Here is a 44,243-nt window from a genome sequence, read left to right on the forward strand (position 1 = left end):
GGGCCGCGCTGAAGCCCGGCTCGCCCGGCCCTGGCGTGGGCGCGGGCGCGCCGAACAGCACGCTGCTCGGGCTCTCGTTGAACTGGCCGGCGGCGCGCTCGAAGCTGCGCGCGGTCTGGCGCGCGTCGCGGGCCAGGCCATTGAGCTGCGGCAGGGTCTCTTCGCTGAAGGTGCCCGCGGCCGACTGCACCGACGCGGCCGCGCCCTGCAGGTCGCGCCCGACGCTGTCGACGGTGCGCATCACGGTGCCGTTGGGGTTGGCCAGTTCCTGCGTCAGGCGCCGGGTCGATTCCAGCGTCGCGTTCAGGTTCTCGGCCACTTTGGGCAGGCGCTGCGCCGCCGGCGCGAGCGAATCGGACAGGCGCGAATAATCTTCGGCGGTCTTGCGCACCGAGCGGATCGCCGCCATCAGCTCGTCGCGGTTGGCGCCGCGGAACATGTCGTTGAGCGAGCCCATCAGGGTCTCGGCCTGGGTCAGCAGCGAATCGCCGCGCTTTTCCAGTTCCTCGAAGAAGCCGGGCCGCATGGCGATGCGCGCCACCGCCCGCGGCGAGGTCGGCAGCGGCGGCGAGGCGCCGGCGCCATCGTGCGCGGCGGAGTCGTCGAGCTGCACGTAGGCGATCCCGGTCACGCCCTGGAAGCCCAGCGTGGCGTAGGTGGTGCGCGTGATCGGCGTTTCGCGGTTGACGTTGACGCGCACGATGATCTGGCCCGGCACCTGCGGGTCGAACTTGATCGACTCGACCTTGCCCACCGCCAGCCCGCGGTACTTGACGTCGGCCTGCGGGCCCAGGCCGTTGACGGTGGAGCGGGTGATCAGGTCGTAGGGCACGCGCACCGCGTGGTCGCTGCTGAACCAGAAGATCGCGAACAGCACCAGCACGGCCAGGCCGATGGTGAACACGCCGGCAAGGAAGGCGTGGGACTTGTTTTCCATCATGCTTCTCCAGGGGGCGGCGCCGCGGGCTGCCCGGGCCGGGGCAGCGCCTGCAGGGCGCGCTGGGCGCGCTCGCCCAGGAAATACTCGCGGATGAAGGGGTGCTCCACCTTCACCACTTGCGGGATCGGCGCGGCCGCGATCACCTTGTGGTCGGCCAGCACCGCGACGCGGTCGGACAGCGCCACCAGCGTGTCGAGGTCGTGCGTGATCATCACCACGGTCAGGCCCAGTTCGCGGCGCAGCTCGCGGATCAGCGCGACGTAGTCGTCGGACGCCATCGGGTCCAGGCCGGCAGTGGGTTCGTCCAGGAACAGCAGCTCGGGTTCCAGCGACAGCGCGCGCGCCAGCGCCACGCGCTTGATCATGCCGCCGGACAGGTCCGACGGCATCTTGTCGGCATCGCGCGCCGACAGCCCCACCAGCTGCAGCTTGAGCAGCGCCGCCTGGCAGATCAGGTTGTCGGGCAGCGCGCGCAGCTCGCGCAGCGGCAGCGCGATATTGTCGATCACCGACAGCGCCGAGAACAGCGCGCCGCGCTGGAACTGCAGGCCCCAGCGGCTGCGCAGCGCCTGCAGCTGGGCCGGGCGCAGCCGCGCCGGATCCTCGCCGAACACCTTGATGGTGCCCGCGGTGGGGCGCTCCAGCCCGACGATCTGGCGCAGCAGCACGGTCTTGCCGCTGCCCGAGCCGCCGACGATCGACAGCACCTCGCCGCGGTAGACGTCGAGGTCCACATGGTCGTGCACCACCGCCTTGCCGAAGCGCTTGACCAGGCCGCGCACCTCGATCACCGGGGTGCGCTCCGGCGCGGGCTGCGGCGGGCCTGGCTGGGTCGCGTTCGCTGGCGCCGCGTTCACAAGCCCACGTCCTTGAACAGGATGGCGAAGACCGCGTCGGCCAGGATCACGATGGTGATCGCGGTCACCACCGAGGCGGTGGTGCCTTCGCCCAGGCTCTGGGTGTTGGGCTTGATGCGCAGCCCGAAATGGCACGCGGTCAGCGCGATCAGGATGCCGAACACCACGCCCTTGCCCAGCCCCAGCCACAGGTTGGCCACCGGCACCGCATCGGGCAGCTCGCGCAGGAAGAAGGTGGCGCTGATGCCCAGCTGCATGCGCGCGGCCAGCATGCCGCCGGCCAGCGCCATCACGTCGGTCCACGCCACTAGCAGCGGCATGGCGATGGCCAGCGCGATCACGCGCGGCATGATCAGCCGGAAGCCGTGCGAGATGCCCATCACGCGCATCGCGTCCAGCTCTTCGGTCACGCGCATCACGCCGATCTGCGCGGTGATGGCAGAGCCCGAGCGCCCCGCGATCAGGATCGCGGCGAGCACCGGCCCCAGTTCGCGGATCACCGCCATGCCCAGGATGTTGACGATGAAGGTGCTGGCGCCGAAGGTCCGCAACTGGTTGGCCGACAGGTACGACAGCACGATGCCGATCAGGAAGCCGACCAGCGCCGTGATCCCCAGCGCCTTGTAGCCCACGTTGTAGATATTGGCCGAGATCTCGCGCCACGGGCCGCGCTGCGGCATGCGCGCGAAGCGCAGCAGGTCGAACGCCAGCTGGCCCAGCATGGTGATGCCGTTGCCCAGTTGCACGCCGAACGACAGCACGTTGGCGCCGAACAGCGTGACCGGGTTGAAGCGGTCCACCATGTGCTTTTTCCAGCCCTCGTCGTGCACCGCGGCAATGCGCTCGAACACGCGGCGCTGGCCCTCGCTGGCCTCAAGGCGTTGCGGCAGCGCGCCGTTCCAGGCCTGCCACAGCAGCTGCCCGCCGATATGGTCGAGGCGCTCGACGCCGGCCAGCGACCATTGCGCGTTCTCCGGGGCCTGCGCCAGCTCGTGCAGCTGCGCGCGCAGCTGCCGCGCCTGGCGGCAGCCGGCCAGCGCGAGCGCGGTCCAGTCGCCACGCAGCTGTACGCTGACGGTTCCGTGCCCGCGCGTGATCTGGAAGTCTGGCGTCGTCTGGCGTTCCAAGGGCAAGCGATGTGATGGCCGAGTCTCGATTCTAAGCCACGCGCCCGGCTGGCGCGACCGCGCCGTGCCCCGGGGGCATGCCCGGCAGCGCGGCGCGGCTACAATGCGGCATCTGCCGCAGGCCCGGGTTTCGATCCGGATCCTGCTGTGCCGACCGCGACCCCGCCCATCCCCATCCAATGCCGCGCATGTCCGCCGTTCCTCCGAATCCGCCCGATCCTTCCACTGCCACGTCGTGGCGCATCGATGAAGGCGCGCTGCGCGCCATGCTGTCGCCCGCGCTGCGCGACTGGACCGTGGAACTGGTCGAGGAAACCGGCTCGACCAATGCCGACCTGACCGCGCAGTGCCGCCAGGCGCCGTGGTCCGATGCCGGCACGCTGCGCCTGGCCTATCGCCAGACCGCCGGGCGCGGGCGCCAGGGCCGGCCGTGGCAGGGGCAGGCCGGCATGACTTTCTCGGTGGCGCTGCCGCTGGCGCTGGCGCCTGCGCAGCTGAGCGGGCTGAGCCTGGCGGTGGGCCTGGCGCTGGCCGAGGCCCTGGGCGACGTGGCCCCGGCGCTGAGCGCGCGAGTGGGCCTGAAATGGCCCAATGACCTGCAGATCGACGGCCGCAAGCTGGCCGGCATCCTGATCGAATCGGTGCCGGCGGGGCCGCAGCGGGTCTGGGCGGTGATCGGCATCGGCCTGAACCTGGTGCGCGATGCGCAGATGGAGGCCGCGCTCGGGCGCGAACTGGCGGGCGTGGCCGAGGCCATGCCGGGCTTCAACGCCGGGCGCGATGCGCCGCGCCTGCTGGCGGCGGTGCTGGAGCGGCTGGCGGCGATGCGCACGGACTTCCTCGCGCATGGCTTCGGGCCGATGGCACGGCGCTGGTCCGCCGCCGATGCCTACCGCGACCAGCCGGTGCGGCTGCTGCACGACGGCCAGGTGATCGCCGAAGGCATGGCGCGCGGCGTCGACGAGGCCGGCCACCTGCTGCTGGAAACGCCCGCCGGCCTGGAGCGCATCGCCAGCGGCGAGCTGTCGCTGCGGCCCGCCCCGGGCCAGGAAGGTGGCGCATGAACGCGCCGCGCCTGCTGGTCGATATCGGCAATACCCGGCTCAAATGGGCGTGGTGCGACGCCGGTGCGGCGCTGCCTGGGACCGCAGGCATCGCTGCGCTGCCGACGCCGTGGCAGCACGCCGGCGCGGTCGCGCATGCCGACGACGGCGCGCTGCGAACCCTGGCCACCGAACTGCGCGCGCTGCGCGCCAGCGGGCCGATGCCGTCGGTGTGGATCAGCAACGTGGCCGGGCCGGTGATCGCCGCCGCCGTCGATGCCGCGCTGGCCGACGCCTTCGGCGGCTGCGCGCCGGTGCAATGGGTGCGCAGCGCCGCCGCGCATGGCGACCTTGCCAACGGCTATCGCGAACCGACCCAATTGGGCGTCGACCGCTGGGTCGGCGCCGTCGGCGCGCACCGCTGGCTGCCGCGCGAAACATTGCTGGTGGTCACCGCCGGTACCGCCACCACGCTCGATATCGTCACCGTCACAGAGGCTGGCCACGCGCGCTTCGAAGGCGGGCTGATCCTGCCCGGGCTGGCGCTGATGCTGGGCACGCTGGCGCGCAATACCGCGCAGCTGCCGGCGCTGGATGTGGGCGAGGCCGGCAGCGTGGCGGGCGCGCAGCGGCGCTGGGCCGACAACACCCACGACGCCATTGCCGCCGGCTGCCTGGCCGCGCAGGCCGGCGCCATCGAGCGCACCTGGCGCGCGCTGGGCGAGCGCGGCGACGCGTCGCGTCCGCCGCGCTGCCTGCTGTCCGGCGGGGCGCGTGGCGCACTGGCGGGGGCGCTCGCGGTGCCGTTCGAGATGCACGATAATCTGGTGCTGCTCGGCCTGCATGCGATGGCCATGGCCGATGCGTGACGACGCTAAGTCCCCACCTCCATCCGATTCCCCATGACCACCCGCTCCCTGCGCATCGCATTGCTGTTGCTGCTGTTCGCCAACGCCGTGCTGCTGGCCGCGGTGCTGGGCGCGTTCGGCGCGCAGCCGCTGTCGGGCTGGTTCGAGTCGTCGCGCGAGCCGCACCGGCTGGAGCAGCAGGTGCGGGGCGAGCGCATGCGCCTGCAACCGCCGCCGGCCACGCCGGCATCGGCGCCGGGCGCGTAGCGCAGGCGCGGGCGGCTCAGCCGGCCTGGCGTACCTTGGTCAGCAGCTTGGTGGTCGAGCGGTCGTGCAGGAAGGGGATGGCATAGGCCTGGCCGCCCCAGCTGCGCACCAGCCGGGTTTCTTCGAGCGTATCGATATCGTAGTCGCCGCCCTTGACGTAGATGTCGGGGCGCACCAGGCGGATCAGCTCCACCGGCGTCTGTTCGCGGAACATCGCCACCAGGTCGACCGACGCCAGCGCGGCCAGCAGCGCCATGCGGTCCGACTCATGGTTGAGCGGGCGGTCGTCGCCCTTGCCCAGCATCTTCACCGAGGCATCGCTGTTGACGCCGACCACCAGGCTCGCGCCCAGCGCGCGCGCCTGCGCCAGGTAGGTGGCATGACCGCGATGCAGGATGTCGAAGACGCCGTTGGTAAACACCAGCGGGCGCGGCAGCGCGGCGATACGCGCGGCCAGCGCGGCGGTGTCGTCGGCGGGAGTCAGCTTGGATTCGAAGGCGGGTACGGACATGGATCGGGACATGGGATAGGTGGAGGCCGGCACCGTGGCGGAGCCGGCGCGCTTGCCCGAATGGTACCCGTTCTTGCGCGCCGCTCTGGCTGGCGCTGTCGCGTGACGGGCACTGGTCCACGGCACCGCGGTGATGTAGTAACCGGCTACTACCTGCGCGGCGGCTGGCGCGCTTATCATCCGCGCACCGTATTTCCGGGAACAGGAAAACGGCGTTGCACCCTACCCGCTGGGCCGGACGATCCGGCGCGCCGCGGGCCGCATTTGTCGGGAATGCGTGAAGGTAAAACAGCAAGAAAAAAAAGTGCCCCGCTTCGGCGGGGCATTTTCTTGTCCGGACCGGGCCGCTCAGGCTTGCGCGGGGCGGGCCGCGCCGGCGCCTTGCAGGCTGGCGTTCAGCTCCTTGCGGTAGCGGTTCAGGTCCTGCACGCTTTCAAAGGTACGTTCGAACAGCAGCGACATGTTGTGCAGGATCCGTTCGATGACCTTCTTCTCCCAGCCTTCGTCGAAGCGGATCTGCTCGTCGAGCCATTTCTCGAGCCAGTCGGGGTCCGGCAGGCGCGACTGCACCGTATCGTTGGGGAACAGCGCCTTGTTGACGTGCAGGTTGGTCGGGTGCAGCGGCTTCTCGGTGCGGCGCGCCGAGGCCATCAGCACGCCGATCTTGGCGAAGGCCGCGCGCGCGCTGTCGCCGAACTGCGCCAGGTACTTCTTCATGTAGCGCAGGTAGGCGCCGCCGTGGCGGGCTTCGTCCTGCGACAGGGTGCGGTAGATATGCTTGATCACCGGCTCGGTGTGCCATTCGGCGGCACGGCGGTACCAGTGGTTCAGGCGGATCTCGCCGCAGAAATGCAGCATCAGCGTTTCCAGCGGCGGCGCCGGGTCGAACTCGAAGCGCACCGCGTGCAGTTCTTCCTCGGTCGGCACCAGGTCCGGGCGGAAGCGGCGCAGGTACTCCATCAGCACCAGCGAATGCTTCTGTTCCTCGAAGAACCAGATGCTCATGAACGCCGAAAAGTCAGAGTCGTGGCGGTTGTCGCGCAGGAACATTTCGGTGGCGGGCAGGGCGGACCATTCCGTGATCGCATTCATGCGAATGGTCTTGGCCTGGTCGTCCGTCAGCATGCTGGCGTCGAAGGACTCCCAGGGGATGTCCTTGTCCATGTGCCAGCGGACGGCTTCCAACGATTTGAACAGTTCGGGGTAGAGCATGGTAAGCCTTTGAAATTACGGGCAGATTCTACCAGATGCGAATTATTCTCTTCTCTCCTTTTTTAGGCCGGAGCGGGGCAAATATGCAACGCCCGGCGGGGTTCGCCGGCGCCTTCTGCATTTTTCCGGGCGATCAGCGCCGCGGCGGCGCGTCAAAGTGCCAGCGCGGGCGCCTCTGCGACCGTCATGTGACGGCGGCAACTCAGGGAGAGACTGCCTGCTCGGCCGCGTGGTCGTCCGTGCCGGGCGCGGCCGGCGCTGTGCCCGGCACGATGCCGTAAAGGAAGGCTGCCAGCTCGTCGGCCTGGGCTTCGGCGTCGCGCTCGCCCAGCGCGATCAGCGCCTGCGTGAAGGCCGGCTCGAACAGCAGGTAGCTGGCGAATGCGGCGCCGCGCGCCTCGGTGCCGCCCAGCGGCGCCAGCAGCGCGCGCACGGTGCGCGGCAACTGCTTCTGGTGCTCGGCGGCGATGGCCTCGATTGGCTCGCTGGGCGCCACCGTCATCACCTGCACCGGGCGCCAGCCCTCGCGGTCGCCGGCCACCTCGGGCATGCGCGCCAGCAGCCGGTTGATATGCAGCAGCCGCTCCAGGTCGGTGTTCAGGCCGTCGAGGAAGATGCTGGCCAGCGCCTGGCCGCCCACCTGCGCCAGCGACGGATAGCCGCCGCCCGGCATGGTGTCGAACCAGCCCGAGCGCTGGCGCGAGGCCGCGCCGATCGCCAGGATGCGCGACGCGCCCAGGTGGATCGCCGGCGACAGCGGCGACATCTGGCGCATGGTGCCGTCGCCGAACCACTCGTGGTGCCCATCGAGTTCCAGCGGCATGGCCGGGAACAGGAACGGGATCGATGACGAGGCCAGCAGGTGGTCCACCGTGATCTGCGCCGGCACCGCAATGCGCTGGCTGCGGTGCCACGGATGGATGCGGTGGTGCGACTGGTAGAAGGTCACGTGGCGTCCGGTGCTGTACGACAGCGCCGTGACCGCGAACGCCTGCAGCGCACCGCTGTCCAGGCTGGCCTGCACCCGCGCGGGCTCGAACAGCTCGCCCAGCATGCTGCCCAGCGGGGTGTTGTCGAACAGTGCGCGCGGCGCGCGCCGCTGCGTGGCCCAGCCCAGCGCCAGCGTCGACAGCCAGCGCGCCCCCGACACGCCCACGCGCAGCACATCGGTGCGGTAGACCTCGTCGGCATGGATGCTGTGCCAGAGCGCGCCCAGGCTCTGCGTGGCCGCCTCGAAGTCGCCGGCATGGATGGCCAGCCCCGCGCCGTTGATGGCCCCGGCCGAGGTGCCGGCGAGGATGCCGAACGGCAGCGCGGCCTGCGCCTTGCCATGGCGCGCGGCGACGCGGGCCACGCCGTTGAGCACGCCGGCCTGGTAGGCGGCGCGCGCGCCGCCGCCCATCAGGATCAGGGCGGTGGCGGCGGGGTTCGGCGTGGAAGCGGGCGCCGCGGGGGGCAGTGGCAGCGAATCGCGATGCATGGGTGGATGGGGGCGCCAGGGCGGCGGCAGGCTCAGTTGGTGACGCTGCCGCCGTTGCCGTTGCCGTTCTTGCCATTGCCGCCCTCGGCCTGCCGCGCCGGCGTTGCCTTGGCCGCCTTCTTGGCTGCGGCTTTCTTCGCCGGCGCCTTCTTTGCCGGCGCCTTCTTCGCGGCGGGGCTGGCGGTACCCGTTGAAGGCGACTTGCCGGCTGCCGCGGTCTTCGCTTTGTCGGCGTCGGACTGGGTGGTGCCCGCCGGCGTGGCGGCGCCGGCGGCGCCAAAGCCGCCCATGCCGAACGGCACCATGCTGGCCGCCGCGGCGCTGCTGGCAATCTGGTTGAATTGCTGTTGCAGCATGTCCCACCACAGCGCGGCATTGGGCGCCGGGCCGGCATCGGCGTCGCCGGCGGCGGCCTGCGCCTGCTCGGCGGCCGGCGGCTCGGCCTGCGCGCCGCTGCCGGTGTCTGGGCCGGTATTGGCGCCAGTATCCGCGCCGGTGCGCTGGGGCGCCTCGGCGCTGGGCGCGTTGGCTGCGCGTGCGACGTTTTCCATCGCCGATTGCATCGCCTCGGGCGACAGCGCGTTGCCGAAGGTCTGCAGCGCCACCAGCGTGGCGCGCTGCACTTCCAGTCCCTGGATGGTGGTGCGCAGCAGGTTGGTATTGAGCTGCAACCAGCTTTCCACCGCCTTCAGGTCGGCAATGCGCTTGTCGAGGTCGTCCAGGTCCATCGGCGGCGTCATCGCCTGCAGGCCGGGCATCAGGCCGGCGGGCATGCCGGCGCCGCCACCCCAGAGCCGGCGCATGAAGTCGAAGCCGTTGGTGAAATCGGGAATCTGTCCGAACATGGTCGCGCGCTCCGTGTGCGGCGCAGCCCGGTGCCCGGACCTCCGGGAGCGCGGCTGCGTCGTCGTTACCTGAACTGAGGCGGCCGCTTTTCGCGCAGGCTCGCCATGCCTTCGTGCACGTCGGGGCCGGCAAAACCCATGAATTCGAGCGCCAGCGAGGTATCGAAAGCGGGGCCGGCCATGCGCAGCCAGTTGTTGAGGGCGTACTTGGTCCAGCGGATCGCGCTCTGCGACCCTGCCGCCAGCCGGTTGGCCACCTCGAACGCGCGCGCCACCAGTTCGTCCTCATCCACCGCCAGCGAGACCAGGCCGATCCGCTCGGCTTCTTCGCCGCTGACCGACTCGCACAGCATCAGATAGTACTTGGCCTTGGCCATTCCGCACAGCAGCGGCCACACGATCGCGGCATGGTCGCCCGCGGCCACGCCCAGCCGGGTATGGCCGTCGACGATGCGCGCGGTCTTCGCCGCGATCGAGATATCGGCCAGCAGGCCCGCCACCAGCCCGGCGCCGACGGCCGGGCCGTGCATCGCCGAGACCACCGGCTTGTCGCAGTTGATGACGTTGTAGACCAGGTCGCGCGCCTCGTGCCAGACGCGGGTGCGGGTGTCGAAGTCGTTGGCCATGTCCTCGACCAGCGCCAGGTCGCCGCCGGCGGAGAAGCCCTTGCCCTCGCCGCGGATCAGCGCCACGCGCACCTCGGGGTCGGCGGAGACGTCGCGCCAGATCTCGGCCAGCTCGCGGTGCATGTTGGCGTCGGCCGTGGCCAGCTTCTGGTTGGCCGACTGGGCCGCGCCCATGACGATTTCCAGGATCGGGCCGTGGCGGCGCAGGGTCAGCGCGCGATAGCGCTCGTAGCGCGGGGACAGGGCGGCGGTGTCAGCGGAGGAAGTGGTCATGGGGGCCTTTTCAGTGGACGCCAGTGGGGGCGCCGGAAGCAGGTTAATTTACCAACCGATCGGTCGGTTAATTATATGCAAATCCGGCGCGCGGTTGCGCCCTCGGCCCGGCGGTCCTCAGGCCGCGGCCACCAGCTGGTCGATCGCGCCGAACACCGAATGACCCTGCGCGTCGAACATCTCGATCTTGACCGCGTCGCCGAACTTCATGAATTCGGTCACCGGCTTGCCTTCGTCGATGGTCTCGAGCATGCGCTTCTCGGCGATGCAGCAGTACCCCTTCTTGCGGTCGACATTGGAGATCGTGCCCGAGCCGACGATGCTGCCGGCGCGCACGTTGCGGGTCTTGCAGATATGCGCGATCAGCTGGCCGAAGTCGAACACCATGTCGGTGCCGCAGTCGGGCTGGCCCACCTTCTTGCTGTTCCAGTGCACCGTCATTGGCAGGTGCACCTTGCGCTCGCGCCAGGCCTCGCCCAGTTCGTCGGGGGTCACCGCCACCGGCGAGAACGCCGTCGCCGGCTTGCTTTGGAAGAAGCCGAAGCCCTTGCCCAGTTCGGCCGGGATCAGGTTGCGCAGCGAGACGTCGTTGGCCAGCATCACCAGCCGGATGGCCTCGCCGGCCTGCTCCGGGGTGGCGCCCATCTTCACGTCGCCGGTGATCACCGCCACCTCGGCCTCGAAGTCGATGCCGAAGGCCTCGCTGGCGCAGACGATGTCGTCATGCGGGCCCAGGAAATCGTCGGAGCCGCCCTGGTACATCAGCGGGTCGGTCCAGAACTCGGGCGGCATCTCGGCGCCGCGCGCCTTGCGCACCAGCTCGACGTGGTTGACGTAGGCCGAGCCGTCGGCCCACTGGTAGGCGCGCGGCAGCGGCGCCATGCAGTCCTTCGGCGCGAACGGGAACGGATGCCGTGCGCGGCCGCCGTTGAGCGCGTCGTACAGGTCCTGCAGCTGCGGTGCGTAGAACTGCCAGTCGTCGAGCACGGGCTGCAGCTTGCCGGCGATGTCGGTGGCGTAGTGCGCGGTCTTCAGGTCGCGCGACACGACCACCAGCTGGCCGTCGCGCGAACCGTCCTTCAGGGTTGCGAGTTTCATGGGATGCGGTAGGGATCGGGGCACCTGCCGGGCAGGCGCGATGGGCGCTAGTCTAACGCGGCGCGCGCGCCGCTCAGTCGACCGTGATGCCCTTGGCCTTGATCAGCTTGCCCCAGCGCTCGGCCTCGGCGCGTGCGTAGCTGGCGAATTCCTCGGGCGTGCTCGAGACCGCTTCGACGCCAACGCCTTCCAGCTTCTTCTGCACCTCGGGCGTCTTCAGCGCCTTGACCAGCTCGGCGTTCAGCCGCGCGACCACGGCCTTGGGCGTGCCGGCCGGCGCCACCATGCCTTGCCAGGCGTAGGCCTCGAAGCCGGCCACGCCGCCTTCGGCGACGGTCGGCACACTCGGCAGCACGGTGAGGCGCCTGGGCGTGGCCACGCCCAGCGCGCGCAGCTTGCCGGCCTGAACGTTCTGCTGGCCCGAGGCCAGGTCCAGGAACATCAGGTCGACCTGGCCCGCGAGCAGGTCCTGCACCGCGGGCGCGGCGCCCTTGTAGGGCACGTGCGTCATCTTGACCCGGGTCTGGTCCATGAACAGCTCCATCGCCAGATGGTGCGGGCTGCCGGCGCCCGGCGAGGCAAAGTTGACCTTGCCCGGGTGCTTCTGCGCATAGTCGATCGCTTCCTTGAGCGTGCGCGCCGGGAAGTTCGGGTTGGCTACCAGCACCAGCGGGAAGCGCGCCAGTTGGCCGATATGGACGAAGTCCTTGTCGGCGTTGTACGGCAGCTTCTTGTACAGCGACGGATTGGCGGCCAGCGTGGCGGTATCGGCGGTCAGCACGGTGTAGCCGTCGGGCCTGGCATGCGCCACCGCATCGGCGCCGACGATGGTGGCGGCGCCGGGCCGGTTGTCGATCACCACCTGCTTGCCCAGTGCCGGCGAGATCGCCTGGGCCACGGTGCGCGCGACCACATCGGTGCCGCCGCCGGCGGGGTAGGGCACCACCCAGCGGATCGGCTGCGACGGCCAGCTGTCGGCGTGCGCGGGTGCGCTGGCGGTGCACAGCAGGGCCAGCAGGGGAACGGCGCCGAGGGCGGCAAGGACGGGGCGGAAGTAGCCAGGGGGGCGCATCGGTGGTCTCCATGGTAAAACGGGGCCCGGCTCGGCGGGCGGCACGTGCGCCGCGCCGGACAGGTCTGTGGCGAAGAAAGTCTACCGAGCGCTTAAAAATTGGTAAATCGATTTCGCTATAGTAAATTTACCTAGGATTTTTCCCTCCCCCAGCCAGCAAGCACACGCCCTGCCACCCGCATGTCAGAGATCGAAGAAGAAGACGCCAAGCTGCGTTCCGGCATCCAGTCCATCGAGGTGGGCTTCAGGCTGCTGCAGGCGCTCGCGGCATCGCCGCGCGCGATGATGCTGCGCGACCTGGCCGCCGCAGCAGACATGAACCCGGCCAAGGCCCATCGCTATCTGGTCAGCTTCATGCGGCTGGGCGCGGTGGCGCAGGACCCCGTCAGCGGGCGCTATGACCTGGGGCCGTTCGCGCTGCAACTGGGGCTGGCCGGGCTGAACCGTCTCGACCCGGTCAAGAAGGCGCGGCCGATCCTGTCGCAGCTGCGCGACGAGCTGGACCTGACCGCCGGCATCGCGGTGTGGGGCAACCACGGTCCCACGGTGGTGCACTGGGAGGAATCCAGCCACCCGGTCACGGTCAGCCTGCGCCTGGGCGACGTGATGCCGATGCTCAACTCCGCCACCGGCCGGCTCTACGGCGCCTACCTGCCGCGCAAGCAGACCCTGCCGCTGATCGAGCGCGAACTGGGCGCGCGCGGCCATGACGGCGTGCCCGACATGCCGCGCACGCTGGCCGACTACGACGCGATCTGCGCCGAGGTGCGCGCGCACGGCGCCGCGCGCACGCTCGGCGGCGTGCTGCCGGGCATCAATGCGTTCTCGATGCCGGTGTTCGACGCCAACGGCCATCTCGCCATGGGGCTGATCGTGCTGGGCGCGCAGAGCATATTCGATGCAGAATGGGGCGGTACGATGGATCGCCGTGTACGCGCCATCGCCCAACAGCTCTCATCGGAACTCGGCTACCTTGGTGCCGCCACGCCGGCCGGACAAACCGGCCCCGCCTGAACCTGACGCCCGGCGCGGCGCGGATTCCCGCGTCTGGCGCCGGCGCCGCTGGATTTTTGTGATTGCGCTGGTGCTGCTGGTCCACCTGCTGGCGGTGGTGGGCCTGGTGCGCATGCCCGGGCCGCTGATCCCGGTCGATGTCAGCGATACCCCCACGCTGGAAGCCGTGCTGCTGCCGCCGCCGGCGCCGCCGGCCCCCCCCAAGCCAAGGCCGATCGCGCGCGCGCCGCGCCCGCAGCCCAAGCCCGCGGCACCGCAGCCTGAGCCGGAAGTTCCCGCACCCGCCCCCGAGCCGGCGCCACCGCTTGCCACCAGCCCGCAGGGCGCTACCGAGATGGCCACCGGCAGCGGCGGCGAAGGCAGCGCGGCCGCGCCCGCAGCCCTCGCCGCGCCGGCCCCGTCCGGCGGCCCGCAGGGCGGCGTCAACGGCGTGCGCTACAGCGCGCCCCCGTCGGCGACCATGCATTACGCCAGCTTCGTCAACGGCGTGCAGAACCCGGACGGCCTGATCCGCTGGGAGCAGGACGGCGGCCGCTACCGCCTGGCGGTCGAGACCCGGGTGCTGTGGTTCCGCTTTGCCTTCCAGAGCAGCGGCGCGCTGGCCGAGCAGGGGCTGTTGCCGGAACGCTACGAAGAGCGCCGCCGCAACAAGGTCGAGGCCTCGCGCATCGACACCGCGGCCGGCACCGTGGCCTTTGCCTCGGGCGCGCAGGCGCCGTTTCCGCCCGGCGCCCAGGACCGCTTCAGCGTCTTCCTGCAACTGGTGGGGCTGGTGCGCGGCAATCCCCAGCGCTACGCCACGCCCGGTGTGACCGAAGCGTTCCAGGTGGCCGACACCCGGGATGTGGAACCGATGCAAGTGCAGTATGTTGGAGAGGTCGAGGTCGACACCGGCCAGGGCGTGGTGCGCGCCAAGCACTTTGTGCGGCTGCCGCGCCGCGCCAACGACCGGCGCCGCGTCGAGGTCTGGCTGGCGCAGTCGCTGGGCTGGATGCCGGTGCGGTTGCGCCAGACCGAGCCCGACGGCACCCAGATCGACCTGGTGTACCGCGGCAAGGAAGGACCGTAGCGCCGCCGGTTCGCGCAGATCCACGCAGGCTTGACCGAAAGGAGACCCAGCCATGACCGTTGCCACGCCGCCCACCGAAACCCGCCGCATCCATGCCGACGGCGCCGACCTGCACGTGCGCCTCGACGGCGCCGACGGGCCCTGGGTGATCCTGACCCATGCCCTGGCGGCCGACCATACCCTGTGGGACCTCACCGCCAGGCACCTGGCCGGCCGCTACCGCGTGGTGCGCCCGGACCTGCGCGGCCATGGCGCCAGCGATGCCCCGCTCGGCCCCTACACCATGACGCGCCTGGCCGACGACGTGGTCGCGGTGATGGACGCGCTGCAGATTCCGCAGGCGCACTTCTGCGGCATCTCGGTCGGCGGGATGATCGGGCAGAGCATGGGGCTGCGCCATCCGGAGCGGCTGCTGTCGCTGATCCTGGTGGCAACCAACAGCCAGACGCCCATGGAAGCCCACCCGATGTGGCACAACCGCATCGGCCAGGCCGAGGCCCACGGCATGGCGAGCCTCGCCGACGCCACCCTCAGCCGCTGGCTGACGCCGGCGTTCCATGCGTCCCATCCGGATGAAGTGTTGCGTATTCGCAACGCGCTGGTGGCGACCCCGATACGTGGATACGTGGGTGTGGCCGAGGCCATCATGGCTTTCGACCTGGCGGGCGCGCTTTCCCGCATTCATTGTCCTACGCTGGTAGTAGCGGGCGAGCAGGACCAGGGCGCCACCGTGGCGATGGCACAAAGCATTGCCGCGGCGATCCCCGGGTCACGGCTCGAAGTGGTGCCGCAAGCGGCGCACCTGGTGCACGTGGAGCAGCCGGAACGCTTCCACGCCGCGCTGGACGCCTTCCTGGGGAGCGCCGCATGCGGGGGCCAGTGCGACGTTCCGTGACAAGCAACACACTGATGTTCCAGGCTCAAGAAACTTGTTGCATTGGCCGATGCCCAATTCATGTAAGGCAGAAAATCGTGGCAACGTGGTGACCGGCACTCAATAACTTGATTTCCCGCCGGTCACCCCAAGTTTGGAGGTAAAGCCGCGGCGCCCCCCTCATGGCAACAACTGAGGCAAGAACCACAAGGGCGAGCCGCCCATCCATGACGCCCAGGAGGTGTGCCATGCAAATGATCTACAACAGCGACAACTACTGCATCGTCGAGTTCGGTGCGGATGTCGAGCAAGCGCCGCTCGAATTCGGCGGCTACGAAATCGTCGACAAGAACCTGAAGCGCGAGATTTTCCTTGGCGGCCAGCTCGCCGAAAGCTTCCGCGCCGACGTCAAGCGGCTGATCGAAAGCGAGCCGTCGGTGGAAGAGGTCGATGACTTCCTCGGCAAGTTCGACAACGTGATGACGCACCCGCTGGTGATGCACTGAGCGGCCACGCCGGGCCGGCGCCCCGAGCCGCCGCCCGCCCGGTTTCGCGACGAGGACCAAGCCCGCTTCGGCGGGCTTTTGCTTTCTTGCGGCCGCGATGGCTCAGTACTGTTCCCAGGGCAGCCCGTCGTGGCGCCAGCCGTTGAGCGTATTGCGGTGGCGCTCCGCGTCGAGGTCGCCCTCGAAGCCGTGCAGCACAAAGCGGACGTTGGAAAAACCCGCGCCCTCGAGCGCGCGGGCCGCGGCGGACGAGCGATTGCCGCTGCGGCAGATCAGCAGCACCGGCCGCGCCGAGGCCTGCCCGGCGAGCTTCTTCACCATCTGCACGAAATGCGGGTTGACCTCCCAGTCCGGGCCGTCGTTCCAGGGCACGTTGTGCGCGCCCTTGGGATGGCCGACGAACAGGTATTCCATCTCGCTGCGGCAGTCGATGAAGAGCGTCTCGGGCGATTGCGCCAGCAAGGCGTGGGCGTCGGTCGGGGACAGGTGTTGCATGGTCGGGAGAGGCAGTGAAGCGGCGCGGCGCAGGCCGCCGGACGGTGATGTTTACGCCTCTCAGTGTAGGCGCCGGAGCGTCCGGCAGGCAACCGACGGCACCCGCAAGGCCTTGATACACCTGATAAAATCGCACCTCCTTGGCCGCCATCGGCCACCGCGGCCTACCGTCGAAGCTCCGCCGGCCCCGCCTTTCCAGAGTTCCCCGCCATGAGTGCCCCTGAATCCCGCGCGGCCGCACCGCGCCCCTACACCCGGGCTGCCGAGCTGCCCCGGCTGCTGCAAGAACGCATCCTGATCCTGGATGGCGCCATGGGCACCATGATCCAGCGCTACAAGCTGAGCGAGGCCGACTACCGCGGCGAGCGCTTCGCCGAACACAAGGTCGACGTCAAGGGCAACAACGAACTGCTGCTGCTGACGCGCCCGCAGGTCATCAGCGAGATCCACGAGCAGTACCTGGCCGCCGGCGCCGACCTGATCGAGACCAATACCTTCGGCGCCACGCGGGTGGCGCAGGAAGACTACAAGATGGCCGAGCTGGCCTACGAGATGAATGTCGAGGCCGCGCGCCTGGCGCGCGCTGCCTGCGACAAGTACAGCACGCCCGACAAGCCGCGCTTCGTCGCCGGCGCCTTCGGCCCCACGCCCAAGACCGCCAGCATCTCGCCGGACGTGAACGACCCCGGCGCGCGCAACGTCACCTTCGAGGAATTGCGCGAGTCGTACTACGAACAAGGCAAGGCACTGCTCGAAGGGGGCGCCGACGTGTTCCTGGTCGAGACCATCTTCGACACGCTCAACGCCAAGGCCGCGCTGTTCGCCATCGACCAGCTGTTCGAGGACACCGGCGAGCGCGTGCCGGTGATGATCTCCGGCACCGTGACCGATGCCTCGGGCCGGATCCTGTCTGGGCAGACCGTCGAGGCGTTCTGGAACAGCCTGCGCCATGCGCGGCCGGTGACCTTCGGCCTGAACTGCGCGCTGGGCGCGACGCTGATGCGCCCCTACATCGCCGAGCTGGCCAAGATCTGCGACGCCGCGGTGTCGTGCTACCCCAACGCGGGTTTGCCGAACCCGATGAGCGACACGGGCTTCGATGAAACCCCCGAGGTCACGTCGTCGCTGGTGGAAGAGTTCGCTGCCTCCGGGCTGGTGAACCTGGTGGGCGGCTGCTGCGGCACCACGCCCGAGCATATCGCCGCCATCGCCCAGCGCGTGGCCGACAAGAAACCCCGCAGCTGGCCCGGCCAGTATCGCGACGCCGCCTGAGCCCGAGAGCCTGACAACATGAGCGAGAACAAACTGCCCCCGCGCCCGATGCGCCTGTCCGGCCTGGAGCCCTTTACCATCGACGATGACACGCTGTTCGTCAACGTCGGCGAGCGCACCAACGTGACCGGCTCCAAGGCCTTCGCGCGCATGATCCTGAACGGCCAGTTCGACGAGGCGCTGGCGGTGGCGCGCCAGCAGGTCGAGAACGGCGCGCAGATCATCGACATCAACATGGACGAGGCCATGCTGGACTCGAAGGCCGCGATGGTTCGCTTCCTGAACCTGATCGCGTCCGAGCCCGACATCGCGCGCGTGCCGATCATGCTGGATTCGTCCAAGTGGGAGGTGATCGAGGCCGGCCTGCAATGCGTGCAGGGCAAGCCGGTGGTCAACTCGATCTCGCTGAAGGAGGGCGAGGAACAGTTCCGCCACCACGCCGAGCTGATTCGCCGCTACGGTGCGGCCAGCGTGGTGATGGCCTTCGACGAGAAGGGCCAGGCCGACACGTTCGAGCGCAAGACTGAGATCTGCAAGCGCAGCTACGACATCCTGGTCAATGAAGTCGGCTTCCCGCCGGAAGACATCATCTTCGACCCGAACATCTTCGCGGTCGCGACCGGCATCGAGGAGCACAACAACTACGCGGTGGACTTCATCGAAGCCACGCGCTGGATCAAGCAGAACCTGCCGTACGCCAAGGTCAGCGGCGGCGTCTCCAACGTGTCGTTCTCGTTCCGCGGCAACGACGTGGTGCGCGAGGCGATCCACACCGTGTTCCTGTACCACGCGATCGGTGCGGGCATGGACATGGGCATCGTCAACGCCGGCCAGCTCGGCGTGTATGACCAGCTCGATCCCGAGTTGCGCGAGCGCGTGGAAGACGTGGTGCTGAACCGCCGCGAGGATTCCACCGATCGCCTGCTGGAAATCGCCGACCGCTACAAGGGCGGCGGCGCCAAGAAGGAGGAAAACCTGGCCTGGCGCGGCACGCCCGAGCAGCCGGTGCCGGTGGGCGAACGCCTGGCGCACGCGCTGGTGCATGGCATTACCACCTTCATCGTCGAAGACACCGAGGAAGTCCGCCAGCAGGTCGCCGCGCGCGGCGGCCGGCCGATCGAGGTGATCGAAGGCCCGCTGATGGACGGCATGAACATCGTCGGCGACCTGTTCGGCGCGGGCAAGATGTTCCTGCCGCAGGTGGTCAAGAGCGCGCGCGTGATGAAGCAGGCGGTGGCGCACCTGCTGCCCTTCATCGAGGAAGAAAAGCGCCTGCTGGCCGAGGCCGGCGGCGACGTCAAGGCGCGCGGCAAGATCGTGATCGCCACCGTCAAGGGCGACGTGCACGACATTGGCAAGAACATCGTCTCGGTGGTGCTCCAGTGCAATAACTTCGAAGTGGTCAACATGGGCGTGATGGTCCCGTGCAACGAGATCCTGGCCAAGGCCAAGGTCGAGGGCGCGGACATCGTCGGCCTGTCCGGGCTGATCACGCCGTCGCTGGAAGAAATGGCCTACGTCGCGTCCGAGATGCAGCGCGACGACTACTTCCGCGTGAAGAAGATCCCGCTGCTGATCGGCGGCGCCACCACCTCGCGCGTGCATACCGCGGTCAAGATCGCACCCAACTACGAAGGCCCGGTGGTGTACGTGCCGGACGCCTCGCGCTCGGTCAGCGTGGCGTCGAGCCTGCTGTCCGACGAAGGCGCGGCCCGGTACCTGGACGAGCTGAAGAGCGACTACGAGCGTATCCGCACCCAGCACGCCAACAAGAAGGCCACGCCGATGGTGACGCTGGCGCAGGCGCGCGCCAACAAGACGCCGATCGACTGGAGCGGCTACGTGCCGCCGAAGCCAAAGTTCATCGGCCGCCGCGTGTTCCGCAACTACGATCTGGCCGAGCTGGCCAACTACATCGACTGGGGCCCGTTCTTCCAGACCTGGGACCTCGCCGGCAAATTCCCCGACATCCTCAACGACGAGATCGTGGGGGAATCGGCGCGCAAGGTGTTCTCGGACGGCAAGGCCATGCTGTCGCGCCTGATCCAGGGCCGCTGGCTGAGCGCCAACGGCGTGATCGCGCTGCTGCCGGCCAACACCGTCAACGACGACGATATCGAGATCTACACCGACGAGACCCGCAGCAAGGTCGCGCTGACCTGGCACAACCTGCGCCAGCAGAGCGAGCGCCCGGTGGTCGACGGCGTGCGCCGCCCCAATCGCTGCCTGGCCGACTTCGTTGCACCGAAGGACAGCGGCATCGCCGACTATGTCGGCGTGTTTGCCGTGACCGCGGGCCTGGGCGTCGACAAGAAGGAGGCGCAGTTCGAGGCCGACCACGACGACTACAGCGCGATCATGCTCAAGGCGCTGGCGGACCGCCTGGCCGAGGGCTTCGCCGAATGCCTGCACGAGCGCGTGCGCAAGGACCTGTGGGGCTATGACGCCGCCGAGGCGCTGAGCAACGACGAGCTGATCGCCGAGGAGTACCGCGGCATCCGTCCCGCGCCGGGCTATCCGGCGTGCCCGGAGCACACCGTCAAGGGGCCGATGTTCGAATTCCTCGACGCGGCCGAGATCGGCATGGGCATTACCGAGTCGCTGGCGATGACGCCGGCGGCCTCGGTCAGCGGCTTCTACCTGGCGCATCCCGAGTCGACCTACTTCACCATCGGCAAGATCGGCCAGGACCAGCTCGACGACATGGTCGCGCGCCGCCATGAGGACCGCGCCGCGCTGGCGCGCGCGCTCGCGCCCAACCTGTAACCGGGTGCGACGCCCGGGCGGCAGCGGCGGCGGCGATGCGCCGCCGCCAGCCCTTTGATGCAGCAGGAAAAGCGCAGCGAATGGCCCGCACGGCGCCGCCAGGGTGGCGTGCGGGCCGCCTCACAACTCCTTACAGTGCCTTTCAACTGCTCACAGACCGCCGCAATCCGGCTCCCTAGACTGAGGGCTCGATACACGCAATCACCAGCGTGATCACCGCGGCGAATGTTTCGCCGTGGGGCATCCTGAAAGGAGTCTGTCCATGAAGAAACTGCTGCTCTCCCTGTCCGCACTGTCGATCGCCGCGGCTTCCTCGCTGGCCATGGCCCAGGGCACCGGCGCTGCCGTCGGCGCCAAGGCCGATGTCGGTGCCTCGGTGACCACGCCCGCCCCCGCCGCGGCGGCACAGGGTGGCCTGAACGCCGTCGGCGGCGCCGCCACGGGTGCAGCGGGCGCTGCCGAAAAGGGCCTGTCGACCGCCGGCGCGGCGACCGACAAGGGGCTGTCGGCAGCGGGCACGGCTGCTGACAAGGGCCTGTCGACCGCGGGCGCCGCCGTCGACAAGAGCGCCGGCACCGCCGCCGACGCCACCGGCTCGGCCAAGGCAGAGGCCGGCAGCAAGGCCAAGCATGGCAAGCACGCCGCCAAGTCGACCAAGAAGTCGAAGGCCGACGCGAACGTGGGCGTCAGCGCTGGCGCGGAAGCCGGCGCGAAAGCGCAGTAAGCACCCGGGTAGTCGCTTGCAGTACTAGCCCCAGCCTCTACCGGTGCAGGCCGCGCCGGGCCTCCTCCAGGGAAGTTCACGGGCCTGACGCGCCGCAGCAAAGCGGGACGGATCTTATCCGTCCCGCTTTGCTTTTGTTGCGGCCGCAGCGCGCCCGCGGCCGGCCGTGCCACCGCGCCGCATTGTCAGCCTGACACCGACAGCCTGAGCGCGCGCGCGGCACTACAATGACAACATCGCAAGCGGTTCCGCCTGCACCCGACGTGCACCGGGCCAAAGTGCCGGTCCGTTAAACCCGTGGAGCCCCACATGATCCGCGTCCTGATCGCCGACGACCACGAGATTGTGCGTGCCGGGCTGCGTCAGTTCATTTCCGAAGAACCCGATATCCAGGTGACCGGCGAGGCCGGCAGTGGCGACGAAGTCATGGCGCAGCTGCGCGATGCCGAGTTCGACGTGTTGGTGCTGGACATCTCGATGCCGGACCGCAACGGCATCGACGTGCTCAAGCTGATCCGCCAGCGCAAGCCCGACCTGCCTGTGCTGATCCTGTCGACATACCCGGAAGACCAGTACGCGATCAACCTGATCCGTGCGGGCGCCTCCGGCTATCTGACCAAGGAAAGCGCACCCGACGACCTGGTCAAGGCAATCCGCACGGTGGCGCAGGGGCGCCGCTACGTCAGCGCCACCGTGGCTGACCTGCTGATCGGCGGGCTCGACAAGCCGACCGAGCAGCCGGTGCACCAGATGCTGTCCGAGCGCGAATTCCAGATCTTTTGCAAGCTTTCACGCGGGCAGTCGGTATCGGTGATCGCCGACGAGCTGTTCCTCAGCGTCAAGACCGTCAGCACCTACCGTTCGCGCATCCTGGAGAAAATGGGCATGAAGACCAACGCCGACCTGACCTACTACGCGATCAAGAACGGCCTGGTGGAATAGCAGTTCAATCGCGGCCCCGTGCGGGCCGCCCCGGAAGGGACCCGCAATACAAAATATGTCGGAGCAGGATTCGAACACTTCCTACCGGGCGCTGAACGTGCTGCTGATTGAAGATTCGGCGGTCCTGCGTGGCATGCTGCTCGAATACCTGAAGGATTTCCCGTTTATCGAGAACGTCGACTGGGCCGATACCGAAGCCCTGGCGCTGCGCCTGCTCGGCGCCGGCAAGTACGACGTCGCCATTGTCGACCTGCAACTGCGCCAGGGCAACGGCATCAACGTGCTGCGCGCCATGCAGCGCGCCGGCACCGAAACCGTGCGCATCGTCTACACCAACCATGCCCAGCTCGAAATGTACCGGCGCCAGTGCGCCGAGGCGGGCGCCGACTACTTCTTCGACAAGTCCCTGGAGCTGGAGCAGGTGTTCCGCGTGATCGAGGAACACGCCGCGCCGCAGGGCTGACGCATCAGGCGCGTGCCGGCTCGGGACTCTCGGGTTCTTCTGCGGGCGCCAGCACGGAGGTTGTCAACGGCACTTCGATGCGGATGCGCACCCCGGCATCCGGCGACGAATCGATCTCCATGCTGCCGCCCAGCGCCGTGACGCGCTGCTCCATCCCCAGCAAGCCGTGGTGCCCGGCCTGGCTGCCGGCGTCGAAGTCCGGCGGCAGGCCCTTGCCGTCGTCGCGCACGGTCAGCGTCAGCAGTTCGCCCTGGCACGCCAGCGACACCTCGACGTGCCGGGCCTCGGAGTACTTGCTGGCATTGGTCAGCGATTCCTGCACGATGCGGTACAGCGCGATCGCGGCTTCGTCGCGCAGCGCCGGCAGGTCTTCGGGCACGCTGACCTCGGTCTCCCAGTTGTTGCGCGCGCCCACTTCCTCGACCAGTTGAGTGACTGCCGCGCGCAGGCCCAGGTTGAGCAACACAGTGGGGCGCAGGTCCTCGATCAGGCGGCGCTTGATCTGGATGCCCTGGTCCACGTGCAGCATCACGCGCGTCAGGCGCTCGGCCGCCACCGGCTGGTCCGCCTGTACCTTGCGGCGCACCCAGTGCAGGTCCAGCTTGATCGCCGTCAGGATCGCGCCCAGCTCGTCATGCAGTTCGCGCGCGAGCCGGGTCTTCTCGTCTTCGGTCACGCGCTGCAGGTGGCCCGCCAGCGCCGACAGCTGGCGCGTACGCGCGCGCACCTTGCGGTCCAGCCGCACGCTTTCCTCTTCCAGCTGGGTGCGCACCGCCTCGGCCATGGCCAGCCGCTTGGCGTGGCCGATGCCGACGGCCATCAGCAGGATGATGTTGATCGCGGTGAGCAGGCCGATGCCGTAGCGCGACAGCTGCACGTCGTTCTCGGCGCCCTCGAGCCGGTGCGAGACCGCGCCGGCCTCGCGCGCCTGCAGCTGGTCGAGCCCGCGGCGCGCGTTATCCATGGTCTGCTTGCCGTAGTCGGTGCGGATCAGGTCCAGCGCCACTTCCAGGTCGCGCTTGCCGTACACCAGCGTCAGCGCCATCTCGTTGAGCTTGCTGTTGACCAGCTTGGAGGTGTCGCCGAATTGCTTCAGGCCTTCCGGGTCGTTGGCGTAGCCCGCGCGGATCTGCGCCATCAGCTCGGCGATGCGCGGCAGCGCCTTGTAGTACGGCTCCAGGTAGCTTTCCTTGCCGGTCAGCAGGAAGCCGCGCTGGCCGGCCTCGGCATTGACCAGCTCGCCGTTGAGCGCGGCCAGCTCGGTCTGCAGGCGCTGCGAGCGGATCACGTCGGTATAGCTTTCACGCAGGCGGATATTGCCGGTTTCCGACGCCACCAGCACCGCCAGGGTCAGCAGGATGCCGCCCGCGAGCAACAGCGTGTGAGGGAGAAATGACTGCTTGAACATGGGGCAATTCCTATCGAGAAGGCGCGCTCGCCCGCCGCGGCGCCAAGGGAGGGCCCATGGAATCACATCGACCGCCATGGGTCAACCCGGCGCCGGTTTTAGAGTCGCACTTTGCGCCAGCGCCGCAGCCTCATTGCGTGCACGGCAAGCGCTGCGCGAAGCCCGCGTGGCGCGCGGCAGGCGTTGTAGGACTTGGCTGACAGTGGAATCGGCTGCCTGTCGGTATTGGCACGAAGCGTGGCTTTCTACGATGAGGCTATGAGCTTGCACCCGTTGGCGCAAGCCTCACATGGGCCCAGCCAGTGCGCCTGGCCTGGTCCGAAATCTTCGGGAGCCTAGCCATGCTGCAATATGCACTCGTATTTTTCGTCATCGCCCTGATCGCCGCGATTTTCGGCTTCGGCGGGATTGCCGCCGGCGCCGTGGAAATCGCCAAGATCCTGTTCTTCATCTTCCTGGTCGTGGCGCTGGTCGCCGCGGTGATGGGACTCGTTCGCAGGGGACGATAACGCCGGCGCAAGCCGGCATCACGCCCTCGTCGACCCGAACCTGAGGAGACCGTATGCTGACGCAGAACCCTAAAGTCCGGAAGGAACTGAACCACCTGTCCGACAGTGCCGACAGTGCGATCCGCCATATCAAGCATGCCGCGCGCGATACGCGCGAGGCGGCGGCGCCGGTGTCCAGCGAAGTCAAGTCGCTGATCTCGCAGCTCGAGCACACCATCCAGGTGCTGGCGCGCGAGGGCTCCGCCGAGAGCCTGCAGGCGGGCCACCGCCTGCGCGAGCGCGCCAGCGACATGGCGCATCGCCTGCGCGCGCAGACTGCTGACGGCATGATGCGCGCCCGCGAACGCATGGATGGCGCGGTGGTGCAGGCCCAGCACCGCGTGGCCGAATCCCCGCTGAAGGCGGTGGCGATTGCCGCCGCGGTCGGCGCGGTGATCGGTCTGTTGCTGGCCAACGGCCGGCACCATGCCGATGAGGAATAGCCGCGCGGATTCAGCAGACAAGACCTGACGCGAGAGACCCGCCTGGCGCGCCAGCCGGGCTCCGCCGGAATTCCCCCCTTTCCGGAACCCTCGTCCGGAAGCCCGGTCGCCAGTTGTGGTGCCGGGTGTTTTTTTATCCGCGGAAAGCGCAGCACCGGCGCGGCGCCGCTCGGCGTCCGCCGGCCGGCAGGTATCGCTCAGACCCCCCAGAGGACATTGGCCCCTTCGCGCTGCGAGGCACGCAGCATGTCGAGGAACGGGTAGGCGCGCTGCCCCAGGTGCAGTGGTTCTTCTTCGTCTTCGCCGGCATCGGGTTGGGTCTCGACCGCCGTGTCGGCAGGATGGGCGCGCGCATCGGCCACGGCTGCCTCGAGCTTGTGGATCGCGTGCGGCAGTTCTTCGACGGTGATCACCCCCCGTTCCCCGAGATGCTTGCCGATGATGCCCAGGAGCGTCACGGCCAGATCCTTCATCATGATCAGGTCCTGCGCGGCGTGGGATTTGAAGGTGATCAGCATGATGGTTTTTCCTTTCACGGAGAACGGTGGGCGGCGTCCCCGGGGCGGGATGCCGCGCCGGTTCGGGCACGGTCTGGCGCGGCCGCCGGAGCGGATTGTGGTCCGTGGCCGTCCTTGCGCATGATGTCAGCATAGCACCTGATAAAATTGCGCGTTCCCGATTCCCATGCCTGTCACGCGGCGCGGCGTTGATTCGCCGTCACTTGCCGTGGTCGTGGCGCCGGCGCGGCCCGCGGGGCCTGCGCCTGAATACCAGCCCACAGGGCTTCCGACATCCATGCTGCCTGTTCAGACCTCCAATCTTGCCGCCGCGTTCACCGATGCCGTGCGCGCGCTCGCCCCGGCCGATGCCACCTTGCCTGCGGTCACCTTCGAGCGGCCCAAGGTTGCCGCCCATGGCGACCTCGCCTGCAATGTCGCGATGCAGGTCGCGCGCGCGCTCAAGAGCAATCCGCGCGAGCTGGCGCAGCGCATCGTCGCCGCGGTGCAGGCCGACGCGCGCGCGCAGGACCTGGTCGCGACCATGGAGATCGCCGGCCCCGGCTTCATCAACCTGCGCCTGACGCCGGCGGCCAAGGCCGAGGTGTTGCGCGCGGTGCTGAACCAGGGCGACCACTACGGCGCGCGCGAGCGCGGCGTGCATGGCCAGGTGCTGGTGGAGTTCGTCTCGGCCAACCCGACCGGTCCGCTGCACGTCGGTCACGGCCGCCAGGCGGCGCTGGGCGATGCGCTCGCCAACCTGCTGTCGTGGCAGGGCTGGCACGTGCACCGCGAGTTCTACTACAACGACGCCGGCGTGCAGATCCAGACCCTGGCGCTGTCGGTGCAGGCGCGCGCGCGCGGCCTCAAGCCGGGCGATGCCAGCTGGCCGGAAGCCGCCTACAACGGCGACTACATCGCCGATATCGCCGCCGACTTCCTCGCCGGCAAGACCGTCAGCGCCTCCGACGGCGAGCCGGTGACCGCGTCGGGCAACGTCGACGACATCGACTCGATCCGCAAGTTCGCCGTGACCTATCTGCGCAACGAGCAGGACATCGACCTGCAGGCCTTCGGCGTCAAGTTCGACCGCTATTACCTGGAGTCGTCGCTGTACAGCGACGGGCGCGTCGACGCCGCGGTGCAGTCGCTGATCGGTAAAGGCAAGACCTACGAGAGCGAGGGCGCGCTGTGGCTGCGCACCACCGACGACGGCGACGACAAGGACCGCGTGATGAAGAAGAGCGACGGCACCTATACCTACTTCGTGCCGGACGTGGCCTACCACACCACCAAGTGGGAGCGCGGCTTCACCAAGGTCATCAACGTGCAGGGCAGCGACCACCACGGCACCATCGCACGCGTGCGCGCCGGCCTGCAGGGCCTGGACATCGGCATCCCGCAGGGCTATCCCGATTACGTGCTGCACAAGATGGTGACCGTGATGAAGAACGGCGAGGAGGTCAAGATCTCCAAGCGCGCCGGCTCCTACGTCACCGTGCGCGACCTGATCGAATGGTCCAACGGCCAGGATGACACCTGCGAGACCATCCGCGGCTGCCTGGAGCAGGGCGTGGCCGACTGGCCTGCGCACTTTACCCGCGGCCGCGACGCGGTGCGCTTCTTCCTGCTGTCGCGCAAGGCCGATACCGAGTTCGTGTTCGATGTCGACCTGGCGCTCAAGCAGAGCGACGAGAACCCGGTGTACTACGTCCAGTACGCCCATGCCCGCATCTGCTCGATCTTCGAGTCGTGGGGCGGCGCGGACTGGGAAGCGCGCCTGGCCGAGCTGGCCGGCGCCGACCTGGCCGCCGTGACCGGCGCCGACGCGAGCGCCCAGGCGCTGGCGCTGGGACAGCGCCTGGCCGAGTTCCCGGACATGCTGTCGGCCGCCGCGTCGGAACTGGCGCCGCACGCGGTGGCGTTCTACCTGCGCGACCTGGCCGGCGACTTCCACGCCTTCTACAACGCCGACCGCGTGCTGGTCGACGACGAAGCCGTCAAGCGTGCCCGCCTGGCGCTGCTGGCCGCCACGCGCCAGGTGCTGCGCAACGGCCTGGCGGTGATCGGGGTGTCCGCCCCGCGCCGCATGTAAGCGCGCAGCCGGCGCCCGGCCCGGTGCGGCCGGCGGCGGCACTGGCTCTATAATCCCGGCATCACCGAAGAGGACTTCATGCAACAGCAACGCAAGCGCGAGTCGCGCAATGTCCGCCGCAGCCAGCAGCGCGGCGGTACGTTCCTGGGCCTGGTGCTCGGGCTGATCGTCGGGCTGGCCATCGCCGTGGTGGTCGCCCTGTACATCACCAAGTCGCCGACGCCGTTCCAGCAGAAACACGCCCCCCGGCCGAGCGAGCCCGGCAACGTCACCAGCCAGCTGCCGGCCCCGGCCCAGCGCGCCGACGAAGGCCCGAGCGATCCGAACAAGCCGCTGTGGAGCAAGACCCCGGCCAAGCCGGTGGGCCAGGCGCCGGAGCCCGAGCCCAAGCAGAACGGCCAGCCGCCGGTGGCGACCCGCCCGGCGGAGAAGCCGCTCGACAAGCCGCTGGACAAGCCGGTCGAGAAGCCGGCTGACAGGCCGGCTGACAAGCCGCTCGCCACCAAGCCCGCCGAGAAGCCGGTGTCCGACCCGATCGCCGAGATCGCCCAGGCCGACGCGCACAAGGTGGGCTACCTGCTGCAGGTGGGCGCGTTCCGCTCGTCGGACGATGCCGACCGCCAGAAGGCCAACCTGGCGATGCAGGGCTTCGAGGCCCGCATCACCGAGCGTGACGTCAACGGGGTCAAGATGTACCGGGTGCGCCTGGGGCCGTTCAACCGCATCGAAGACATGAACAAGGCACGCGACCGGCTGCAGTCGTCCGGTTTCGAGGCCTCGGTGATCCGCTTTACCAAGCAGTAGGCGGCACCGCTTAATACCCGGTAACCGCCGCAACACCGCAGCAACAGGTTCCCGCCAGATGCGGCGGGCGCACCGATGAACCGGGTGCCGCCGCCGCTGTCATACGCTCATCGTCCAAACCGCAAGGCCGTTCTCAAATGAAAAAACTCGCCGCACTGTTCGCCATGTTCGCCGCCGTGGGCGGCCTGCTGATGTCCGCCCCGTCGCAGGCGGCACCCACCGAAGGCAAGGAGTACCAGGTCCTGAAGACGCCCCAGCCGGTCGCGGCGGGCAAGATCGAGGTGACCGAGTTCTTCTGGTATGGCTGCCCGCACTGCTATGACTTCGAGCCCGACCTGGAAGCCTGGGTCAAGAAGCAGGGCGGCAATGTGGTGTTCAAGCGCGTGCCGGTCGCGTTCCGCGACGACCTGCTGCCGCACACCAAGATCTTCTACGCGCTGGAAGCCATCGGCAAGCTCGACGCCATGCACAACAAGGTCTTCAGCGCCATCCACGTGGACCGCAAGCGCCTGACCGACACCAACGAGATCGCCGATTTCATGGCCAAGAACGGCGTCGACCGCAAGGCCTTCGTGGATGCGTACAACTCGTTCACGGTGACCACCAACGCGCAGCGCGCCAACAAGATCGCCGACGCCTACAAGATCGACGGCGTGCCGACCGTGGTGGTGCAGGGCAAGTACGTGACCTCGCCGTCGATCGCCGGCAACAAGCAGGGCGCGGTGCAGACCATGGATTACCTGGTGGAGCAGATCAAGGCGAAGAAGCTTTGATTGGCTGAAGGTTTGCTCCCAGGCAGGGGGCAAGGACCTGTGGCAAGCCAAGCGGCTGGTATCCTGTACCAGCCGTTTTTTTATTCAGAGTTTCCGCCCTCATGCGTCCCCTCAAAGTCTTCCTCACCGGCGCCTCCAGCGGCCTGGGCCAGGCGCTCGCGCGCGAATACGCCGCGCAGGGCGCCATCCTTGGCCTGGTGGCGCGGCGCGAGGACGCGTTGCGCCAGTTCGTGGCCACCTTGCCGAACCCGGGCGCGGTGCGAATCTATGGCGCCGACGTGCGCGACGCCGAGGCGATGGCGCGGGCGGCGGAAGACTTCGTCGGTCAGTTCGGCTGCCCGGATGTGGTGATCGCCAATGCCGGGGTCTCGGTCGGCACCGTCGCCAGCGAGCGCGAGGACCTGGACGCCTTCCGCCAGGTGATGGAGACCAACTGGTTCGGCGTGCTGACCACCTTCCAGCCCTTCCTGCATGCGATGCAGGCGCGCGAGCCCGGCCACTTCGGACGGCGCGGCACGCTGGTGGGCATTGCCAGCGTGGCCGGCGTGCGCGGGCTGCCGGGGGCCGGGGCCTACAGCGCTTCCAAGTCGGCGGTGATCAAGCTGCTCGAAAGCCTGCGGCTGGAGCAGCGCCGGCACGGCATCCGCGTGGTTACGATCGCGCCCGGCTATATCCGCACGCCGATGACCGCGCACAACCCTTACCGCATGCCGTTCCTGACCGATGCCGACGTGTTTGCGCGCAAGGCCGTGCGCGTGATCGCGGCGGGCCGGCGCTTCCGCGTGATCCCGTGGCCGATGGGCGTGGTGGCGGCGCTGCTGCACGTGATGCCGCGCTGGCTGTACGACGCGCTCGCCGCGGGCGCGCCGCGCAAGCCGCGCCGTGCCGATGCACCCCGGGAGCCCTGAGATGTGGCGCGACGCCATCGGCCAGCAGCATGCCGCCGCCACCGGCGTGGTGCGGATCGCCTCGCTGGTGCCGTCGGTGACCGAGCTTTTGTTCGCGCTCGGGCTGGCGCGGCAGATGGTGGCGCGCACCGGCTTCTGCATCCACCCGGAACCGGCGGTGCGCGCCGTGCCCAAGGTGGGCGGCACCAAGGACGTCAACGTGGCGCGGCTGCGCGAGCTGGCGCCCACGCATGTAGTGGTCAATATCGACGAGAACCGGCGCGAGACCGTGGATGAGATCCGCGGCTTCGTGCCCAACGTGATCGTCACCCATCCGTGCGCGCCCGAGGACAACCTCGGGCTGTACCGGCTGCTGGGTGGCATCTTCGGCTGCCATGCCGAGGCCGAGTCGCTGTGCGCGGCGCTGCAGGCGCAGCTGGATGCGATCCGCGTGCGGCCGTGGCCGGCTCGCCGCGTGCTGTACGCGATCTGGCAGGACCCGTGGATGACGGTGTCGTGCGACACCTATATCAGCCGCATGCTGGCGCTGGCCAACTGGCAGACCTGGCCCGGCGGCACGGATACCATGCAGGCCTGCGAAGGCGGCGACTGCAGCCGCCCCAATGCGCCCGGCGAGCGCTATCCGACTTTCCGCTGGAGCGACGCGCTGGTGCGCGAGCTCGACCTGGTGTTGCTGTCGACCGAGCCCTACCGCTTTACCGAAGACCACGCCGACGCGCTCGAGCGCCAGCTAGGGAAGCCGGTGCTGCTGGTCGACGGCGAGATGCTGTCGTGGTACGGCAGCCGCGCCGTCGACGGGGTGCGCTACCTGGCGGCGCTGGCGGCCGCCAACTGACGCGCTCAGGCGGCGCGGAAGCGGATCACGCCGTCGTCGCCGGTTGCGCGCACCAGCTCGCCGCGGTGCCACAGGCAGTGCAGGTGGGCCAGCGACTCGCCCATGGCGAAGGTCATCTGGTGGATGTCGAACTGGCGCTTGAAGATCACGCTGACGATGTCGTGCGCGCTGCAGGGTTTCTCGCGGCACGCCTCCAGCGTTTCGGCGAGGCGGTCGGCATGGTGTTCGCGCAGCTGCATGATGCGGGTATGCAGGTTGCGGAAGGGCCGGCCGTGCGACGGCAGGATCAGCACGTCCTGCGGCAGCGGCTCGTACTTGCCTAGCGAGTCCAGGTAGAGCTGCAGCGAATTGGCCTCGGGCTCCATGTCGAACACGCTGACATTGGTCGAGATGCGCGGCAGCACCATGTCGCCGGAAATGAGCACATTGGTGGCGGCGTTATGCAGCGCCACGTGCTCGGGCGAATGGCCGAAGCCGGTGATCACGCGCCAGCCGGAGGTGGCCGGGTCGGTGCCGATGCGCACCGTGTCGCCTTCCATCAGGCGGCGATATTGGGTCGGCAGGTCGGGCACCAGCGACGGGTAGTAGGTCTTGCGCGCGCGCAGCTTTTCCTGGCTGTCGGGATCGGTCAGGCCGTGCAGCGCGAAATGCGCGGCGGCCGCCTCGCCGCCGGCGCTGGAGCCGGCCCCGGTGCCGCTGCCCATCACCCGCGCGCTCATGTAGTCGCCCAGGCTCATCCACAGGCGCACGTCGAAACGCCGGCACAGCCAGTGCGCCAGGCCGACGTGGTCGGGGTGGCTGTGCGTGACCAGCACGCGCACCACCGGCAGGCCTTCCAGCTCGTTGGCGAAGATGGTTTCCCAGTGCGCCTTGATGGTGTCGTTGGTGATGCCGCAGTCGACGATGGTCCAGCCCTCGCGTCCGTCCAGGCGGTCGCGCAGCAGCCACAGGTTGATATGGTCGAGCGCGAACGGCAGCGGCATGCGCAGCCAGTAGACGCCGGGGGCGACTTCCTGCTTGGTGCCGGGCGCCGGCATGGTATCGCCGAACGGGTATTGGAGCTGGTGTTCGAGTGCGTTCATGAGGAGTCTCGTGGTCGAAGCCTGGCGGCGGGGCGCGGGCTTTCTCGTTCTGCCGGCACGTCCCCATGGTGCGCGAGGGGGCGTGCAAGCACCGGTTGCCAGCCGATCTGGTTGACGCTAACGTAAACGTCAATCATACGGTTCGTTTCCATCTTAAGCGAAAACTTGACTTCGCAACGAACGACCGTTCACTTTCTTTGGTCAGGCCATGTCAGCGACGCCAGCGGCGGCTTCCGCCACCTACACCATTACCGATCTCGCGCGTGAGTTCGACGTCACGCCGCGTGCCATCCGCTTCTACGAGGACCAGGGCCTGCTATCGCCGCAGCGCGAAGGGCCGGGCGGACGCAAGCGGGTCTACAACGGCCGTGAGCGGACCCGGCTCAAGCTGACGCTGCGCGGCAAGAGGTTGGGGCTTACTCTCAACGAGATCCGCGAGATCCTTGATCTGTATGAATCGCCGCGCGATACCGCGCCGCAACTGGACCGGTTCCTGGTCGCGCTCGCCGCCCACCGCCGTACGCTCGAGCGCCAGATGGAAGACCTGCAGGCGCAGCTGGCCGAGATCGACCAGCACGAGCGCCAGTGCAGGGCCTTGCTAGCGGCGCAGAGCGGCGACGATGCGCAGGACAAGACCCATGCCGCCTGAGCGGCACTTGTGCACGCGTCGGTGCGATCCGGCATTGACGTTTACGTAAACGTAAATAGAATAGCCGGACAGCGCGTTGGCCGTGCGCTGTCCGTCCAGACAGGCCGCACACCGGAATCCGCCATGACCGCCTCCATCGCCCATGCTGTGCCCGCTGAACCGGAACCGCTGTCCCCCGCGCGGGCCGACGCCATTGCCACCAGTTTCTCGCGCCAGGGGCTGATGCGCACCTTCGGCGCCGAGCTGGCGCGCGTGCAGCGCGGCGAGGTCGAGCTGGCGATGCCGTGGTCCGAGGGGGTGACCCAGCAGCACGGCTTTTTCCATGGCGGCGTGGTCGGCGCGCTGGCCGACAGCGCTTGCGGCTATGCCGCGCTGACGCTGGTTGGCGAAGAGGAGGCGGGCCTGACCGCCGAGTACAAGATCAACCTGCTGTCCCCCGCCCAGGGCGAACGCCTGGTGGCGGTGGGGCGGGTGCTCAAGCCCGGGCGCACGCTGATCGTGGCGCAGGGCGATGTCTACGTCGAGCAGGAAGGCCGCCGCAAGCCGGTGGCGACCATGCTGATGACGCTGTGCGTGGTCAAAACGCTGGGCCACGTCTGAACCGATCGATCCGGCAACACCGGAACCCCCCCCGACACACCGATTCCAACAGGAGACCATCATGACTGAACTGCCAGGCCTGAAATTCGATCTGGGCGAAGACATCGAAATGCTGCGCGGCGCCGTGCGCGACTGGGCCCAGGCCGAACTGGCCCCGCGCGCCGGCGAGATCGACCGCACCGACCAGTTCCCGATGGACGCCTGGAAAAAGATGGGCGACCTCGGCGTGCTCGGCATTACCGTGGCCGAGGAATACGGCGGCGCCAACATGGGCTACCTGGCCCACATGATCGCGATGGAGGAAATCAGCCGCGCCTCGGCCTCGGTCGGGCTGTCGTATGGCGCGCATTCCAACCTGTGCGTCAACCAGATCCACCGCAACGGCACGGCCGCGCAGAAGGCGAAGTACTTGCCGAAGCTGGTGTCGGGCGAATGGATCGGCGCGCTGGCGATGAGCGAGCCCAACGCCGGCTCTGACGTGGTCAGCATGAAGCTGCGCGCGCAGCTGAAGGGCGACCGCTACGTGCTGAACGGCACCAAGATGTGGATCACCAACGGCCCGGACTGCGACGTGCTGGTGGTCTACGCGAAGACCGAGCCCGAGCTGGGCGCGCGCGGCATGACCGCCTTTATCGTCGAGAAGGGCATGAAGGGCTTCTCGGTGGCGCAGAAGCTGGACAAGCTGGGCATGCGCGGTTCGCACACCGGCGAGCTGGTGTTCGAGGACGTGGAAGTGCCGGTCGAGAACATCCTGGGTGCCGAGAATGGCGGCGCCAAGGTGCTGATGAGCGGGCTGGACTACGAGCGCGCGGTGCTGTCGGGCGGCCCGGTCGGCATCATGCAGGCGTGCATGGACGTGGTCACGCCGTATATCCATGACCGCAAGCAGTTCGGCCAGAGCATCGGCGAATTCCAGCTGATCCAGGGCAAGGTGGCCGACATGTACACCACGCTGCAGGCGGCGCGCAGCTACCTGTACACGGTCGGCAAGAACCTCGACGCGCTCGGCAGCGACCACGTGCGCCAGGTGCGCAAGGACTGCGCCGCGGTGATCCTGTACACCGCGGAAAAGGCGACCTGGATGGCGGGCGAGACCGTGCAGATCCTGGGCGGCAACGGCTATATCAACGAGTACCCGGCCGGGCGCCTGTGGCGCGACGCCAAGCTGTACGAGATCGGCGCCGGCACCTCGGAGATCCGCCGCATGCTGATCGGGCGCGAGCTGTTCGCGGAAACGATGTAACGGAGCGCGGGGACGCCGGAATCACCTCCGGCATCCCCGGACATCCGGGGCCCTGGCCCCGAACCCATTTACAATCTCACTACCCGTCGCAAGACCGTCAAGCAGTCGTCCCCCGTCGACCCATGTCCCACTTCCCCAAACTGCTCTCCTCGCAGATTGCCTACGATGTGGCGAGAACGATGCTCGACGGGTTCGACAAGCACTACCGCCTGTTCCGCGAGGTCAGCCACCAGGCCAAGCTGAAGTTCGAGGCCGGCGACTGGCACGGGCTGCAGCAGATCCAGCGCGACCGCATCGCGTTCTACAACGAGCGCGTGCGCGAATCCAGCGTGATCCTGGAAGACGAGTACGACGCCGAGAACATCGAGGACGAGATCTGGCAGCAGATCAAGCTGCACTACATCGGGCTGCTGACCAACCACCACCAGCCCGAGCTGGCCGAGACCTTCTTCAACTCGGTCTGCACGCGCATCCTGCACCGCTCGTACTTCAACAACGATTTCATCTTCGTGCGCCCGGCGATCTCGACCGAGTACATCGAGAACGAGGAATCGCCGACGCGCCCGACCTTCCGCGCCTACTACCCGGGCAGCCGCGACGGCATGGCCGCGTGCTTCGAGCGCATCGTCCACAACTTCCAGCTGGAGCGCCCGTTCGAGGACCTGCAGCGCGACATCGGCTACGTGGTGCGCGCCGTCGGCGAGCATTTCGGCGACTTCCGCATCGCGCCGAATTTCCAGATCCATACGCTGTCGTCGCTGTTCTTCCGCAACAAGTCGGCCTTCATCATCGGCCGCATCCTGAACGGCGACCGCACCTTCCCGCTGGCGATCCCGATCGTGCATGGCCCTTCGGGCAAGCTGGTGCTCGACACCGTGCTGCTGAAGAAAGAGCAGCTGCTGATCCTGTTCTCGTTCACGCACTCCTACTTCATGGTCGACATGGAGATCCCGTCGGCCTACGTGACCTTCCTGCGCGACATCATGCCGCGCAAGCCGCGCGCGGAAATCTATACCTCGCTGGGCTTGCAGAAGCAGGGCAAGAACCTGTTCTACCGCGATTTCCTGCACCACCTGCAGCATTCGTCGGACAAGTTCATCGTCGCGCCCGGCATCCGCGGGCTGGTGATGCTGGTGTTCACGCTGCCGTCGTACCCGTACGTGTTCAAGGTGATCCGGGACTTTTTCCCGGCGCCCAAGGAAACCACGCGCGAACTGGTCAAGTCGAAGTACCAGCTGGTCAAGCAGCACGACCGCGTCGGCCGCATGGCCGATACGCTGGAATACTCCGACGTGGCGTTCCCGCTGTCGCGCTTCGACGAAGCGCTGGTGCGCGAGTTCGAGCAGCACGCGCCGTCGATGATCGAATACCAGCGCGCCAAGGACGGCGGCGAAGAGATCGTGGTACGCCACGTCTATATCGAGCGCCGCATGACGCCGCTGAACATCTACCTGCAGGAAGGCTCCGACGCGCAGGTCGAGCACGGCGTGATCGAATACGGCAACGCGATCAAGGAGCTGATCGCCGCGAACATCTTCCCGGGCGACATGCTGTACAAGAACTTCGGCGTCACGCGCCACGGCCGCGTGGTGTTCTACGACTACGACGAGATCGAGTACCTGACCGACTGCAACATCCGCCACGTGCCGCAGCCGCGCAACGAGGAAGAGGAGATGTCGGGCGAAGTCTGGTACACCGTGCGTCCGCACGACATCTTTCCCGAGACCTTCCGCACCTTCCTGCTGGGCGATGCGCGCGTCGGCGCGGCGTTCCTGCGGCACCATGCGGATTTTTTTGACCCTGCCATGTGGCAGAGCCACAAGGACCGGCTGCTGGCCGGACATGTCCATGACTTTTTTGCCTATCACCCCGCCGAGCGATTCATCAACCGCTACGGCGCTGTCCCTGAACTTCCTGCCGCCGACCCTGCAAGGAGAGTCGCATGAATGACGCCATCGCCCAGCTGTTCCGCAACAACCGCGACTGGGTCGACCGCGTCAATGCGGAAGACCCCGCCTTCTTCACCCGGCTGGCCAACCAGCAGGCGCCGGAATACCTGTGGATCGGCTGCTCCGATTCGCGCGTGCCGGCCAACCAGATCCTGGGGCTGGCGCCGGGCGAGGTGTTCGTCCACCGCAATATCGCCAACGTGATCGCGCACAGCGACCTGAACGCGCTGTCGGTGATCCAGTTCGCGGTGGAAGTGCTCAAGGTGCGCCATATCACGGTGGTGGGCCACTACGGCTGCGGCGGCGTCAAGGTCGCGCTCAAGCGAGAGCGCATCGGCCTCGCCGACAACTGGCTGCGCCATGTGCGCGACGTGGCCGACAAGCACGAGTCCTACCTCGGCACCATCCTGCGCGAGGAAGACGCCCATACCCGGCTGTGCGAGCTCAACGTGATCGAGCAGGTCAACAACGTGTGCCAGACCACCGTGATCCAGGACGCCTGGGCCCGCGGCCAGGTCATCACCGTGCACGGCTGGATCTACGGCGTGTCCGACGGCCTGCTGCGCGACCTCGGCATGGCCGCCAGCAACAACGACGAGCTGCACGAGCAGCTGGCCGCGGCCTACCGCCAGTACGGCGAGCCGCCGCAGGCGTCGATCCGCTGATCCGTTTATCCGACACCACCGATACCCAGCTACCGATCCAGGAGACCCGACATGGAAGAGATCGTCATCGTTTCAGCCGCGCGCACGCCGATGGCTGCGTTCCAGGGCGAATTCGCCAGCGTCACCGCGCCGCAGCTTGGCGCCGCCGCCATCCGCGCGGCGGTCGAGCGTGCCGGCCTGAAGCCCGAGCAGGTCGAAGAAGTGGTGTTCGGCTGCGTGCTGCCCGCCGGCCAGGGCCAGGCGCCGGCACGCCAGGCCGCGCTGGGCGCGGGCTTGCCGCTGAGCGTGGGCTGCACCACCGTCAACAAGATGTGCGGCTCGGGCATGCGCGCGGCCATGACCGTCTATGACGGCCTGGTCGCGGGCTCGTTCGACGTCGCCATTGCCGGCGGCATGGAGAGCATGACCAACGCGCCGTACCTGATCCCGAAGGGCCGCGGCGGTTATCGCATCGGCCACGGCATGATCTACGACCACATGATGCTGGACGGCCTGGAAGACGCCTACGACAAGGGCCGAGCCATGGGCACCTTCGGCGAGGACTGCGCCGCCAAGTACGGCTTCACGCGCCAGCAGCAGGACGAATTCGCGATGGAAAGCGTGCGCCGCGCGCAGCAGGCCACCGAGAACGGCGATTTCCGCTGGGAGATCGCGCCGGTGACGGTATCGGGCAAGGGCGGCGACACGGTGATCGATACCGACGAAGGCCCGCGCCGCATCAAGCTCGACAAGATCCCGTCGCTCAAGCCTGCGTTTGCCAAGGACGGCACCATCACCGCCGCCTCGTCGTCATCGATCAACGACGGCGCCTCGGCGCTGGTGATGATGCGCGCCTCCACCGCGAAAGCGCTGGGCCTGCAGCCGATCGCCCGCATGCTGGGCCACACCACCCATGCGCAGGCGCCGGGCTGGTTCACCACCGCGCCGGTCGAGGCCATCGCCAAGCTGTACCGCAAGCTGGACTGGAACACCGACAGCGTCGACCTGTTCGAGATCAACGAGGCCTTTGCGGTGGTGCCGATGGCCGCCATGCACGACCTCAAGATCCCGCGCGACAAGGTCAACATCCACGGCGGCGCCTGCGCGCTGGGCCACCCGATCGGCGCCTCGGGCGCGCGCATCATGACCACGCTGATCGGCGCGCTGCGCAAGACCGGCGGCAAGCGCGGCGTGGCGAGCCTGTGCATCGGTGGCGGTGAGGCAACGGCGGTGGGGATCGAGATCCTGTAAGCCTGTCCCAAGTCCCGCTTGTTTTCTCCCCTCTCCCGCGCGCGGGAGAGGGGCGGGGGTGAGGGCAGGCGCGTGCCAGGCACGACGAGCTTCACTTCGTAGCCACGCCCGCCCTCACCCCAACCCTCTCCCGCAAGCGGGAGAGGGAGCAAGACCGTGGCAGTTTGCACAATCCGGGGCCAGCCGTGCCGTCTGCGGCGCAGGCCAGTTTTTGAAAGGAGCAACCCTTGCCAACCGCCCTGATCCTCGGTGCCTCGCGCGGCATCGGCCTTGAATTCGTGCGCCAGTACCGTGCCGACGGCTGGCGCGTCATCGCGGCGGCGCGCACGCCCGAAGGCGTCGGTGCCCTGCAGGCGCTGGGCGCCGAGGCGCACCAGGCCGACCTGTCCGATGCCGGCGCGGTGGCAGGCCTGGGCTGGAAGCTCGATGGCGAGGCGCTCGACGTGGCGGTCTACAACGCCGGGGTGATGGGGCCGCGCACCGAAAGCGCGCAGCCGGTCACGCCGCCGGAGTTCGACCGCGTCATGCATGTCAACGTGCTCGGGCCGATGATGGCGCTGCCCTTGCTGCTGCCCTATGTCGAGGCCGGGCAGTCCGGTCATGGCGGGGTGCTGGCGGTGCTGTCCTCGCGCATGGGCAGCATCGGCGCGATGGAGCACAGCACCAGCTGGCTGTACCGCGTCAGCAAGGCGGGCGCCAACGCCGCGCTGCGCGCGGTGGCGCTGGATGCGCGTCACGCCACCTGTGTCGCCCTGCACCCGGGCTGGGTCAAGACCGACATGGGCGGCCAGGAAGCCGACCTGACCGTGCAGCAGAGCGTCAAGGGCATGCGCCAGGTGCTGGCCAGCGTCAAGCGGCGCGACAACGGCACCTTCCACAACTACGACGGCACGCCCATCCCCTGGTAAGGGCGCCCGCACACCTGAACCCAGAACCGACATGCTGCTGACCCCCGAACAGGAAATGATCCGCGACGCCGTGCGGCAGTTCGCGCAGGAAGTGATCGCGCCGCAGGCCGCGCAATGGGACCGCGACAAGACCTTTCCCAAGGACGTGCACCGCGAGCTGGCGGCGCTGGGCGCCTACGGCGTGGCGGTGCCGGAGCAGTATGGCGGCGCCGGCCTCGATTACCTGTCGCTGGCGCTGATCCTGGAAGAGATCGCGGCCGGCGACGGCGGCACCTCCACCGTCATCAGCGTCAATAACTGCCCGGTGTGCAGCATGCTGATGTCGTTCGCCAGCGAGGCGCAGAAGCAGCAGTGGCTGGTGCCGCTGGCGCGCGGCCAGATGCTGGGCGCGTTCTGCCTGACCGAGCCGCACGTCGGCTCCGATGCCGCGGCGCTGCGCACCACTGCTGTCCGCGACGGCGACCACTACGTGCTCAACGGCGTCAAGCAGTTCATCACCAGCGGCCAGAACGCCGACGTGGCGATCGTGCTGGCGGTGACCGACAAGGCTGCCGGCAAGCGCGGCATCAGCGCCTTCATCGTGCCGACTTCGACTCCGGGCTACGTGGTGGCGCGGCTCGAGGACAAGCTCGGCCAGCATTCCTCGGACACCGCGCAGATCCTGTTCGAGGATTGCCGCGTGCCGGCCGCCAACCTGCTCGGCGACGAGGGCGGCGGCTACAAGATGGCGCTGTCGGGGCTGGAGGGCGGCCGCATCGGCATCGCCTCGCAGAGCATCGGCATGGCGCGCGCCGCGTTTGAAGCGGCCCTTGCGTATGCCAAGGAACGCGAGAGTTTCGGCCAGCCGCTGTTCCAGCACCAGGCGGTGCAGTTCCGCCTGGCCGAGATGGCCACCCGCATCGACGTCGCGCGCCAGATGGTGTGGCACGCCGCCGCGCTGCGCGATGCCGGCCGCCCGTGCCTGAAGGAAGCGGCGATGGCCAAGCTCTTCGCCAGCGAGATGGCCGAGCGGGTCTGCTCCGACGCGATCCAGGTGTTCGGCGGCTACGGCTATGTCAGCGACTTTCCGGTCGAGCGCATCTACCGCGACGTGCGCGTGTGCCAGATCTACGAGGGCACCAGCGACATCCAGAAGATCCTGATCGCGCGCGCGCTGGCCTAGCGCCGCCATTTGCGCGTACGATGGGCAGGCGTGCCGCGCCGGCGTCACGTCTTCCCGCAACCGGACCTGCCACCACAAGAATAGGGCCCCCGACATGACCGCAGCGATCGACTTCTACTTTGATTTCTCTTCGCCGTACGGCTACTTCGCCAGCACCCGTATCGACGACCTGGCGCAGAAGTACGGGCGCAACGTCGCCTGGCATCCGATCCTGCTGGGCGTGGTGTTCAAGACCACCGGCGCGTCGCCGCTGCCGCAGCTGCCGCTCAAGGGCGACTACAGCTGGCGCGACTTCGAGCGCACCGCGCGCTTCCACGGCATCGACTACAAGCGCCCCACGCATTTCCCGCTGCCGACCACGCATGCCGCGCGCGCCATGCTGTGGCTGCAGAACCATCACGGCGACGACCTGGCCGCGGCCTTCGCCAGGTCGGTGTACCGCGCGCTGTTCGTCGACGACATCAACATCGCCGAGCCGGCCGAGATCATGAAGCTGGCCGAGCCGCTGGGCGTGGACGTGCAGGCGCTCGATGCCGGCGCCACCAGCTACCAGATCAAGGACCAGCTCAAGGCCGAGATCGAGGTGGCGATGGCCAAGGGCGTGTTCGGCTCGCCCTTCGTCATCGTCGACGGCGAGCCGTTCTGGGGCTTCGACCGCTTCGACCAGATCGAGGCCCACCTGAAGAGCCGCCGCCAGACCGAGCTCCGCGCCGTGCCCAACCCCGATACCAAGGAAAAGAAACCCGCATGACTGCAGCAACCCCCGGCCATTCCGGCCGCTTCGATTGTGTGATCTTCGATTGCGACGGCGTGCTCGTCGACAGCGAGCCCATCGTCAACCGCGTGCTCAACCAGATGCTGAACGAGCTCGGCATCGAGATCTCGCTGGAAGACTCCACGCGCCTGTTCCTGGGCCGCGCGGTGCGCGAAGAGCTCGACATGATCGAACGCATGCGCGGCGTGCCGCTGCCCGAGAACTGGCTGTCGACCTGGCTGGCGCGCCGCAACGCCGTGCTGGAGGAAGAGGTCGCGGCGGTGGCGCATGTGCGCGAGGCGATCCGCGCGGTCGCCGCCACCGGCATGCCGGTGTGCGTGGCGTCGGGCGCGGACCGCGTCAAGGTCAAGCTGCAGCTGACCAAGACCGGGCTGGTCGAGCTGTTCCAGCAGGACCAGCGCGAGCATATCTTCTCGGCCACCGAGGTGGCGCGCAGCAAGCCCGCGCCGGACGTGTACCTGCTGGCCGCGCGCACCATGGGCGTCGAGCCCGCGCGCTGCGCCGTGGTGGAAGACAGCCCGACCGGCGTGACCGCGGGCGTGGCGGCCGGCATGACGGTGTTCGGCTATGCCGCGCGCAACGACGCCGCGCAGCTGCGCGAGGCCGGCGCGCGCACCATCTTCACCGATATGCGCGAGCTGCCGGAGCTGGTGGGATGACGGCGAAAGCGGCAGGCCGCCTGCCCAAGGCTGGACCGGTGCCGTGCCCGTGCGGCAGCGCGGACTATGCCGCCTGCTGCGGCCGCTTCCATCGTGGCGAGGCCCTGCCGCCCAATGCCGAGGCGCTGATGCGCTCGCGCTACAGCGCCTATGTGCTGAACGACATGGAATGGCTGCGGCAGACCTGGCATGCATCGACCTGCCCGGCCGACCTGTTGCCGGATACCGCCACACGCTGGCTCGGGCTCACGGTGAAGGCGCATGCGCAGCAGGACGACACGCATGCCGAAGTGGAATTCGTGGCGCGCTACAAGGTAGGCGGGCGCGCCTGGCGGCTGCATGAGCGCAGCCGCTTTGTGTGCGAGGCGCGCGCCCCGGGCGAGGCGCCGCGCTGGCTTTATGTGGATGGCGACATCATCGGGGAGAGACCATGAGCATCGACAAGCAGAACGAGCCCGAGTACCTGCTGTACTGCTTTGCCCAGTCCGGCAACGCCTACAAGGTGGCACAGCTGCTGGAAACCGTCGGCGTGCAGCGCGGCCAGTCGTTGTGGCGCGCACGCTTCGTCGATTTCTTCAACGGCGAGACCCGCACCCCGGAGTACCGCGCCATCAACGTGATGGGCGAGGTGCCGGTGCTGGAGTTCGGCGACCAGCGCCTGTCGCAGTCGGGCGCCATCCTCGAGACGCTGGCCGCGCGCCTGGATGCGTTCGGCCCGCGCAACGAAGCCGAGCGCGCCGAGGTGCTGCGCTGGCTGCTGTTCGACAACCACAAGTTCACCTCGTACACCGCCACCTATCGCTTCATGCGCACCTTCGCCAGGTCGCCCGATCCGGCCGTGCTGGAGTTCTTCCGCGCGCGCTGCGAAGGCGCGTGGAACGTACTGAACGCGCACCTGGACGGACTCAACTTCGTGCTGGGCGAGCGCCCCACCATCGCTGACTTCTCGCTGGCGGGCTACGTCTTCTTCGATGACGAGATCGGCGTGCACTGGCGCAAGGAATATCCGCATATCCACGCGTGGACCGAGCGCTTCCGCGCCTTGCCGGGCTGGAAGCATCCCTATGAGCTGATGCCCGGGCACCCGTTGCCCAAGGCAGCCGGCTGAGGCCGGCCGCGGCAGGACGGCGGCAGGCGGCGCACAACCCTATCTGGCAAGAGACTCCGAGATGCCCACGCTCGCAAGCAAACTGAACGCCCGCTCCGAATCCTTCAAGGCCAATGCCGAGTCCATGCGGGCGCTGGTGGCCGACCTCAGGGCGAAGATCGCCAAGCTGGCCGAAGGCGGCGGCGCGGCCGCGCGCGACAAGCACCTGGCGCGCGGCAAGCTGCTGCCGCGCGAACGCGTGCAGCAGCTGCTCGACCCCGGCACGCCGTTCCTGGAGCTGTCGCAGCTGGCCGCGTACGACATGTACGACGATGCCGCTCCCGGCGCCGGCATCATCACCGGCATCGGCCGCGTGGCCGGGCAGGAATGCGTGATCGTCTGCAACGACGCCACCGTCAAGGGCGGCACGTATTACCCGATGACGGTCAAGAAGCATGTGCGGGCGCAGGAGATCGCCGAGGAAAACCACCTGCCGTGCATCTACCTGGTCGACTCGGGCGGCGCCAACCTGCCCAACCAGGACGAGGTCTTCCCCGACCGCGACCACTTCGGCCGCATCTTCTACAACCAGGCCAACCTGTCCAAGCGCGGCATCCCGCAGATCGCGGTGGTGATGGGCTCGTGCACCGCGGGCGGCGCCTACGTGCCGGCGATGAGCGACGAGTCGATCATCGTCAAGAACCAGGGCACCATCTTCCTGGGCGGCCCGCCGCTGGTGAAGGCCGCCACCGGCGAGGAAGTCAGCGCCGAGGACCTGGGCGGCGCCGACGTGCATACGCGGCTGTCCGGCGTGGCCGACTATTTCGCGCAGAACGACCATCATGCGCTGAGCCTGGCGCGCAACATCGTGCAGCACCTGAACCGGCGCAAGCCGGACCAGATCCGTCTGCACGAGCCGGTCGAGCCGCTGTATCCGGTGGAAGAGCTGTATGGCGTGATCCCGACCGATACGCGCAAGCCGTACGACGTGCGCGAGGTGATCGCGCGCCTGGTCGACGGCTCCGAGTTCGACGAGTTCAAGGCCCGCTACGGCACCACGCTGGTGTGCGGCTTCGCCCGCATCTGGGGCTATCCGGTGGGGATCGTCGCCAACAACGGCATCCTGTTCTCGGAGTCGGCGCTCAAGGGCGCGCACTTTATCGAGCTGTGCTGCCAGCGCAAGATCCCGCTGGTGTTCCTGCAGAACATCACCGGCTTCATGGTGGGGCGCAAGTACGAGAACGAGGGCATCGCCCGCAACGGCGCCAAGATGGTGACGGCGGTGGCGACCGCGCAGGTGCCCAAGTTCACGGTGATCATCGGCGGCTCGTTCGGCGCGGGCAACTACGGCATGTGCGGGCGCGCGTATTCGCCGCGCTTTTTGTGGATGTGGCCGAACGCGCGCATCTCGGTGATGGGCGGCGAGCAGGCCGCGAGCGTGCTGGCGACGGTGCGCCGGGACGGCATCGAAGCGAAGGGCGGCCAGTGGAGCGCGCAGGAGGAAGACGCCTTCAAGCAGCCGATCCGCGACCAGTACGAGCACCAGGGCCACCCGTACTACGCCAGCGCGCGGCTGTGGGACGACGGCGTGATCGATCC

At 68.4% G+C, this 44,243-nt stretch carries 46 protein-coding genes (1 of these 46 running past the window's edge); 32 read left to right on the plus strand and 14 right to left on the minus strand.

The window, feature by feature from the left end:
- The 3 genes in view from AC3FMM_RS22150 to AC3FMM_RS22160 are tightly spaced (each overlapping or abutting the next) and all read right to left on the minus strand, a layout consistent with a single transcriptional unit that may run on beyond the window.
- Window positions 1–940: the 5' portion of an MlaD family protein gene (locus AC3FMM_RS22150; RefSeq protein ID WP_115707740.1), read on the minus strand. 5 nt of this gene lie to the left of the window's left edge; 940 of the gene's 945 nt are visible here — the first part of the coding sequence; the start codon lies at window positions 938–940; its stop codon lies off the left edge, out of view.
- A complete protein-coding gene (locus tag AC3FMM_RS22155) occupies window positions 937–1,797 on the minus strand; it encodes an ABC transporter ATP-binding protein (protein WP_116312021.1) in 861 nt (286 codons plus the stop codon). The genes AC3FMM_RS22150 and AC3FMM_RS22155 overlap by 4 nt, the downstream gene beginning before the upstream one ends.
- On the minus strand, window positions 1,794–2,924 hold the full coding sequence (locus AC3FMM_RS22160) for an MlaE family ABC transporter permease (RefSeq protein ID WP_488687494.1): 1,131 nt from the start codon (window positions 2,922–2,924) through the stop codon (window positions 1,794–1,796). The genes AC3FMM_RS22155 and AC3FMM_RS22160 overlap by 4 nt, the downstream gene beginning before the upstream one ends.
- 188 nt (window positions 2,925–3,112) lie before the next feature.
- Here AC3FMM_RS22160 and AC3FMM_RS22165 point away from each other — a divergent pair, with 188 nt between their 5' ends.
- From AC3FMM_RS22165 to AC3FMM_RS22175, 3 genes are read left to right on the plus strand one after another with little or no spacing between them, the layout of a single operon-like run.
- Complete coding sequence (locus tag AC3FMM_RS22165; RefSeq protein WP_488687495.1) at window positions 3,113–3,988, plus strand: biotin--[acetyl-CoA-carboxylase] ligase; 876 nt, start codon at window positions 3,113–3,115, stop codon at window positions 3,986–3,988.
- Window positions 3,985–4,836 carry a type III pantothenate kinase gene (locus tag AC3FMM_RS22170; protein ID WP_414249094.1) on the plus strand — a complete coding sequence of 284 codons (852 nt, stop codon included), beginning with the start codon at window positions 3,985–3,987 and terminating at the stop codon, window positions 4,834–4,836. Before AC3FMM_RS22165 ends, AC3FMM_RS22170 begins: the two co-directional genes overlap by 4 nt.
- 33 nt (window positions 4,837–4,869) lie before the next feature.
- Window positions 4,870–5,082: a hypothetical protein gene (locus AC3FMM_RS22175; protein WP_488687496.1), complete on the plus strand. Its 213-nt coding sequence runs from the start codon at window positions 4,870–4,872 to the stop codon at window positions 5,080–5,082.
- A gap of 16 nt (window positions 5,083–5,098) precedes the next feature.
- Here the strand turns inward: AC3FMM_RS22175 and rfaE2 are convergent, their stop codons facing one another.
- The 7 genes from rfaE2 to AC3FMM_RS22210 form a co-directional block, all read right to left on the minus strand.
- Complete coding sequence (rfaE2, locus tag AC3FMM_RS22180; RefSeq protein WP_115702997.1) at window positions 5,099–5,593, minus strand: D-glycero-beta-D-manno-heptose 1-phosphate adenylyltransferase; 495 nt, start codon at window positions 5,591–5,593, stop codon at window positions 5,099–5,101.
- A 348-nt stretch (window positions 5,594–5,941) separates the two neighbouring features.
- Complete coding sequence (locus AC3FMM_RS22185) at window positions 5,942–6,805, minus strand: ferritin family protein (RefSeq protein WP_062796223.1); 864 nt, start codon at window positions 6,803–6,805, stop codon at window positions 5,942–5,944.
- A 202-nt stretch (window positions 6,806–7,007) separates the two neighbouring features.
- Complete coding sequence (locus AC3FMM_RS22190) at window positions 7,008–8,285, minus strand: patatin-like phospholipase family protein (protein WP_115707748.1); 1,278 nt, start codon at window positions 8,283–8,285, stop codon at window positions 7,008–7,010.
- Window positions 8,286–8,317: 32 nt separating this feature from the next.
- Window positions 8,318–9,130, minus strand: a complete 813-nt coding sequence (locus tag AC3FMM_RS22195; protein ID WP_115707750.1) for a PhaM family polyhydroxyalkanoate granule multifunctional regulatory protein — start codon at window positions 9,128–9,130, stop codon at window positions 8,318–8,320.
- Between the two features lie 65 nt (window positions 9,131–9,195).
- Window positions 9,196–10,029, minus strand: a complete 834-nt coding sequence (locus tag AC3FMM_RS22200) for an enoyl-CoA hydratase/isomerase family protein (protein WP_115703005.1) — start codon at window positions 10,027–10,029, stop codon at window positions 9,196–9,198.
- A 117-nt stretch (window positions 10,030–10,146) separates the two neighbouring features.
- A complete protein-coding gene (locus AC3FMM_RS22205) occupies window positions 10,147–11,127 on the minus strand; it encodes a fumarylacetoacetate hydrolase family protein (RefSeq protein ID WP_488687497.1) in 981 nt (326 codons plus the stop codon).
- A gap of 73 nt (window positions 11,128–11,200) precedes the next feature.
- Complete coding sequence (locus AC3FMM_RS22210) at window positions 11,201–12,199, minus strand: Bug family tripartite tricarboxylate transporter substrate binding protein (RefSeq protein WP_115707754.1); 999 nt, start codon at window positions 12,197–12,199, stop codon at window positions 11,201–11,203.
- 180 nt (window positions 12,200–12,379) lie between these two features.
- Here AC3FMM_RS22210 and AC3FMM_RS22215 point away from each other — a divergent pair, with 180 nt between their 5' ends.
- The 4 genes from AC3FMM_RS22215 (at window position 12,380) to AC3FMM_RS22230 (ending at window position 15,662) form a co-directional block, all read left to right on the plus strand.
- Window positions 12,380–13,213, plus strand: a complete 834-nt coding sequence (locus AC3FMM_RS22215) for an IclR family transcriptional regulator (protein ID WP_062796236.1) — start codon at window positions 12,380–12,382, stop codon at window positions 13,211–13,213.
- A 58-nt stretch (window positions 13,214–13,271) separates the two neighbouring features.
- Window positions 13,272–14,282: a DUF3108 domain-containing protein gene (locus AC3FMM_RS22220; RefSeq protein WP_240987641.1), complete on the plus strand. Its 1,011-nt coding sequence runs from the start codon at window positions 13,272–13,274 to the stop codon at window positions 14,280–14,282.
- A 52-nt stretch (window positions 14,283–14,334) separates the two neighbouring features.
- Window positions 14,335–15,177, plus strand: coding sequence for a 3-oxoadipate enol-lactonase (pcaD, locus tag AC3FMM_RS22225; protein WP_115707756.1), 843 nt, complete (start codon window positions 14,335–14,337; stop codon window positions 15,175–15,177).
- Between the two features lie 227 nt (window positions 15,178–15,404).
- Window positions 15,405–15,662 carry a BTH_I0359 family protein gene (locus tag AC3FMM_RS22230; RefSeq protein WP_012351433.1) on the plus strand — a complete coding sequence of 86 codons (258 nt, stop codon included), beginning with the start codon at window positions 15,405–15,407 and terminating at the stop codon, window positions 15,660–15,662.
- 102 nt (window positions 15,663–15,764) lie between these two features.
- On the opposite strand, the gene AC3FMM_RS22235 is transcribed toward AC3FMM_RS22230, so the two are convergent.
- Window positions 15,765–16,157, minus strand: coding sequence for a rhodanese-like domain-containing protein (locus AC3FMM_RS22235; RefSeq protein WP_018006652.1), 393 nt, complete (start codon window positions 16,155–16,157; stop codon window positions 15,765–15,767).
- Window positions 16,158–16,367: 210 nt separating this feature from the next.
- On the opposite strand from AC3FMM_RS22235, the gene AC3FMM_RS22240 reads away from it, so the two are divergent.
- The 5 genes from AC3FMM_RS22240 to AC3FMM_RS22260 all read left to right on the plus strand — a co-directional run bounded on the left by AC3FMM_RS22240 (window position 16,368) and on the right by AC3FMM_RS22260 (window position 22,324).
- Window positions 16,368–17,429 carry a homocysteine S-methyltransferase family protein gene (locus AC3FMM_RS22240; protein WP_115679112.1) on the plus strand — a complete coding sequence of 354 codons (1,062 nt, stop codon included), beginning with the start codon at window positions 16,368–16,370 and terminating at the stop codon, window positions 17,427–17,429.
- Window positions 17,430–17,447: 18 nt separating this feature from the next.
- Window positions 17,448–20,195, plus strand: a complete 2,748-nt coding sequence (metH, locus tag AC3FMM_RS22245) for a methionine synthase (protein WP_488687498.1) — start codon at window positions 17,448–17,450, stop codon at window positions 20,193–20,195.
- A gap of 262 nt (window positions 20,196–20,457) precedes the next feature.
- Window positions 20,458–20,919, plus strand: a complete 462-nt coding sequence (locus AC3FMM_RS22250) for a hypothetical protein (RefSeq protein ID WP_115679114.1) — start codon at window positions 20,458–20,460, stop codon at window positions 20,917–20,919.
- Window positions 20,920–21,228: 309 nt separating this feature from the next.
- Entirely contained in the window at window positions 21,229–21,861 is a 633-nt protein-coding gene (locus tag AC3FMM_RS22255; protein ID WP_018006648.1) for a response regulator, read from the plus strand.
- A gap of 55 nt (window positions 21,862–21,916) precedes the next feature.
- Window positions 21,917–22,324 (plus strand): response regulator, encoded by a 408-nt coding sequence (locus tag AC3FMM_RS22260; RefSeq protein WP_115707760.1) that lies wholly within the window; start codon window positions 21,917–21,919, stop codon window positions 22,322–22,324.
- Window positions 22,325–22,328: 4 nt separating this feature from the next.
- Here AC3FMM_RS22260 and AC3FMM_RS22265 read toward each other — a convergent pair whose 3' ends face one another.
- Window positions 22,329–23,732: a sensor histidine kinase gene (locus AC3FMM_RS22265; RefSeq protein ID WP_115707762.1), complete on the minus strand. Its 1,404-nt coding sequence runs from the start codon at window positions 23,730–23,732 to the stop codon at window positions 22,329–22,331.
- Between the two features lie 341 nt (window positions 23,733–24,073).
- Between AC3FMM_RS22265 and AC3FMM_RS22270 the strand changes: the two genes are divergently transcribed.
- Entirely contained in the window at window positions 24,074–24,241 is a 168-nt protein-coding gene (locus tag AC3FMM_RS22270) for a DUF1328 domain-containing protein (RefSeq protein WP_010812883.1), read from the plus strand.
- Window positions 24,242–24,294: 53 nt separating this feature from the next.
- Window positions 24,295–24,723, plus strand: a complete 429-nt coding sequence (locus AC3FMM_RS22275) for a DUF883 family protein (RefSeq protein ID WP_092315167.1) — start codon at window positions 24,295–24,297, stop codon at window positions 24,721–24,723.
- Between the two features lie 197 nt (window positions 24,724–24,920).
- On the opposite strand, the gene AC3FMM_RS22280 is transcribed toward AC3FMM_RS22275, so the two are convergent.
- Window positions 24,921–25,241, minus strand: coding sequence for a DUF1840 domain-containing protein (locus tag AC3FMM_RS22280; RefSeq protein ID WP_115679116.1), 321 nt, complete (start codon window positions 25,239–25,241; stop codon window positions 24,921–24,923).
- Between the two features lie 277 nt (window positions 25,242–25,518).
- Between AC3FMM_RS22280 and argS the strand changes: the two genes are divergently transcribed.
- The 5 genes from argS to AC3FMM_RS22305 all read left to right on the plus strand — a co-directional run bounded on the left by argS (window position 25,519) and on the right by AC3FMM_RS22305 (window position 30,635).
- The gene (argS, locus tag AC3FMM_RS22285; RefSeq protein WP_115707764.1) at window positions 25,519–27,315 is read left to right on the plus strand and encodes an arginine--tRNA ligase; all 1,797 of its coding nucleotides are present in this window, start codon (window positions 25,519–25,521) and stop codon (window positions 27,313–27,315) included.
- Between the two features lie 78 nt (window positions 27,316–27,393).
- A complete protein-coding gene (locus AC3FMM_RS22290; RefSeq protein WP_115679118.1) occupies window positions 27,394–28,119 on the plus strand; it encodes an SPOR domain-containing protein in 726 nt (241 codons plus the stop codon).
- Between the two features lie 137 nt (window positions 28,120–28,256).
- Window positions 28,257–28,892 (plus strand): thiol:disulfide interchange protein DsbA/DsbL, encoded by a 636-nt coding sequence (locus tag AC3FMM_RS22295; protein ID WP_115679119.1) that lies wholly within the window; start codon window positions 28,257–28,259, stop codon window positions 28,890–28,892.
- Between the two features lie 101 nt (window positions 28,893–28,993).
- The gene (locus AC3FMM_RS22300; RefSeq protein WP_116312030.1) at window positions 28,994–29,800 is read left to right on the plus strand and encodes an SDR family oxidoreductase; all 807 of its coding nucleotides are present in this window, start codon (window positions 28,994–28,996) and stop codon (window positions 29,798–29,800) included.
- Between the two features lies 1 nt (window position 29,801).
- Window positions 29,802–30,635 (plus strand): helical backbone metal receptor, encoded by an 834-nt coding sequence (locus tag AC3FMM_RS22305; protein WP_488687499.1) that lies wholly within the window; start codon window positions 29,802–29,804, stop codon window positions 30,633–30,635.
- A 5-nt stretch (window positions 30,636–30,640) separates the two neighbouring features.
- Here AC3FMM_RS22305 and AC3FMM_RS22310 read toward each other — a convergent pair whose 3' ends face one another.
- On the minus strand, window positions 30,641–31,717 hold the full coding sequence (locus tag AC3FMM_RS22310) for an MBL fold metallo-hydrolase (protein WP_116312032.1): 1,077 nt from the start codon (window positions 31,715–31,717) through the stop codon (window positions 30,641–30,643).
- Window positions 31,718–31,925: 208 nt separating this feature from the next.
- Here AC3FMM_RS22310 and AC3FMM_RS22315 point away from each other — a divergent pair, with 208 nt between their 5' ends.
- From AC3FMM_RS22315 to AC3FMM_RS22375, 13 genes are all read left to right on the plus strand, one after another.
- Window positions 31,926–32,366 carry a MerR family transcriptional regulator gene (locus tag AC3FMM_RS22315; RefSeq protein WP_115707772.1) on the plus strand — a complete coding sequence of 147 codons (441 nt, stop codon included), beginning with the start codon at window positions 31,926–31,928 and terminating at the stop codon, window positions 32,364–32,366.
- A gap of 123 nt (window positions 32,367–32,489) precedes the next feature.
- Window positions 32,490–32,966, plus strand: coding sequence for a PaaI family thioesterase (locus AC3FMM_RS22320; RefSeq protein WP_115679124.1), 477 nt, complete (start codon window positions 32,490–32,492; stop codon window positions 32,964–32,966).
- A gap of 61 nt (window positions 32,967–33,027) precedes the next feature.
- Entirely contained in the window at window positions 33,028–34,209 is a 1,182-nt protein-coding gene (locus tag AC3FMM_RS22325) for an isovaleryl-CoA dehydrogenase (protein WP_025585460.1), read from the plus strand.
- A 122-nt stretch (window positions 34,210–34,331) separates the two neighbouring features.
- A complete protein-coding gene (gene aceK / locus AC3FMM_RS22330; RefSeq protein WP_488687500.1) occupies window positions 34,332–36,155 on the plus strand; it encodes a bifunctional isocitrate dehydrogenase kinase/phosphatase in 1,824 nt (607 codons plus the stop codon).
- Window positions 36,152–36,823, plus strand: coding sequence for a carbonate dehydratase (gene can, locus AC3FMM_RS22335; protein WP_115679126.1), 672 nt, complete (start codon window positions 36,152–36,154; stop codon window positions 36,821–36,823). Before aceK ends, can begins: the two co-directional genes overlap by 4 nt.
- Before the next feature lie 51 nt (window positions 36,824–36,874).
- Window positions 36,875–38,053, plus strand: coding sequence for an acetyl-CoA C-acetyltransferase (locus AC3FMM_RS22340; RefSeq protein WP_115703041.1), 1,179 nt, complete (start codon window positions 36,875–36,877; stop codon window positions 38,051–38,053).
- A gap of 227 nt (window positions 38,054–38,280) precedes the next feature.
- A complete protein-coding gene (locus tag AC3FMM_RS22345) occupies window positions 38,281–38,961 on the plus strand; it encodes an SDR family oxidoreductase (protein WP_115679128.1) in 681 nt (226 codons plus the stop codon).
- A gap of 31 nt (window positions 38,962–38,992) precedes the next feature.
- Window positions 38,993–40,123, plus strand: coding sequence for an acyl-CoA dehydrogenase family protein (locus tag AC3FMM_RS22350; protein ID WP_115679129.1), 1,131 nt, complete (start codon window positions 38,993–38,995; stop codon window positions 40,121–40,123).
- Window positions 40,124–40,217: 94 nt separating this feature from the next.
- Complete coding sequence (locus AC3FMM_RS22355; protein WP_115679130.1) at window positions 40,218–40,874, plus strand: 2-hydroxychromene-2-carboxylate isomerase; 657 nt, start codon at window positions 40,218–40,220, stop codon at window positions 40,872–40,874.
- Window positions 40,871–41,557: an HAD family hydrolase gene (locus tag AC3FMM_RS22360; RefSeq protein ID WP_488687501.1), complete on the plus strand. Its 687-nt coding sequence runs from the start codon at window positions 40,871–40,873 to the stop codon at window positions 41,555–41,557. The genes AC3FMM_RS22355 and AC3FMM_RS22360 overlap by 4 nt, the downstream gene beginning before the upstream one ends.
- Window positions 41,554–41,991 (plus strand): YchJ family protein, encoded by a 438-nt coding sequence (locus AC3FMM_RS22365; protein ID WP_115707774.1) that lies wholly within the window; start codon window positions 41,554–41,556, stop codon window positions 41,989–41,991. Before AC3FMM_RS22360 ends, AC3FMM_RS22365 begins: the two co-directional genes overlap by 4 nt.
- On the plus strand, window positions 41,988–42,665 hold the full coding sequence (locus AC3FMM_RS22370) for a glutathione S-transferase family protein (RefSeq protein ID WP_115707776.1): 678 nt from the start codon (window positions 41,988–41,990) through the stop codon (window positions 42,663–42,665). Before AC3FMM_RS22365 ends, AC3FMM_RS22370 begins: the two co-directional genes overlap by 4 nt.
- Window positions 42,666–42,726: 61 nt before the next feature.
- Window positions 42,727–44,243, plus strand: a 1,517-nt coding sequence (locus AC3FMM_RS22375) for a carboxyl transferase domain-containing protein (protein WP_488687502.1), incomplete at its 3' end; no start/stop codon positions are given.

It is taken from the genome of Cupriavidus sp. 207A1, from assembly GCF_057798955.1.

Excerpts from the sequence above, each read along its gene's own strand:
- AC3FMM_RS22165 (WP_488687495.1), top strand. The coding sequence starts at position 3,113 with ATGTCCGCCGTTCCTCCGAATCCGCCCGATCCTTCCACTGCCACGTCG.
- AC3FMM_RS22170 (WP_414249094.1), top strand. The coding sequence starts at position 3,985 with ATGAACGCGCCGCGCCTGCTGGTCGATATCGGCAATACCCGGCTCAAA.
- AC3FMM_RS22175 (WP_488687496.1), top strand. The coding sequence starts at position 4,870 with ATGACCACCCGCTCCCTGCGCATCGCATTGCTGTTGCTGCTGTTCGCC.
- rfaE2 (WP_115702997.1), bottom strand. The coding sequence starts at position 5,593 with ATGTCCGTACCCGCCTTCGAATCCAAGCTGACTCCCGCCGACGACACC.
- AC3FMM_RS22185 (WP_062796223.1), bottom strand. The coding sequence starts at position 6,805 with ATGCTCTACCCCGAACTGTTCAAATCGTTGGAAGCCGTCCGCTGGCAC.
- AC3FMM_RS22190 (WP_115707748.1), bottom strand. The coding sequence starts at position 8,285 with ATGCATCGCGATTCGCTGCCACTGCCCCCCGCGGCGCCCGCTTCCACG.
- AC3FMM_RS22195 (WP_115707750.1), bottom strand. The coding sequence starts at position 9,130 with ATGTTCGGACAGATTCCCGATTTCACCAACGGCTTCGACTTCATGCGC.
- AC3FMM_RS22200 (WP_115703005.1), bottom strand. The coding sequence starts at position 10,029 with ATGACCACTTCCTCCGCTGACACCGCCGCCCTGTCCCCGCGCTACGAG.
- AC3FMM_RS22205 (WP_488687497.1), bottom strand. The coding sequence starts at position 11,127 with ATGAAACTCGCAACCCTGAAGGACGGTTCGCGCGACGGCCAGCTGGTG.
- AC3FMM_RS22210 (WP_115707754.1), bottom strand. The coding sequence starts at position 12,199 with ATGCGCCCCCCTGGCTACTTCCGCCCCGTCCTTGCCGCCCTCGGCGCC.
- AC3FMM_RS22215 (WP_062796236.1), top strand. The coding sequence starts at position 12,380 with ATGTCAGAGATCGAAGAAGAAGACGCCAAGCTGCGTTCCGGCATCCAG.
- pcaD (WP_115707756.1), top strand. The coding sequence starts at position 14,335 with ATGACCGTTGCCACGCCGCCCACCGAAACCCGCCGCATCCATGCCGAC.
- AC3FMM_RS22230 (WP_012351433.1), top strand. The coding sequence starts at position 15,405 with ATGCAAATGATCTACAACAGCGACAACTACTGCATCGTCGAGTTCGGT.
- AC3FMM_RS22235 (WP_018006652.1), bottom strand. The coding sequence starts at position 16,157 with ATGCAACACCTGTCCCCGACCGACGCCCACGCCTTGCTGGCGCAATCG.
- AC3FMM_RS22240 (WP_115679112.1), top strand. The coding sequence starts at position 16,368 with ATGAGTGCCCCTGAATCCCGCGCGGCCGCACCGCGCCCCTACACCCGG.
- metH (WP_488687498.1), top strand. The coding sequence starts at position 17,448 with ATGAGCGAGAACAAACTGCCCCCGCGCCCGATGCGCCTGTCCGGCCTG.
- AC3FMM_RS22250 (WP_115679114.1), top strand. The coding sequence starts at position 20,458 with ATGAAGAAACTGCTGCTCTCCCTGTCCGCACTGTCGATCGCCGCGGCT.
- AC3FMM_RS22255 (WP_018006648.1), top strand. The coding sequence starts at position 21,229 with ATGATCCGCGTCCTGATCGCCGACGACCACGAGATTGTGCGTGCCGGG.
- AC3FMM_RS22260 (WP_115707760.1), top strand. The coding sequence starts at position 21,917 with ATGTCGGAGCAGGATTCGAACACTTCCTACCGGGCGCTGAACGTGCTG.
- AC3FMM_RS22265 (WP_115707762.1), bottom strand. The coding sequence starts at position 23,732 with ATGTTCAAGCAGTCATTTCTCCCTCACACGCTGTTGCTCGCGGGCGGC.
- AC3FMM_RS22270 (WP_010812883.1), top strand. The coding sequence starts at position 24,074 with ATGCTGCAATATGCACTCGTATTTTTCGTCATCGCCCTGATCGCCGCG.
- AC3FMM_RS22275 (WP_092315167.1), top strand. The coding sequence starts at position 24,295 with ATGCTGACGCAGAACCCTAAAGTCCGGAAGGAACTGAACCACCTGTCC.
- AC3FMM_RS22280 (WP_115679116.1), bottom strand. The coding sequence starts at position 25,241 with ATGCTGATCACCTTCAAATCCCACGCCGCGCAGGACCTGATCATGATG.
- argS (WP_115707764.1), top strand. The coding sequence starts at position 25,519 with ATGCTGCCTGTTCAGACCTCCAATCTTGCCGCCGCGTTCACCGATGCC.
- AC3FMM_RS22290 (WP_115679118.1), top strand. The coding sequence starts at position 27,394 with ATGCAACAGCAACGCAAGCGCGAGTCGCGCAATGTCCGCCGCAGCCAG.
- AC3FMM_RS22295 (WP_115679119.1), top strand. The coding sequence starts at position 28,257 with ATGAAAAAACTCGCCGCACTGTTCGCCATGTTCGCCGCCGTGGGCGGC.
- AC3FMM_RS22300 (WP_116312030.1), top strand. The coding sequence starts at position 28,994 with ATGCGTCCCCTCAAAGTCTTCCTCACCGGCGCCTCCAGCGGCCTGGGC.
- AC3FMM_RS22305 (WP_488687499.1), top strand. The coding sequence starts at position 29,802 with ATGTGGCGCGACGCCATCGGCCAGCAGCATGCCGCCGCCACCGGCGTG.
- AC3FMM_RS22310 (WP_116312032.1), bottom strand. The coding sequence starts at position 31,717 with ATGAACGCACTCGAACACCAGCTCCAATACCCGTTCGGCGATACCATG.
- AC3FMM_RS22315 (WP_115707772.1), top strand. The coding sequence starts at position 31,926 with ATGTCAGCGACGCCAGCGGCGGCTTCCGCCACCTACACCATTACCGAT.
- AC3FMM_RS22320 (WP_115679124.1), top strand. The coding sequence starts at position 32,490 with ATGACCGCCTCCATCGCCCATGCTGTGCCCGCTGAACCGGAACCGCTG.
- AC3FMM_RS22325 (WP_025585460.1), top strand. The coding sequence starts at position 33,028 with ATGACTGAACTGCCAGGCCTGAAATTCGATCTGGGCGAAGACATCGAA.
- aceK (WP_488687500.1), top strand. The coding sequence starts at position 34,332 with ATGTCCCACTTCCCCAAACTGCTCTCCTCGCAGATTGCCTACGATGTG.
- can (WP_115679126.1), top strand. The coding sequence starts at position 36,152 with ATGAATGACGCCATCGCCCAGCTGTTCCGCAACAACCGCGACTGGGTC.
- AC3FMM_RS22340 (WP_115703041.1), top strand. The coding sequence starts at position 36,875 with ATGGAAGAGATCGTCATCGTTTCAGCCGCGCGCACGCCGATGGCTGCG.
- AC3FMM_RS22350 (WP_115679129.1), top strand. The coding sequence starts at position 38,993 with ATGCTGCTGACCCCCGAACAGGAAATGATCCGCGACGCCGTGCGGCAG.
- AC3FMM_RS22355 (WP_115679130.1), top strand. The coding sequence starts at position 40,218 with ATGACCGCAGCGATCGACTTCTACTTTGATTTCTCTTCGCCGTACGGC.
- AC3FMM_RS22360 (WP_488687501.1), top strand. The coding sequence starts at position 40,871 with ATGACTGCAGCAACCCCCGGCCATTCCGGCCGCTTCGATTGTGTGATC.
- AC3FMM_RS22365 (WP_115707774.1), top strand. The coding sequence starts at position 41,554 with ATGACGGCGAAAGCGGCAGGCCGCCTGCCCAAGGCTGGACCGGTGCCG.
- AC3FMM_RS22370 (WP_115707776.1), top strand. The coding sequence starts at position 41,988 with ATGAGCATCGACAAGCAGAACGAGCCCGAGTACCTGCTGTACTGCTTT.